The sequence below is a fragment of the Candidatus Streptomyces philanthi genome (genome assembly GCF_059553635.1).
Window position 1 is genome coordinate 1 of sequence record NZ_JCANQV010000008.1, and the last position, 50,175, is coordinate 50,175.

Genomic DNA, 50,175 nt, shown 5'->3' on the forward strand with positions numbered 1-50,175 from the left:
TCCGATCTCGCCGCCTGGCGCCGGGACGCCGCCGAACCCGGCCGGGTGCCCGAGTACGACGACATCCAGGAGGCGGCGGCGTCCCGGCGCCAGGCGGCGTAGCGCGTGGCCTCGGCGAGGGCGCGCACCGCCCGCTCGGCGGCCGGGTAGGCGGGGATGCGTATCCGGGCGGGTGCCCGGGGAACGTCGGGGGCGGGGGTGTACAGGGACGGGCCGGCGGCCGGCTCCTCGGTCGCGGCCCCCGTGGTGGCGGGGGCGGCGAGGGCCGCGGCGAGGGCGTCCATGGCGAGGTGGACCACGGCGACGGGCTTCTCCGGGTCCGTGGCGGCGGCCTCCCGCAGGGCGGCGGCGAGGGCGGCGGCCTCCTCGGGCGCCGCGCTCGTGCCCTCCGTGAGCCGGGGGATCGCCGTGACGAGGACCGCGTCGCAGCCCTCGCCGGCCAGGGCCTCGGCGAGGGCCGTCCGGAAGTCGCCGGGGGTCGCGGTGGAGGCCAGGACGCGTGGGCGCTGGGGGCGCAGTGACTCGGTCAGGCAGGCGTCGTAGGCGAGCAGGGCGAGGGCCTCGGAGTTGCCGAGGATCGCGACGCGGGAGCCGGTGGGCAGCGGCTGGGAGGCGAGGAGCAGCCCGGCGTCGATGAGTTCGGTGACGGTGTCGACGCGGATCACGCCCGCCTGCCGCATCAGGGCGGCGACGGTGCTGTCGGGGATGCGGACGGTGGGGACGGTGTGGCCGAGGGGGGCGCTGCCGTGGTGGCGGGCGCCCTTGGCCACGACGACCGGTTTGACGGCGGCGGTGCGGCGGGCGAGCCGGGTGAACTTGCGGGGGTTGCCGATGGATTCGAGGTAGAGGATCGCGACATCGGTGTCGGGGTCGTCGTACCAGTACTGGAGGAGGTCGTTGCCGGAGGTGTCGGCGCGGTTGCCGGCCGAGACGAAGGTGGAGATGCCGGCGATGCCGCCGTCGCCGGGGCCGCGTTCGTGCAGTCCGCTCAGCAGGGCGATGCCGATGGCGCCGGACTGGGTGAACAGGCCGATGCGGCCGGCGCCGGGCATGGCGGGGGCGAGCGAGGCGTTCAGCCGGACCGCGGGGGCGGTGTTGATCAGGCCGAAGGCGTTGGGACCGATCAGCCGCATGCCGTAGGAGCGGGCGAGGCGGAGCAGGGCGCGCTGGCGTTCGCGGCCGTCGGGGCCCGCCTCGGCGTAGCCGGAGGTGAGGATGAGGACGCCCTGGACGCCGTGTTCGCCGCAGTCGCGGACCACGTCGGGCACGTTGTCCGCGGGGACGGCGATGACGGCGAGGTCGACGGGGCCGGTGATCTCGCGCAGGGAGCGGACGGCGGGGACGCCCTCGGGGTCGAGCCGGTCGGTGCCCTCGGGGAAGGCGTGGTTGACGGCGTAGGTGCGGCCGGTGAACCCGGAGTCGAGGATGTTGCGCAGGGTGGTGCGTCCGATGCCGCCCGGGGCGCGGCCGACGCCGATGACGGCGACCGAGCCGGGGGCGAGCAGCCGCTGCACGGAGCGGGCCTCGGCGCGCTGTTCGCGGCCGCGCATGACGGCCATGGACTGCTCGGTGGGTTCCAGGTCGAGTTCGAGGCGGACCACTCCGTCCTCGAAGGTGCGCTTCTGGGTGTAGCCGGCGTCCGTGAACACCTTGATCATCTTGGTGTTGGCGGGGAGGACCTCGGCGGCGAACCGGCGGATGCCGCGCTCGCGGGCGACGGCGGCGATGTGCTCCAGGAGGGCGGAGGCGACCCCGCGTCCCTGGTGGGCGTCCTGCACCAGGAAGGCGACCTCGGCCTGGTCGTCGGACGGGTCGTCGGCGCGCCGTCCCCGGTCGTTGATGCGGTCGTAGCGGACGGTGGCGATGAACTCGCCGCCGACGGTGGCGGCGAGCCCGACCCGGTCGACGTAGTCGTGGTGGGTGAAGCGGTGCACGTCCCGGTCGGACAGCCGCGGGTAGGGCGCGAAGAAGCGGTAGTACTTGGACTCGTCCGAGACCTGCTCGTAGAAGGAGACCAGGCGCTGGGCGTCGTCGGGGGTGATGGGGCGGATGCGCGCGGTGCCGCCGTCGCGCAGCACCACGTCGGCCTCCCAGTGGGTCGGGTACGCGTGGTCCGGCGGCTTCTGCATGCCGACAGCGTACGGCCGGGGGGCGTCACCGGACCCGGGGTGTGCGGGCGTGGCGCGCGCCCGGAGCGCCGTTCCGGGGCCCGGGGCGCGCCGGGGCCGCGGCTCAAGGGGCCGAAGGTCCGCGGTCGCCGGGCCGAACGGCTGCCGGAGCACGCCGGACGCCGTGAGAGACTGGTCTAGACAACCGTAACGACTTGAAGGGCAACACCATGGCTGAGCGCCGCGTCCATGTCGGTTGGGCCGAGGGGCTGCACGCCCGCCCCGCCTCGATCTTCGTCCGTGCGGCGACCGCCTCCGGCGTTCCGGTGACGGTCGCCAAGGCCGACGGCAACCCGGTCAACGCGGCCTCGATGCTCGCGGTCCTGGGCCTGGGCGCCCGGAGCGGCGAGGAGATCGTGCTGACCTCCGACGCCGAGGGCGCCGAGGCGGCCCTCGACCGTCTGGCCAAGCTCGTCGCCGAGGGGCTCGACGAGCTTCCCGAGACCGTCTGAGCCAGGGCCCCGAGCCCGCCGGACGACCGGCGAAGGCCCCGTCGCGGCAACCTGTTCCCGGCCGCCGCGACGGGGCCTTTTCGCGCGCCGTGCACCGGACGGTGCCGGGCACGCCTCTCCCCCGCCGTACGGATGTCGGCGCGAATTCAACAATCAAAAGCCCCGGCCGGAAATCACCCGGAAAAACTCGGGAAAAATACGCCGTCATTACGCGGCTCCCGCATTTCCCGCCCCCGGTACCGGCGTCCGTCAGGAACGGGCGCGCACCGCGGCGGGACGTTTCGCCTCCCGCGCCGCCGGGCGCCGCAGCCGGTGCGCGGGGCGGGCCCGTTCGACGTGCGCCGCCATCAGGGCGCGGGCGCGTTCCGCGGCGCGCCGGGCGACGGCGTCCAGCACCGCGCCGTGCTCGTCCCACGCCTCGGCCGGACGCCTCGGCGGCTCCACCGCGTACAGCCACTCGATCTTGCGGCGGACCTGGACGAGCAGCGCCGTCAGGCTCGGCCCGCCGGCCGCCTGGGCGAGCGTCTCGTGGAACCAGCCGTCCAGTTGGCGCAGGTCGGACGGGTTCCCGTGGCGGGCCCGCTCGCGGCCCAGGCGCACCAGGCCCCGCAGGACCTTCAGATGGGCGTCGGTGCGGCGTCCGGCGGCGCGGGCCGCGCCCATCGGCTCCAGCTGGGCGCGCAGGTCCAGCAGATCGGCCGCCTCCAGGTCGTCCGGTTCCATGACACAGGCACCGACGTGGTGCCGGATGGTGACGAAACCCTCGGACTGGAGGGTGCGCAGCGCCTCGCGGACCGGGACCCGGGAGACGCCGTACCGGGCGGCCAGAATGTCCTCGACCAGTCGGCCGCCCGGCGCCAGCGCACCGGTGACGATGTCGTCGCGAATCGCCGTGCAGACGGCCTGCGCGGAAATATGCCCTCGCATCGTGGGTGCCTCCGCCGTAATAGCCGGGAAACGCCGCCGTGCGGCGGCTTTTCGGTGACTCTATTCGACGGCGGTGAAATCCCCGACGGGGCACCGGTATTCATGGATATGTTCTGGCCATGCCCGGTCCGCGGCCGGCGCCGGACATGCCGGAGCCCCGGCCGGCGGCCGGGGCCCGGTGCGGACGCGACGGGGTCTCAGAGGTTGACGCCGTGCGAACGGAGGTAGGAGACGGGGTCGATGTCCGACCCGTAGTCGGGGCCGGTGCGGGCCTCGAAGTGCAGGTGCGGGCCGGTGACGTTGCCGGTGGAGCCGGAGAGGCCGATCTGCTCCCCCGGCTTGACCTGCTGGCCCACCGAGACGCCGATGGACGACAGGTGCCCGTACTGGGTGTACGTACCGTCGTGCATCTTGATGACGACGTTGTTGCCGTACGCGCCGCCCCAGCCTGCCTCGACGACCGTGCCCGTGCCCACCGCGTGGACCGGCGTACCGCTGGACGCGTGGAAGTCGACACCGCTGTGCGTGCCCGAGGACCACAGGCCGCTGGTCGCCTTGTAGGCGGTGGAGACATAGGAGCCGGTGATCGGGGAGACGAACGTGTTGAGGAGCTTGCGCTCCGCCTCGCGGGCCGCGCGCTCCCGGGCCTCGCGCTCCTTCTCGGCGCGCTCCTCGGCCTTCTTCCTGGCCTCCTCGGCGCGCTGCTGCGCCTCGGCCTCGGCCTTCGCCTTCACCTGGGCGGCCTCGGCGACGGCCTGCTGTTCGTCGGCCTGTGCCTCGACGCGGTCGGCGAGCTGGTCACCCACGACGACGGCCTGCTGAAGGCCGGTGTCGCCGCCGGACGACTCGCCGGTGGCGGCCATCGCCGGGGACGCCACGGAGGCGACGACGCCGGTGGCCGCGAGACCGGCTATGCCTGCGATGTTGCGGGTCGTCCGAGCGGTACGGCTGGGACGACGGTGTTTCCCGGTGGCACGGGTGAACGCCATGTGCTGGCTGGTCCTTTCCTTCCTTCTCGCCTACCGGGTTAGCTGACGGGTTCGGAGCAGGAAGGTCTCCTACGGGCCCCTCCGAGGAGGCGCCCGATTCACCCCGGGGACATGTGGTTCCCCGGCTCCCCTGACTCGCGCCGTACGGGGACTCGGCGATGCCTGTTCGGTGCCGCGGTCGCGGCACGCGTGGGACGAACAGCGGGAACGACGCTAGACGTCACGGCTTTCGATCGGCAAACAGATCCCGCACTTTGTGCGATTCGCCACACCCGAACCGGGCAACCGTACGCAACTTTCCGCCCGCGCAAGGGCATACCGGGGCACTCCCGCGCCCCCGGGAACCCCTCCCCCGGCCACCGGAGCGGCCGGGGACGCCGTGCCCGGCGGGCCGCCGGACCGTCAGGAACGGCCGAACACCCCGCCGGGCACGCCCGGGTGCCGCACGGTCAGCCGCCGACCACCGTCACCTCACCGATGCCCAGCTCCCTGACCGGCCCGGCGATCTGCTCCGCGTCACCCACCAGCACCGTCACCAGCCGGTCGACCGGGAAGGCGCTGACCACCGCGGCCGTCGCCTCCACCGTGCCGGTCTCCGCCAGCCGCGCGTACAACTGCGCCTGGAAGTCGTCCGGGAGGTTCTGCTCCACCTGGTCGGCGAGGGTGCCCGCGACGGCGGCCGCGGTCTCGTACTTCAGCGGCGCGACCCCGACGAGGTTCTGCACCGCCACGTCCCGCTCCGCGTCCGTCAGGCCCTCGGCGGCGAGGGTGCGCAGCACCGTCCACAGGTCGGCGAGCGCGGGGCCCGTGGAGGCGGTGTCCACCGAGCCGCTGATCGCCAGCAGCGCGGCGCCCGTGTGCCCCTCGGGGGAGTCGGGCGCGGACGACCGCAGCACCTGCCCGAAGGCGCGTACGCCGTAGGTGTAGCCCTTCTCCTCCCGCAGGACGCGGTCGAGCCGCGAGGTGAGGGTGCCGCCCAGGCAGTACGTGCCGAGCACCTGCGCCGGCCACACCCGGTCGTGCCGGTCGGCCCCGGCGCGGCCGATGAGCAGCTGCGTCTGGACCGCGCCGGGACGGTCGACGATGACCACCCGGCCCCGGTCGTCGGCGACGATCGGCGAGGCGGCCGACGGCTCGGCGGCCGAACCCGTCCACACACCGAGGGTGTCGGCGAGCACCGCGTCCAGGTCGGTGCCGGTGAGGTCGCCGACGACGACAACGGTGGCCGTGGCCGGCCTCACGTGCGCCTCGTAGAACGCGCGGACCGCGGTGGAGTCGACGCGCTCCACGGTCTCCGCCGTGCCCTGGCGGGGCCGCGACATCCGGGAGGAGGCCGGGAACAGCTCCTTCGACAGGGCCATCGCGGCACGCCGGGCGGGGTTGGCGAGCTCGTGCGGGATCTCGTCGAGGCGGTTGCGGACCAGCCGCTCGACCTCGCTGTCGGGGAACGCCGGGGCGCGCAGCGCGTCGGCGAGCAGCCCCAGCGCCCGGGGCAGCCGGGAGGCCGGGACCTCGACGGAGACCCGCACACCGGGGTGGTCGGCGTGCGCGTCCCAGGTGGCGCCGCAGCGCTCCAGTTCGGCGGCGAACTCCTCGGCGGTGTACTTGTCCGTGCCCTCGGACAGCGCCCGCGCCATGATCGTGGCGACGCCGTCCAGGCCCTCGGGCTCGGCCTCCAGGGGCGCGAGGAGGTTGACCTCGACGGCGACGACCTGCTGGCCGGGCCGGTGGCTGCGCAGGACGGTCAGCCCGTTGGCGAGCACACCGCGGTCGGGGGCCGGGAAGGCCCACGGCGTGGGCACCCCGCCCCGGGGCCGCGGGTGGAACGTCATGGTGGTCATGGCGGAGTCCGTTCGGTTCTCGGCGTCGCTCACTGGGCCGCCTCCTCGTTCTCGTCGCCGGCGGCGTGCTCCGCCGGTGCGGTCGGCTCGTACACGAGCACCGCGCGGTTGTCGGGACGCAACCGGGCCTGCGCGACCGCCTGCACCTCCTGGGGCGTGATGTCCAGGACACGCTGCACCGCGGTGAGCGCGAGCTGGGGGTCGTCGAACAGGACCGTGAAGCGGCACAGTTCGTCGGCCCGCCCGGCAGCCGTCGCGAGACGGTCCAGCCACTCGCGCTCCAGCTGGGCCTGCGCGCGCTCCATCTCCTCCGCGGTGGGGCCCTCGGCGGCGAAGCGGGCCAGCTCCTCGTCGACGGCGCGCTCCACGTCCGGCACCTCCACACCGGCGGACGTCTTCACGTCCAGCCAGCCCAGCGACGGCGCCCCGGCCAGCCGCAGCAGGCCGAAACCGGCGGCGACGGCGCTGCGGTCGCGGCGCACCAGCCGGTTGTAGAGCCGGGAGGACTCGCCGCCGCCGAGGACGGTCAGCGCCAGGTCGGCGGCGTCCGCCTCCCGGGTGCCGTCGTGCGGCAGGCGGTAGGCCGCCATCAGGGCGCGGGAGGGGACGTCCTCCTCGACGGTCTCGCGCAGCTCGCCGCCGATGACGTCGGGCAGTGCCCCGTCGCGCGGCGGCTGCTTCCCGTCGTGCTGCGGGATCGTCCCGAAGTACTTCTCGATCCAGCCCAGCGTGGTGTCGGGGTCGATGTCGCCGACGACCGACAGGACGGCGTTGTTGGGCGCGTAGTACGTGCGGAAGAACTCCCGCGCGTCCTCCAGGGAGGCGGCGTCCAGGTCGGCCATCGACCCGATGGGGGTGTGGTGGTACGGGTGTCCGTCCGGGAAGACCATGGCCGTCAGCTTCTCGAAGGCCGTGCCGTAGGGGACGTTGTCGTAGCGCTGGCGCCGCTCGTTCTTGACGACGTCCCGCTGGTTCTCCAGGGACTCCTCGTCCAGGGCGGTCAGCAGCGAGCCCATGCGGTCCGCCTCCAGCCAGAGCGCCAGCTCCAGCTCGTGGGCGGGCATGGTCTCGAAGTAGTTGGTGCGCTCGAAGCTCGTGGTGCCGTTGAGGGAGCCGCCCGCGCCCTGCACCAGCTCGAAGTGGCCGTTCCCCTCGACCTGCGCGGAGCCCTGGAACATCAGGTGCTCGAAGAGGTGGGCGAGGCCCGTGCGGCCCTTGATCTCGTGGCGCGAACCGACGTCGTACCACAGGCAGACCGCGGCCACCGGCGTCAGGTGGTCTTCGGAGAGCACCACGCGCAGGCCGTTGGCCAGCCGGTGCTCGGTCGCTGTCAGGCCGCCGGAGCCGGCCTGACCTGTGGCCGTGTGACCCATGGGCATGTACGTCCCTTCGATCCGCTTGCGAGGAAGTCCTGTCACTGTATGCAACCGCGTCGGCATCTGGCGAAGTTCCCGCCGCACCCGCCCCGTATGGGGGGTGGCAGCGGCGGGCCGGTGACCTCCGGTCCCGCGGCGGCCGGGACAGGCCGCCGGGGGTGCCGCGGTCGGCGCTGTCAGCGGGGCGGGACACAATGGTCGGCGTCAGACTCAGGCACACTCAGGCACAGTCACCGGCCGGTCCGCGGCCGACCGATCCCGCATCGTTGATCCACAACGGCAGCAGACGCAGCAGAAGGAGCCGCAGCCGCGATGGCCCGCCGCAGCACGAAGACCCCACCGCCGGACGACTTCGAGGAGAGGATCCTCGACATCGACGTCGTCGACGAGATGCAGGGTTCCTTCCTCGAGTACGCGTATTCGGTCATCTACTCCCGCGCCCTGCCGGACGCCCGCGACGGCCTCAAGCCCGTCCACCGCCGCATCCTCTACCAGATGAACGAGATGGGGCTGCGCCCCGACCGCGGCTACGTCAAGTGCGCCAGGGTCGTCGGCGAGGTGATGGGCAAGCTCCACCCGCACGGCGACGCGTCCATCTACGACGCGCTGGTGCGCATGGCGCAGCCGTTCTCCATGCGGCTGCCGCTGGTCGACGGCCACGGCAACTTCGGTTCGCTCGGCAACGACGACCCGCCGGCCGCGATGCGGTACACCGAGTGCCGCATGGCGTCGGCGACGTCCCTGATGACGGAGTCCATCGACGAGGACACCGTCGACTTCACCCCGAACTACGACGGCCAGGAGCAGGAGCCGGTCGCGCTGCCCGCCGCCTACCCCAACCTCCTCGTCAACGGGGCGTCCGGCATCGCCGTCGGCATGGCGACGAACATGCCGCCGCACAACCTCGGCGAGGTGATCGCCGCGGCCCGCCACCTCATCAAGCACCCCAACGCCGATCTTGAAACACTGATGCGGTTCGTCCCGGGACCCGACCTGCCGACCGGCGGGCGGATCGTGGGCCTCGGCGGCATCCGGGACGCGTACGAGAAGGGCCGCGGCACGTTCAAGATCCGCGCCACGGCCACGGTGGAGAACGTCACGGCCCGCCGCAAGGGACTGGTCGTCACCGAACTCCCCTTCACGGTCGGCCCCGAGAAGGTCATCTCCAAGATCAAGGACCTGGTCGGCTCGAAGAAGCTCCAGGGCATCGCGGACGTCAAGGACCTCACCGACCGCGAGCACGGCCTGCGGCTGGTCATCGAGGTCAAGAACGGCTTCAACCCCGAGGCCGTGCTGGAGCAGCTCTACAAGCTGACGCCGATGGAGGAGTCCTTCGGCATCAACAACGTCGCCCTGGTGGACGGCCAGCCGCTGACCCTCGGCCTCAAGGAACTGCTGGAGGTCTACGTCGACCACCGCTTCAACGTGGTGCGCCGGCGCAGCGAGTTCCGCCGCGGCAAGCGGCGTGACCGGCTGCACCTGGTGGAGGGCCTGCTCACCGCCCTCGTCGACATCGACGAGGTGATCCGCCTCATCCGGTCCAGCGAGAACAGCGCCCAGGCCAAGGAGCGGCTGATCGACCGGTTCGGCCTCAGCGACATCCAGACCCAGTACATCCTCGACACGCCGCTGCGCCGTCTGACCAAGTTCGACCGCATCGAGCTGGAATCGGAACGCGACCGGCTGCGGGAGGAGATCGAGAAGCTGACCCGCATCCTGGAGTCGGACGCGGAACTGCGCAAACTGGTCTCCGGCGAACTCGCCGCGGTCGCGAAGAAGTACGGCACGGAGCGGCGGACGGTGCTCCTGGAGTCGGCGGGCGCCCCCGTCGCGTCGGTGCCGCTGGAGATCTCCGACGACCCGTGCCGGGTGCTGATGTCGTCGACCGGGCTGCTGGCGCGTACGGCGAGCGTCGAGGTGCCGTTCGACGCGGACGCCAAGCGCGTCAAGCACGACGTGATCGTCTCGGCGGTACCCGCGACGACCCGCGGCACGGTGGGCGCCGTGACGTCCCTGGGACGGCTGCTGCGCCTGTCGGTGGTCGACCTGCCGCAGCTCCCGGAGACGGCCGCGGCACCGCACCTCGCGGGCGGCGCGCAGTTCTCGGAGTTCCTGGAGCTCCAGGAAGACGAACGGCTCGTCTGCCTCACCACGCTCGACGAGTCCTCGCCGGGGCTGGCCCTCGGCACGGAGCAGGGCGTCGTCAAGCGGGTGGTGCCCGACTACCCCTCCAACAAGGAGGAGCTGGAGGTCATCACCCTGAAGGAGGGTGACCGCATCGTCGGCGCGGTGGAGCTGCGCACCGGTGAGGAGGACCTGGTCTTCATCACCAGCGAGGCCCAGCTGCTGCGCTACCCGGCGTCGCAGGTACGGCCGCAGGGACGGCCCGCGGGCGGAATGGCGGGCGTCAAGCTGGGCGACGGCGCGAAGGTGATCTCGTTCAGCGCGGTCGACCCGGCCTCCGACGCCGTGGTCTTCACCGTCGCCGGTGCCGACGACACCCTGGACGGTGCGTTGGCGACGGCCAAGTTGACGCCGTTCGACCAGTATCCGCGCAAGGGTCGCGCCACCGGTGGTGTGCGCTGCCAGCGGTTCCTGAAGGGCGAGAGCCACCTGGTCCTGGCCTGGGCCGTCGCGGCCCCGGCCCGCGCGGCGGACGCCAAGGGCGCACCGGTGCAACTCCCGGAGGCGGACCCGCGGCGGGACGGTTCGGGCGTACCGCTGAAGAAGACGGTCGCGGCGGTGGCCGGGCCGGTGTAGGAGGGGTCGGGGTGAGGGGCCGGGCTGCTTTGGGGCCCGGCTCTTTGCTGTGCGTGGGGGAGGCTGAGGTGTGGTCAGTGAACGACCTTTCACTTCATCGATATGTCGACTCTATGAGTGCGCAATGCGTGCCCGCTGCGCGTCGCCCGCTCCCCCGGTACGTCGGTGACACGCTGTCCCCAGCGTGCCCGCAGGCCCGGTTCCGCGTGTGCCGTCACTCCTCGCGCTGGGCGACGTAGCGCAGCACACCCCACATGCTGTGTTCCGACAGCCCGGGGTCGGACACATGGTGCTCCGGCCCATCGTCACCCTCAGGGGTGGTGACTGGAGCGGTGCGAACGGCGTCGGCTTCCGGCAGGTAACGGCATTCCGTCAACTCCTTGTGTACGGCCTCCGCATCGATGCCACTGCCGATCAGTACGAGCTGCGTGCTACGTACCTCACCGCGCTCCCACGGCGACGGGTAGAAACGCAGGAAGTCACCGACGGCATGCACAACAAATTTCTGCCGGTTACCAGGAACGTCGAAGTGCACAAAGCCCTTGATGCGGTAGAGACCGACGGGACGACTGTCCAGGAAGTCCATCAGCCGACGAGGATGCATCGGTTCCTGCGAGACGAACTCCACACTCTGGTAGGTGGCGTGAAGGTGACCTCCGTGACAGTGCGCGCTGCAAGGCTCCCCCGGCACATGATCGTGGTCGTCATCCGAGCCTCCGTGGTCGGCAAGCGCACTTGTGCCGTCACGGACATCGTGCGACGGAGTGCTGGTGTCGGCACCAGCACCGGTCGCCGTCTCCGCGCGTGCGGCAGCAGCCTCCCGAAGCAGGTCCTCGAACGACAGCTGCCGCACGGCCTCATCGGATTCCTCACCCGGCCCGCGGTCGAAGAACAACTCGGGGTCGATCCGCCCGTACGCCGTGCAGATCACGGGCCTGCCGGGGGCGAGCTCCGCCAGGGTGTCCGCGAGTACCCGTCGTTCCGCACTACCGAGGCGGTCGGCCTTGTTGAGCACGACGATGTCGGCGATGCCCACGTGCCGCGCAAGTTCCGGGTGCCGTGCCCGCGTCGCCTCGAACTCCGCGGCATCGACGACTTCAATCAGTCCGCCGTAGACGATCCGATCGTTCTCACTGGCGAGGATCATGCGGATGAGTTCCTGCGGTTCCGCCAGACCGCTGGCCTCGATCACGATCACGTCGATGCGGACTGCGGGCCGTGCGAGGCGCTCCAGATAGGTGTCCAGTTCGCTGGTGTCGACCGCACAGCACAAACAGCCGTTGCCGAGCGACACCATCGAGTCCACCTGACCCGCGACCGTCATCGCATCGATCTCGATGCTGCCGAAGTCATTGACGATCGCGCCGATGCGCGTGCCGTCCCCGGCAGCGAGCAAATGATTGAGCAGCGTGGTCTTGCCCGATCCCAGGAAGCCGGCGAGCACGACGACCGGAATCTGTTGCCTGGCCAAGAGGGCGCCTCCATGGTGCGGGCGGCGGGCCACGATGCGCTCGGCCAACCGTGCGGACCCGCGGCGGACGAGCTGTCGATCGTAACGGACCAGCAGCACTAACGACCGGTCCCGGACCCACGAACAACCGGGGGCGGAGCATCAGAGACGGCTAGTGATTACCCTGGCTGTCCGGCGCCGCACTCCGCGCCGCCGTGTCGTCCCCCACGCACACCTGCGCAGCTCGCTCCCGCCGCCCCTCCATCAGCGAGCAACAGCCCCCGGGACCGGCTGGGGCGGAGTCGGCCCGACATACCGAGCCGCAGGGCGGATGATCTTCGAGTCCCGCGCCTGTTCCAGGACATTCGCGCTCCAGCCGACCATGCGAGCCACGCAGAACGTCGGCGTGAACATCTCCCGCGGCAGCCCACACAGCTCCATGACGACACCTGCGTAGAACTCCACGTTGATGTGCAGCTCACGCCCTGGCTTCAGCTCGGCCAGCAGCGCCTCGGCCCGAGCCTCCACCTGAACAGCGAACTCGACGAGAGGCCCACCGAACTCTTCCGCAATCCCCCGCAGCATCCTCGAGCGGGGGTCCTCGGTGCGGTACACGGGGTGCCCGAAACCCATCAGCCGTTCACCCCGCAGTACGCGCTCGCGGATCCAGGGCTCGATGCGCTCCGGCGTGCCGATAGCGTCCAGCGTGTCCAGAGCACGACTCGGCGCACCTCCGTGCAGCGGCCCGGAAAGCGCACCGATCGCCCCCACGAGGCAGGCGGCGACGTCGGCTCCCGTGGACGCGATAACCCGCGCGGTGAAGGTGGACGCGTTGAAGCCGTGGTCGATGGTGGAGATCAGATAAGACTCGATCGCCCGCACATGCTCGGGCTCCGGCAGCTGGCCCGTGAGCATGTAGAGGTAGTTGGCAACATGCGAGAGATCAGCACATGGTTCCACCGGTTCCAGCCCCTGCCCGAGCCGGTGGAGCGCGGTGACAATCGTGGGCACGGCGGCACACGCGACAAGCACGTCCGCGCGGCGGCGCTCGTCGCTGATGTCGTACAGCGGCCGAAAACCGGTGGCCGCACCCAGGTGGGACAGTGCCGTACGAAGCCCGGTCAACGGTCCGGACGCTGCGTCGGCCCAGGCAAGGCCGGGCAGCGCGTCACGCACCGCGGTGGGCAGTGTCCGGAGCGCCGCGGTCTCGGCCGCGAATCCGGCGAGCTCATCGGCGTCGGGCAGCTCACCGTGAAGCATCAGATACCAGACGTCCTCGAATGTGCGCGCAGTGGCCAGCTCCACGGCCGAGTACTGACGGTAATGGTAAAAGCCCTCCCGGCCACGAACATCGCCCAGCTCTGTCTCGGTGACGACGACCCCAGCCAGCCCGCGCGGTGCATCGATCAACGCCTTCGCCTCAGATCGTGACATGGCTTGCATCTCCCTCCCTTGGAAACATTGATCCGACTGTCCATGCTTGAGCAATTCTCGTCAACATTGATTGAATCAATACAAGGTGGTGGATACAGTGAGTACATGCCGGATCGAGAAGCCCCCGGGCGCACGGATGGGAGACGTCTGACCACGCGCCAAGCAGCTGAGCGGCTCGGGGTGAAGGCCGAGACCGTGTACGCCTATGTCAGCCGCGGCCTACTGACAAGCCACCGCGCCCCGGGAGGTCGCGGCAGTACCTTCGACGTAGGAGAGGTCGACGCACTCGCGCGGCGCACCGGCCGCCGCGAAACGGCCGGTGCTGACGGCCCGCTGACGATCCGCACAGGCATCACCCTCATCGACGGCAACCACTGCTACTTCCGCGGCGTCGACACATCTCAACTCGCCGCGCGTTACAGCTATGAGGAGGCCGCCGAATGGCTGTGGACCGGCAGGCTCCGTCGCGGCGTCCGCTTCACGACTCCTGAGGACGCGCTCACTGCAGCCCGTCGCGCCGCACAAGCCCTCCCGTCACACAGCGGCCCGATGGATTGCCTACGCGTCGCCGTCATCGCCGCGGCAACCGCCGACCCGTTGCGTTTCGACCTGTCCGAGAAATCGGTCCTGGACACAGCCCGCAGTCTCATCCCCACCCTGGTCGATGCCCTGCCCTCACGCACCGCTGACACGAACGGGGCGCCGTCGCTGTCCGCGCGTCTGTGGTCGCGTCTCACCGACACGCCAGCAGACACAGCATCGCTACGCGTCCTGGACGCGGCGCTGGTGCTGCTCATTGATCACGATCTCGCTGCCTCAACTCTCGCAGTCCGGGTCGCGGCTTCGGCCCATGCCCACCCTTACGCGGTCGTCTCCGCGGGTCTTGGAGCCCTGGACGGAGCGCTTCACGGCGCGGTGAGCGGCGCCGCCCACCGTATGTTGATGGAAGTGCTGGAGCGAGGCAGCGCAACCGCCGTGGTCGCCGACCACCTGCGAGCAGGACGGCGGGTCCCCGGGCTGGGCCACCGCTTGTACCACGGCGAGGACCCTCGAGCTCACGCCCTCTTCGAGCTGCTGGAGAACGTACCGCAAGCGCTCCCCACCCTACGCGCCGCACGCGCAGTCATCGGCACAGCAGCCCGGCACACCGAGTTGCACGCCAATGTAGACCTTGCGTTGGCCGTACTCACGGTCTCCACCGGCATGCCAATCGAAGCCGGTGAAACGATCTTCGCCGTGGCCCGCATCGCGGGCTGGATCGCCCACGCGCTGGAGGAGTACAACGAACCTCCACTGCGCATGCGCCCCACCGGGCATTACCACGGCCCCCGCCCGCCTCAACAACTGCCGTAAGGCGGGAAGCGGACGATAAGCACCACGAAAGCACTGAGCGTCCCGCCCCCGTACGCCACGAAACATGCCAGGTCATCGTCTCCGCCGGCCCGGATCCTCTACCGCCACACCACTCACCCGGTAGCCGCGGAGACTCACCGCTCCCGTACTCCACCATCACTTGCGCCGGTCGTCGCGCCTCCGCGGTGGCGCCCAGCGTTGCGTCCGCGTGGCCCCCGCGCCGTGGCGCGGACGCCCGGCGGACGCCTGACTGCTCGCTTTCGTGAAGTCCGCCGCGCACCAGTCAGGTTAGGCTCACCTTTGTGAGTACCTGCACCACCCTTTCCCGTGAGGCGGACGAGCCCATGGCCGGCACCGCGGCCACTGCTCGTACGTGGCTGCTCATCGAGCAGCCCGGCCCCTGGGGAGCCAAGGCGCTGGCGGACAGCCACCTCGACCCGTACGTCAGCCGCGCCCTGGAGACCGCTGCAGCCGGTACATCGGTCCGTGTCGCTCTGATCCGCCGCCCCGGACGCCATGCCGACCGCCGTGGAGTCGTCCGGCGACGCGTTTTCCTCGCGCACACCGCGCCGGGCCGCTCCTGGATCCGCACCACCGCCATCCGCGACCCGCGAACCATCGTGGGATTGGACTTCGCCGCCCTGGGTGAGGGGGAGCACGGAGGACTGTGGGAGCCGTACACGGGTGAGCCTCTGGTCCTCGTGTGTACCAACGGCAGGCGGGACCGCTGCTGTGCTCTCCTCGGGCGTCCGCTCGCCGCCGACCTCACCGCTGCCGGCATCGCGACGTGGGAGGTCACCCACATCGGCGGTCATCGCTTCGCGCCTACGCTTCTCGTGCTGCCCTACGGCTACGCCTACGGACGCGCCTCGGCCGACCTGGTGCAGAGCGTCGTGGAAGCGGCGTACGACAGTCGGATCACGCTCGATCGCTGTCGTGGTCGTTCCACCTGGGACCGCCCCGGCCAGGCCGCTGACCTCGCCGTTCGCGGCCTTCTGGGAGAGCAACGGGCGGACGCACTCGACGTCGTAGGGACCCACCCGGTGCGGCCCGAAGCGCGGTTGTCGGACGGGCTGTCCTCCGGCACTGGCAGCGTCGAGGGTTGCACGCCCACGTGGATCGTGACCGTCGCTCACGCCGACGGCCGCTCTTGGCACGTCACGGTCGAGCAGCGGACCGATGGTGCTGCGGTGTCCGCGAGCTGTGGTGCGCCGCTCGGCCCACCTGCGCGAATGACCGTGACCGCTGTTGACCCCGTCCCGGGCACATTGCCGGTCGTTTCCGATGCTCCGCTCGCCGTCGGCACCCGTACGCCGCTCACCTTGCCAGCCTGACTTCTCTGGCTCACCTCCCCCGTCGGCCTCGGCGAAACGGCTGCGTGGGGTGACTGCCTCGTGCGCTTTCTGACGCGATTCCGTGTCCGTGTCTTCCGCACGCGCTGCGGCGTCCCTGATCACCCATCCCAGGGCCATCGCCGCTCCCAGGGCAAGGACCGAACTCACGATCCTTGCGCTGGTACTGATCACCGTCTTTCCAGGGGCCTTTCCTTCTCGGGTCAAGTGCCCCAGTTCCCCCGTTGCCTTCACGCTCGTCCCCGCCTCTCGGTCTCCCCTACGCGTTGGCCTTCGGCCACACCCCTCGTCGGCTCCACACACAGCGAGGCTAGAGCTACGCAAGTCGTAACCGAAAGCCCTGTGGATAACTGCCGGATACTCGCTTCCCACCACCGAAAACGCTGCCAAATCGCTGTAGGGGAACACGTGCCCACGAGCCGAGAACCCCCTGCGGGCACCCGCCCACCACGGCACAACGCACCACGGCGTGCCGTCCGCCCCGGAGGACAGTCAGCACGCCGTGGTGCGATTGATCGGGAACCGCCGGTGTTACACGGCTCCCGCCCCGGTAAGCGACCGTACTTCTGTCTCCGCGTGCCGGGCCACGTCGGCGGCCTCCGGGGAGGCCACCGTGCCGAGCCAACCCATCAGAAACCCCAGTGGAATCGAGACGATGCCGGGATTCTCCAGAGGGAAGATCTGGAAGTCGAGCCCCGGGAAGATCGACTGGGGACTGCCGGAGAGTACGGGTGAGACGAGGACGAGCACGATGGCGGGCACAAGACCGCCGTAGACCGACCAGACGGCGCCGCGGGTAGTGAAACGGTGCCAGAAGAGGGTGTACAGCAACACCGGTAGGTTCGCCGAGGCGGCCACGGCGAATGCCAGACCGACAAGGAAGGCGACATTGAGGTCCCGGGCGAGCAGGGCGAGTGCGATGGCGGCCGCGCCGACACCGACCGCCGCGAGACGTGCCACGGAGACCTCACTGCGTTGCCGCTTGCTCGGCTCCCCCTCTCGGGTCCTGAAAGACCCGTAGAGGTCGTGAGCCACCGCGGCGGACGATGCGAGGGTGATTCCCGCGACCACGGCCAGGATCGTGGCGAAGGCGACGGCCGCCACGACGGCGAACAGCACCGTTCCGCCGGTCGACCCCGCGCCGCCCCCGAGGTCCAGGGCGAGCAGTGGTACGGCGTTGTTCCCGGCGCTGGCACGGACCGCGTCGCTGCCGAGGACCGCGGCGGCGCCGAAGCCCAGCACGATCGTCATCAGGTAGAAGCCGCCGATGAGCACGATGGACCAGATGACGGAGCGCCGCGCGGAGCGTGCCGTGGGGACGGTGTAGAAGCGCGACAGGATGTGCGGCAGACCGGCGGTGCCCAGAACGAGGGCGAGACCGAGGCTGATGAAGTCCAGGCGTGCCGTCCAGTCGCCCCCGTACTGGAGTCCCGGCACGAGGAAGCTCTGGCCGTGGCCGCTGCGCCGTGCGGCGGTGTCGAAGAGCACGCTGAGGTCACCGTGGAACCGCACCAGTACCAGGACGGTGAGCGCGACGGCGCCTCCCATGAGGAGGACCGCCTTGACGATCTGGATCCAGGTGGTGGCGCGCATGCCGCCGAACGCGACGTAGACGACCATCAGGGTGCCGACGCCGATGACCGCCCAGGTTCGGGCCTGTGTCCCGGCGTTGCCGATGAGCAGCGCGACGAGGCTGCCGGCGCCGACCATCTGGGCCACCAGGTAGAGCACGGACACGGTGACGGAGGCGGTGCCCGCGGCGATGCGTACGGGACGCTCGCGCATCCGGGCGGCGACCACGTCGGCGAGGGTGAAACGTCCGCAGTTACGGACGAGTTCGGCGACGAGGAAGAGCACGACGAGCCAGGCGACGAAGAAGCCCACCGAGTACAGGACCCCGTCGTAGCCGACGAGGGCGATGAGGCCGGAGATGCCGAGGAAGGACGCGGCGGACATGTAGTCCCCCGCGATCGCGAATCCGTTCTCCAGCGGGGAGAAAAGCCTGCCGCCGGCGTAGAACTCCTCGGCGGAGCCTTGTCTGCGGCGGCTCACCCAGGTGGTGATCCCTAGGGTCACCGCGATGAACGCGCTGAACAGGATGAGCGCCAGGGTCTCGTGAGCGCCGGTCACCGCAGGTGCCCCCCGGTGAGTTCCTGCGTCTCCCACCGGATGTCGAGTGCGGCGGCGTCCCGACGGAGCCGCGCGTGCCTGGCGTAGGCCCAGGTGAGGAAGAAGGTGGTGGCGAACTGGCCCAGTCCGGCGAGCATGGCGACGTTGACGGCGCCCACGACGGGGCGTGCCATGAGGTCGGGGGCCGTGGTCGCGGCGATCACGTAGGCGAGGTACCAGGTGAGGAAGAGGGCCGTGGCAGGGACGACGAAGCCCCGGTAGCGACGGCGTACTTCCTGGAAGGCGACGCTGCGCTGCACCGTGAGGTACACCTCGTCGTGCGCCGCGGTGCGTGGTTGTGGCACTTGTGGTTCGGACTGTGTGTGTTTCGTCGTGCCCGCGTCGTTGGTGATGTCACCCCACGAGCCCCATCCGTGGGCGAAGGTGTCGGACCAGGGATCGTCGAGGCGTACGGGCTCTGGCTCTGCGGCCGTACGGCCGTGCTGCTTGTCCACCGAACTCTCCTTGTTGCACGAGCCTGCTGACCGTGTGCAACAAGGATGGACAGAAAGGAAGATCCGGGACGCTTCGTTGCGAATCCTTCACCCCATCAGGTGACTGAATTCCCTGGTGGTTGAGCGATTCCGTGACGATAGGCGTAGTGGATCGCTTGTGCGCGGTCGCGCAATCCGGCCTTGGCGAAGAGGTTGTTGATGTGTGTCTTCACCGTCGCGGTGGATACATGCAGCGTGCGTGCGATTTCCGGGTTGGCCTGCCCGGCGGCTACGAGTCGGAGTACCTCGACCTCTCTTGCGGTCAGTCCGTCCGGTGGCCCGTTCAGTCCCTCCGACGGGCGCGGCGCCGGCTCGGTGAGACGTTCCAGCAGCCTGCGCTGGATCTCCGGCGCGAGTCCGGCCTCCCCGGAGAGCACGTCGTCGATGGCGCGCACGATCTCGTCGCCGTCCGCGTCCTTGGTCAGATAGCCGCGGGCACCGGCCCGCAGCGCCGGGAAGAGCGAGTCGTCGTCGGCGTACGTGGTGAGCACCACCACCTGTGTGCCCGGGTGGTCGGCGCGGATCCGCCGGGTCGCCTCGACGCCGTCGCAGCGGGGCATGCGCAGGTCCATCAGGACGATGTCCGGGGCAAGTTCGGCCACCAGGCGGACCGCTTCCTGGCCATCGGGGGCCGCGCCGACGACCTCGATGCCGGGCAGCAGTCCCAGCAGCATCACGATGCCCTCACGCACGACGGTCTGGTCGTCGGCGACCACCACGCGCGTCACCGGTCGTGCCGTCATGCCGGCACCTTCAGGCGCACCACGAAACCCTCCTCGTCAGGGCCGGAGTCCAGCGTTCCGCCGAGGAGTTCGGCGCGCTCCCGCATGCCCCGCAGACCGTATCCACCGCCGCTCGCGGCCAGTTCGCCGGGGGTGCGATGTCCGCCGCGGTCGCGCACTTCGAGGCGCACGTGCCCCTCCGCGTACTCCAGCGTCACACGCACCGTGGCACCAGGGGCATGCTTGCGTACGTTCGTCAGCGCCTCCTGGGCCACGCGGCGGATCGCGAGCCCGGCCTCCGGCGTCAGGGTGCGGTGCTGCCCCGTGATCTCCAGCCCGGCATCCTCCGCGTCCGCCAGATCACGGAGGAAGTCCTCGACGGGAACCATCTCACCGCGCAGCGCGGACAACGCCGCGCGGGTGCCGTCCAGTCCCTCCCGCGCCATGCGACGGGAGGCCACCACGCGTTCCAGTATCTGGGCGCGGTCGGCCTCCAGGTCGGTGCTGCCCCGGATGAGGAGCCGTGCGGCCTCCAGGTGTACGAGCTGTGCGCTCAGGCTGTGCGCGAGGACGTCGTGGATCTCGCGGGCGATGCGGCCGCGTTCGGCGAGCGCGGCGGACTCCGCCTCGGCCTTCCGTGCGGCGCGTTCCTGCGCCAGGAGGCGCTGGGCGTTGCCGCGCGCCTCGGCGTCCAGGCGTACGACGTAACCCGCGAGGGCGAGTCCCGCGGTGGTGGCGACGGTGGTCAGCCAGGTGTCGGTGTTGACAGAGGCGTACGCGCCGAGGGCCAGGGCGGAGCACGGTATCGCGGCGCGGAGCGGCATGCGCTCCATCGCCGTGACCGCACAGGCGCACCACAACACGATGGCCGCCAGCAAGGCTCCGGCGATGCTGATGCCCAGGGCCACTGCTTCCATGGCGAGCAGCAGTCCCACCGACGGCCACAGGAGGTGCCGCAGGGTCGTGCGGAAGAAGGCGCGGAAGGCCAGGGCGACGAACGCGATGCCGCCCAGGGCGGCGGTCATGCGCCAGCCGCGTAGGGAGGGCTGGGTGAGGGTGGCCCACAGCAGTCCGGCGAAGACGAGGACGCGTACGACCCGCCCGAGCCACAACCGAGCCTCGCTCACGCCCTCGCGGGTGAGCGATTCGCGGAGCGGCCAGTTGGTCCAGGGGTTCTGCGGCACACGTGGTCCTTCCGGTGTGCGGTGCTGCTTATCGGTCACCGGCGGCGCTTTTCAGTCACCGACAGGGACGCGGTACGCGGGTCGCGGTGACCGGACTCTCCAAAGAGTGACACCGGTACGGCCCAGCAGCATGACGGCGACGGAGAGCATCATGGCCTGGCTCCCCAGATGGACGCCCAACCCGGCGGCCCCGAAGGCGAGGACGAGGCGCAGCGCCATGCCGCCGAGCCAGGCGCCGGCCGCCGCCCAACCGCCCTTGGCCCACACGGTGCCGTCGGCCTCGGTCCATATCCGGGTGGTCCAGGCCCAGGCGGCGCCACTGCCCAGGCCAATGAGGAGTTCGGCGGCGAGCAGCACGACAGAAGCAGCCATGTGCGTAGCGTCCAGCAGACCGGGTTGGCGCAGCACGAGGACGGCGAGCACGGCGGGAGCCAACCACCATCTCCGGTTGCCGCCGGTGAGACGCCGCGCCTGGAACTGACGGACGAACACGATCGCCACGACGGCGACGACCGCCGCGATGTTGAGCAGGCCACTCATGACCCGGGCCTCCGTGGAGCGGGGAACAACGACGTTCCCGACGCTACGGACGTCCGCCCCGGAGGGGATCGGAGCCAGGGTGGGCCCCGGGTGGACATCGCGACGGGCGGCCCCTCCACCCGGAGGTGGAGAGACCGCCCGTGACGCACGTCGGCAGCTCAGGTATCGATGCGCGAGCGGTCCAGCGTGGAGGCGGAGTTGGTGATGAACTCCTTGCGGGGGGCGACCTCGTTGCCCATGAGGAGGTCGAACGCCTTCTCCGCGGCCTCGAGGTCACTGATGTTGATGCGGCGCAGGGTGCGGTGCCGCGGGTCCATCGTGGTCTCGGCGAGCTGGTCGGCGTCCATCTCGCCCAGGCCCTTGTAGCGCTGGATGCTGTCCTTGTAGCGGACGTTCTTGCGCTGGAGTTCGAGGAGGGTCTGGCGGAGTTCGTTGTCGGAGTAGGTGTAGAGGTACTTGTCCTGGCCCCTCTTGGGGTTGATCAGCTCGACGCGGTGCAGCGGCGGTACGGCGGAGAAGACGCGGCCCTGCTCGACCATCGGCCGCATGTAGCGCTGGAAGAGGGTCAGCAGCAGACAGCGGATGTGGGCGCCGTCGACGTCGGCGTCCGCGAGGAAGATGACCTTGCCGTAGCGGGCGGCATCGATGTCGAAGGTCCGTCCGGACCCGGCTCCTATCACCTGGATGATGGCGCCGCACTCGGCGTTCTTGAGCATGTCCGAGACGGAGGACTTCTGGACGTTGAGGATCTTGCCGCGGATGGGCAGCAGGGCCTGGAACTCGGAGTTGCGCGCGAGTTTGGCGGTGCCCAGCGCGGAGTCGCCCTCGACGATGAACAGTTCGCTGCGCTCGACGTCGTCGCTGCGGCAGTCGGCGAGCTTGGCCGGCAGCGTCGAGGACTCCAGTGCCGTCTTGCGGCGCTGCGCCTCCTTGTGCTGGCGGGCGGCGATGCGCGTACGGGCGGCGGCGACGACCTTGTCCAGGACGGCGCGTGCCTGCTGCTTGGCGTCCCGCTTGGCGGAGGTCAGGAACGCCTTGAGTTCCCGGCCGACGACCTGGGCGACGATCCGGGAGGCGGCGGAGGTGCCGAGCACCTCCTTGGTCTGGCCCTCGAACTGCGGCTCGGCGAGCCGGACGGTGACAACGGCGGTCAGACCCTCCATGGCGTCGTCCTTGACGACGTCGTCCTCGGCGACGCGCAGCAGCTTGCTCGACCGCAGTACCTCGTTGACGGTTTTGGTGACCGAGCGCTCGAAGCCCGCGACGTGGGTGCCACCCTTGGGGGTGGCGATGATGTTGACGAACGACTTGACCGTCGTGTCGTAGCCGGTGCCCCAGCGCAGCGCGATGTCGACGCCCAGTTCCCGGGTGACCTCGGTGGGCGTCATGTGGCCGCGGTCGTCGAGGACCGGGACGGTCTCCTTGAACGTGCCGTGCCCGGTGAGACGGAGGACGTCGCAGACCGCCTTGTCCTGGGCGAGGAACTCGCAGAACTCGCTGATGCCGCCGTCGTAGTGGAACGTCTCCTCGGTGGCGGTGGCGCCGTCGATGCCGCGCTGGTCGCGGACGACGAGGGTGAGGCCGGGGACGAGGAAGGCGGTCTGGCGGGCGCGGGCGTGCAGGGTCTCCAGGGAGAGCTTGGCGTCCTTGAGGAAGATCTGGCGGTCCGCCCAGAAGCGCACGCGGGTGCCGGTCCGGGTCTTGGGGATCCGCTTGCCCTTGAGGAGGCCGTTGGCAGGGTCGAACGGGGCGTCGGGGCCCTGCTCGGTGAAGATCCCGGGGACGCCGCGGCGGAAACTGATGGTGTGGGTCCTGCTGCTGCGGTCCACCTCGACGTCGAGCCGGGCGGAGAGGGCGTTGACGACGGAGGCGCCGACGCCGTGCAGACCGCCGGAGGCGGCGTAGGAGCCGCCGCCGAACTTTCCGCCGGCGTGGAGTTTGGTCATCACGACCTCGACGCCGCTGAGCCCGGTCTTGGGTTCCACGTCGACGGGGATACCGCGGCCGTTGTCGCGGACCTCCACGGAGCCGTCGTCGTGGAGGATCACCTCGATGTGGTCGCAGTAGCCGCCGAGCGCCTCGTCGACGGCGTTGTCGATGATTTCCCAGAGGCAGTGCATCAGGCCGCGACTGTCCGTGGAACCGATGTACATGCCGGGGCGCTTGCGGACGGCCTCCAGCCCCTCAAGGACGAGCAGATGCCGCGCGGTGTAGTTGGATCCGTCCCGGTCTGCCCCGGTCAGCACGGCGGTGGACGGCACGGACATCTCGGCGGTCACGCGGTTCGCTCCTCGCTGAATTTCTGACAGCCCGCGTTCCGCGGACTCGGTTGTGGCGGTGTCGCCCGTCAGAGGGTACCGAGGCTTGCTTGAGCCGATGTGACGCCACCCGTACGCCTGCCCATGGTAGTAGAATTTCGATCGTGCGTTCGATAGCTCGATCGGGTGAGTACGCGTGACGCGAACATCACGTTCCTTTCGAGGCATGAACCATTTAGGCTCCGGGCACGTCCTCAACAACAACCGGCAAGCCAGCCGGCAGGACGACCCCGGTAGTAACCGACAAGAATCAGACCACCACCGCACTACGGCTCATTCGCCGCCACCGGCAGCACCCGGCCCGCCTCGGAGAACTTTTTCGGGGAAAAAGGCACGAGCGGGAACGTTTTCGGCCTGGTTGGATGTTGACCCTGGTACGACAGCTCGTCGAGCTAGAGAAGAGGCGACGTGACTACTGTTCTGACCCCCGCGAGCCCGCTGACGGCCGCCGACCGCTGCGACCGCTGCGGCGCCCAGGCATACCTGCGCGTCGTCCTGATGTCCGGCGGTGAACTGCTCTTCTGTGCCCACCACGGTCGCAAGTTCGAGCCGGAACTCAAGAAGATCGCCGCGGAAATACAGGACGAGACGGAGCGGCTCACCACCACCCCGGCGTCCGCGTCGGACGACGAGCGCTGACGCACATCGCGTCCACGACGAGCGAGTAGCGGCCCAGGGCCGCGCGACGGGCGGTTACCCCGGCACCCCGGGGAGGACCGCCCGCACTCGTACGTGCACCCAGGTCGTGGCCTGCGGTGGTGCTCCCACGGGCGACTCAGCCGACGCCGTGTTCGGCGACGGCCGGAACGAGCGTGGAGGCCCGCGTGTAGACCCCGGGGTGCCCGGGCTGCCCGCAGCCCGATCCCCACGACACCAGTCCCACCAGGCGCCCCCTCACCACCAGCGGACCGCCGCTGTCCCCCTGGCAGGCGTCGCGCCCCCCGTCCGGCTCCCCCGCACACAGCATGGACGCGGACTTGTACGTACCGTCGCGGCCCCCCGGGTAGGCGCGGGCGCACGCGGAGTCCGGCAGCACGTTCACGGAGGCCGAGCGCAGACGCGCGGCGTAGCGTCCGTCGCCCACGGTGTCCCCCCATCCGTAGACGGTGGCCCGCGCGCCGGGCCGGTAGGCGGTGGAGTGGCGGCCCGCTATCGGTATGGCCTGGTTCTCGACCGGTTCCCGGAGGGTGAGGACGGCCATGTCCCCCTCGTTGGTCCAGCTGTTGTAGCGAGGGTTCACCCAGACGCTCGCTGGTTTGACCTCCCGGCCGCCGCTTCGGGAGAGATCCTCGCGGCCGACGACGATCCTCAGGTCGCCCACCTGCCGCAGCGGCACCCCGAGAACCTCCTCGCTCAGGCAGTGCGCCGCGGTGACGACCGTGGCACGGCCGACCAGGACCCCGCCGCAGAACTGCCCGGAGCGAGCGCTCCCGAAATGACCGCGGGACGCCAGGGCCACCACCCATGGGTGCTGTGCGATGTGCTCGGGCCGGCCGCCGATCACCGAGCCGTCGGCGACGGCCTGTGACGGCAGGGCAAGGACCAGGGCGAGGGCTCCCGGTATGGCACAGAGGGAGGGGCGCATGGAGACTCCTGACGCTGGGACAGTGATCGCGTACCCAGCGTGACCCAAACGGGCGCGCCTCGCACCCGGACGGCGGCGGGCCCGGCCCTCCACAGGGAGGAACGGGCCCGCGAGGTGTCCGTGACGGAGCGGCTAGTCGAGGTAGTCGCGCAGCACCTGGGAGCGCGACGGGTGACGCAGCTTCGACATGGTCTTGGACTCGATCTGGCGGATCCGCTCACGCGTGACGCCGTAGACCTTGCCGATCTCGTCCAGCGTCTTGGGCTGGCCGTCGGTGAGGCCGAAGCGCATGGAGACGACGCCGGCCTCGCGCTCGGAGAGGGTGTCCAGCACCGAGTGCAGCTGCTCCTGCAGCAGGGTGAAGCTGACGGCGTCGGCGGGGACGACCGCCTCGGAGTCCTCGATGAGGTCACCGAACTCGCTGTCGCCGTCCTCGCCCAGCGGAGTGTGGAGCGAAATCGGCTCGCGGCCGTACTTCTGGACCTCGATGACCTTCTCGGGGGTCATGTCGAGTTCCTTGGCCAGCTCCTCCGGGGTGGGCTCGCGGCCCAGGTCCTGGAGCATCTGGCGCTGGACGCGCGCGAGCTTGTTGATGACCTCGACCATGTGGACGGGGATACGGATCGTACGGGCCTGGTCGGCCATGGCGCGGGTGATGGCCTGGCGGATCCACCACGTCGCGTAGGTCGAGAACTTGTAGCCCTTGGTGTAGTCGAACTTCTCGACCGCGCGGATCAGACCGAGGTTGCCCTCCTGGATCAGGTCCAGGAAGAGCATGCCGCGGCCGGTGTACCGCTTGGCCAGGGAGACGACGAGTCGGAGGTTGGCCTCCAGGAGGTGGTTCTTGGCGCGGCGGCCGTCCTCGGCGATGATCTCCAGTTCGCGCTTGAGCTTCGGCGCGATCTTGTCGGAGTTCGCGAGCTTGTCCTCGGCGAACAGGCCGGCCTCGATGCGCTTGGCGAGCTCGACCTCCTGCTCAGCGTTCAGGAGGGGGACCTTGCCGATCTGCTTGAGGTAGTCCTTGACCGGGTCGGCGGTGGCGCCGGCCGCGGCGACCTGCTGCGCCGGGGCGTCGTCCTCGTCCTCGTCGGACAGGACGAAGCCGGCGGCCTCGGTTCCTTCGGCGGCCTCGGGGGCGTCGCCCTTGACGGGCGCTGTGGTCTCCTCGATGGTGTCGTCGTCGAGGAGCTCGTCGACATCCTTCTTGGCCGCCGCCTTCTTGGCGGTCGCCTTCCTGGCCGTGGCCTTCTTGGCGGCCGTCTTCTTGGCCGTGGTCTTCTTCGCCACGGCCTTCTTGGCAGGCGCGGTTCCCGCCTCACCGGAGGCGCCGTCCGCCGCGGAGGCGGAAGCGGTGGCGGTGGTCTTCTTCACCGTGGTGGCCTTGGCCGCGACGGTCTTGGTGGCGGTGCGCTTTGCCGGACTCTTCGCTGCGACGCTCTTGCGGGTGCGCTTGGGCGCCTCTGCGGCACTGACCATCAGCGTCACACCCTCCTCGTCGAGGATCTGGTTGAGGCTGCGCAGAACGTTCTTCCACTGGGTTGGCGGAATCTGGTCAGCCTCGAAGGCCCGACGCACGTCATCGCCGGCGATCTGCCCATCAGCCTTTCCCCGCTCGATGAGCGCCATCACAGACTCGGACTCGGCGATCTCCGGCGGGAGCGTACGGGATGTGCTGGCCGACACGAACAACCTCTCGGAACGATGGAAACGGCTTCCGACCCCGTCCAGTGTGGATCGGAGCCGACGACCGCCGGTGGGGATGGACCGACGGCGCAGGGCAACCGGGGAGTTGAACAGCGTCACGCACGCCGTCCGTATTCCCTCCTCGGCTATCACCTCTTAAGTCATCGCGCTTTCCCGAAGAGCGTTACGCCCGATCGACGTGGCCCGAGTCACACTCCATATCGACACATTCCCTGTCGTACGGTATGCAACCCCTTCCCGCCCCTTCTCGCCGGATCCGGACGGCGCCCCCGGATCCGGCGAACACGCGGCCCACAGGGCGCGCACCCCCGGCCACCGGGGCGCGCGGGCCGTCCGGTGCCTACGGTCCGTACCTGCGTGGGTACGCCCGTCAGTGCTCGCGGGGGGCGGGCACGACGTGGTCCACGGGCGCGCCGGGCACCTGGCCGCCGGCCTCGCCGTGGGCGGCGAGGAGCTGGCGCATCGCGCCCTCGGCCGCGGTGGCGTCACCGGCGGCGACGGCGTCGACGATCCGCATGTGCTGGCTGACGGAGGTCTCGACGGGACGCTCACAGCCGCCCGAGGGGCCGCCGGAGACGTGCAGGGCGGAGGAGACGATTCCGGCGAGATGCTCCAGCATCCGGTTGCCGGCGAGGCCCAGCAGGAGGGCGTGGAACTCGGCGTCGGCGCGGGCGAAGGTCAGGGTGTCGCCCTGGGCGGCGGAGTGGCCCATGACCTCGACCATGTCGGTGAGGCGCTGCTGGATGTTGTCCTCGCGGGGGGTGCCGGCGGCGAGGCGCGCGGCGAGCGGTTCGATGGTCCAGCGCAGCTCGCACAGCTCGCGGCGCTGGTCGTCGCGCTGCGGGCCGTAGGCGCGCCATTCGATGATGTCGGGGTCGAGGAGGTTCCAGTCGCTGACCGGGCGTACCCGGGTGCCCACGTTGGGGCGCGCGCTGACGAGGCCCTTGGCCTCCAGTACGCGCAGTGATTCGCGGACGACGGTGCGGGACACCTCGAAGCGCTGGCCGATCTCCTCGGGGACGAGGGGGCGGTCGGCCCCGAGGTCGCCGGAGACGATCATCTGACCCAGCTGCTGGACGAGTTGGCCGTGCAGGCCACGGCCGCGGCTGCCGGCCGCACGGCGGCCCGCCCGGGCCAGGTCTGCTTCGGAGCCGTCCCAGACCGGCGCGGGACGCTCGGCGCGCTCCGCGCCGGTGGCAGGGGCGGCGTTGGCGGCGTGGCCGTAGGGGTAGCGGTCGAGCTCGCCCGAGCCGGGGTGGCCGGTGTCGGCGGGGCGAGCCGCGGTCATCATGGTGTGCGCAAGGGTACTCACGCATCCTTTGTCGGCGGCACTTGGAACGCCCTTGAGGTCTTTGGTGAAAAGCACACGAAAGGGTGATCGCCCATCACTCCACAATTGACGCTTTATCGGAAAGAAATGTGCGTTCAAGGGCGAGTTGCCGACCGCGGACGCACGAAGTGGGCAGTAAAGGCCGTACGGAACGCCGTCAGCGCACCCTGCTGCGGACCAACATGAGGACGTACGCGCAGACCAGAACGGTCAGGGACAGCGTCAGAGCAATACCGACAGGTTGGGTCACCAGCCGCACCATGATGGTCATCATCTGATCGATTCCGGAAGGCCACTGGACCAGTTCTGACGTCCGCAGCGGGGTCGGCAGCCGCGCCGGTGAGTGGGCCGCCGGCTCCGTCGCCACACGTTCCACGACCGGTACGGCCATCACCGGTACGGCGAGGACGGTCACCAGTCCCATCACAGTGGACCGGAAGACGCCGGCGGCCAGGACGCCGACCCAGGCGCAGCCGACGAGCAGGGCGCCCCAGCCGACGACGGGAGCAAGATCGTCAGGGATGCCGGTGACGGCCTCGGGGCCGTAGAGCAGGCGGACCGCCGCACCATCAACGGCGAGCACCGTGATGCCGACGGCCAGCGCGATGAAGCCACTGACCAGGAGTTTGGCGAAAAGCAGCCCAAGGCGGCGCGGAACGCTGCCGCGCTCCGGCGCGAGCGCCGGGTGACGGAACTCCTGACCGAACGCGAGCGCCCCGACGAGCCCCGCGCCGAGGGCCGCCGGGGGGAGCGGGAGGTAGCGCACCCAGCCCGTGAGGGCCTGGGAGGCGGGGGTGCCACCCTGGTGGACGAGAAGAACGGCGAGGACGAGCGAGGCGAGGACGGAGATGATCGCGACGGCCGGTGCGGCGCGGTCACTGGCGGTGCGGCGGAGTTCGTACCGCAGCGGCCAGGCCGGTCCGGGGGCCGGCAGCCGGGGGATCGTAAAGTGCTCGAAGGGCTCGGGGGGTAGTGCGGTCGGTGATGGGGGCCCCTGGTGGGGTACCGGGGCGGGGGGCGCGGCAGGCGGCATCGTCAGGGTGACGTTCGGGGCACCGGTGTCCGCCACCGCGGTGTCATAGGCGCGCGTGAGGGCGCCATGGGTGGGGGGTGTGGAGGCGGCGGTCGCGCTCAGTGGCGTATCGGAGGCGGGCTCGTGATGTCCGGGGCGGCCGTCAGCGCGGTGGAGTGGCGGGGACGGAACGGAGTCACTGGTTTCGTCGGTGAGCTGGTGCACCAGGACGCGGTGCCGGTAGGCGGTCTCCCCCACGGCGGCGCAGCTGCTGCCGTAGACGACGATGCGGTTGCCGCCCTCGCGAATGACTTCGATGGCCCGGCCGGAGGTGGGGTCCGCGACGTGGTGGGCGCCCTGTGACTCGTCGACGAGGAGGGTGGCGAGGCGGTCGGCGTCCGGGGAGCGGACCACGACCCGAGGACGCAGCCGGGTGCGGGCGAAGTCCGGGGCCTCCTGATCATCGATAAGTCGACCTGCGTCGATGCTGACCACGCGGTCGGCGATCTGTGCGGCTTCTCCGGGGTCGCGTGAGGCGACGAGGACGGAACCACCTTGTGCGGCGTATCCGCGCAGCAGGCCGTGCAGCCATGCGGTCTCGCGCGGGGCGAGCCCCTCCGCGGGTTCGTCAAGGACAAGGGCGTGCGGGTCACCCAACAGGGCTACGGCGAGTCCAAGCCTACGGTCCATACCGCGGGAGAAGCCACCCAGAGGCTGGTCGGCGAGTCCGCTCAGGCCGACCAGGTCGAGTACGTCGTCGGCACGGTCCGCCGACACTCCGGCCGCGGCGCTGAGCATGCGCAGATGCCGGCGGGCGGTGCGGGAGGGGTGGCCGGGAACGTCGCCGAGGAGCACGCCGAGTTCGCGTGCGGGGGTCGGGACGCGGTGGAGGGGGCGACCGCGGAAGAGGGCGACGCCGCGGCCTCGTTCGAGTTCCAGCATCAGCCGGAGGGCCGTGGTCTTTCCGGAGGCGGGGGCACCGAGCAGGACGGTGATCCGGCCCGGCCGTGCTTCGAAGGTGAGGTCGTCGACGGCGGGGGGCTGTTCGCCGCGGGGTTCGCTGGTCAGTCCGACGGCCTGGATCATCGCGCCCCTCGCGGCACGTGAGACCGGTCGACGGTGGTGGGCGGTACGCGAGGACTCACCCGACCAAGGTAGCCCCGTATGTCTTATTTACCCGCAATTATTATGTCGTGGCGCCCTTGTGTGCCCCGGACGCCACGGTGTGGGGCCGCACGTCGGTGCGACGCGGGGCGGCCGCGGTGCCAGTCGGGTTCGCTTCTCAGACTTCCGGGCGCAGCATCGGCGGGTTGAGGAGCGTCGCGCCTCCCGCGCGGAACAGTTGTGCGGGGCGCCCTCCCTGACGGGTCGTCGTTCCGCCGGTGGGCACCAGGAAGCCGGGTGTCCCGGTCACCTTGCGGTGGAAATTGCGGGGGTCGAGGGCGACGCCCCATACGGCTTCGTAGACCCGGCGCAGTTCGCCGACCGTGAACTCCTGCGGGCAGAAGGCCGTGGCGAGGGAGGAGTATTCGATCTTCGAGCGGGCGCGTTCCACACCGTCGCCGAGGATCCGCGCATGGTCGAAGGCGAGTGGCGTAGACGGTCCGTCCTCCCGGCCGTGCCCGGCGTCCTGGCCGAGGAGTGTTTCCACCGGGGCCCACTGCGCGCTGTGCGCGTCGCCGCCCGCTTTCGGAGCGGGCAGGTCGGGGGCGAGCACCAGGTGGGCGACGCTGACGACCCGCATCCGGGGGTCGCGCTCGGGGTCACCGTACGTGGCGAGCTGTTCGAGGTGCGCGCCGTACGCCGGTGCCGTGTCGACCGGGGCGTGGGCGTGCAGGCCGGTCTCCTCCCCCAGCTCCCGGGCGGCAGCGGCCTCGAGGTCCTCGTCGGCCCGTACGAAACCGCCGGGAAGGGCCCACCGTCCCTGGAAGGGCGGCTCGCCACGGCGCACCGTCAGCGCGCAGAGGGCATGCCGACGCACGGTGAGCACGACCAGGTCGACGGATACGGCAAAGGGCGGGAAGGCCGACGGGTCGTAGGGAGGCATGGCGCGATCATAGTCGTCCGCCTGACGATAAACAGGTCTCAAGCGGACTCGGGTCCTACTGCCCCGTTGCCCTCCGGCTCCCTTCCCTTCCCGTACCTCAGGTGCGGCGCTGTGCGGAGATGAGCGCGTCACGCCAGGAGTTGATGCACGACGCGGGGCGGAGCGTCTCTCGGTGTTCCGTGACGGGGGGCGCGCGGTCGGGGCCAGGCGAGTGTGCGGGGGCTCTGCGAGTCGCGGAATCATCCGTTTGAGCGAAATCTGGTGTCGGGTGAACCAGTTGGCAGCCCGGACGACCGTCCGAGGCGTCGGCGGCCCTGTCTCCGCCGGTGAAGGTACGAAAGATGTCTGTGTCAGGTGTGAAGCGGGAGCTCCAGAAAGTTGCAGGGTGGTGCGGCCGCAGGCTTCCCTCTGGGGTACGTCTGCGGTGGCGCCGCCGGTGATGGCGGATCTGGTCCTGTCCGGCTGGTGGGTTGCAGGGCCAAGGTCGGGGCCGCTCGGGTGAGTGGTGCAGCGTCAGGGTCTCGATCCGGGTTTCCCGGGGGTCTGCCTGGCGTCGGGGCAACGCGGTCCGCAGAAACTTCTGAGGGCTCGCCGGCTCCCATTGCTTTGTGGCTTATCGGGAACGGGACGGCTCACTCGGCGCCGTGGGTCGCCTCCTAGCATCCGGCTGCCGATGGTGAGAAGCCGAGCCAAGGGCACGTCCCCTGATGCGGTCTCGGGCTTCGGAGCCTGTGCCATGGCCAGGACAGCGCCCGGCAGACCACCGCGGGACCGAACGTGCCGACTGGCCGCAGACCGGCGTACACCCACTCTCGGGTCCGCCCCCATGGGCTTCTGCCCCTTGGCCGTTCGTCCGTAGACGCTGAAAGACCGAGGCATGGACACGCCCCTCGACGGGGCCCCAGGATTCCTCGCCCGCGCCACGGCCACCGCACCGCCCGGTAAGAGAGTGCAGCACCGAATGAGTGCCGCAGGCTCCGGCGGGTCCGTGCCCAGGTGCGGTACGGGCTGGGCGGGTGGTGGGGGTGGCCGGCGCAGGGGGTGCGCCGGCCACGGTGGAGCGGTGGGGTCACCGCCTGGTCCGGTCGTCGTCCCGTCCGGAGCGGCCGGTGGTCCGGGGGCTGGGCGGGCGGTTGGCGGGGCGGGTCGTGCTGCGTGGGCCTCGCGAGCGGCCGGGGCGCCGGCGCTTGTTCCCGGACGTACTCGCGGTGGGGGCGGGGTGGTCCGCGGTGGGTCGCGTCCGTTCCTCGCGCTCGCCGCGCAGGCAGCGGCGCAGCGGCTCGGGGTCGAGTCCGTCGTTGATGCCCTTGTGGAGCAGTTGGGCGAAGAGGTATTCGGGGTCGAGGGCCAGGGCGCGGCAGAGGGCGACGCGGGCCGAGGGGGTGTCCTCGGTGGACCAGGACACCCATCCGGCGAGGGCCAGGGGTGCCGTCGCGTGTTCGACGTAGCTGCCGGCGCAGCGGCGGGCGAGAGCGCGCCAGAGCCGGAGGGCGGCCATGGCGTCCGGGCCTTCCATCCATTCCGCCGCCTGGTCGCGGGTGACGCGGTCCTGGAGTCCGATGATCAGTTCGGCGGCCTCGACATCGGTGATCAGTGCGTCGTCACAAGCGTCGCGAGCGCGGTTGCTGCCCGTGGGGGTGTCCAGTCGGAAGCGGCGGATCATGGCCGTGGCCTGTTGGAGAGTCTTTTCGCGGACCGTGGCTGCGTGGTCGCGGTGGAGCATCCGGGGAAGGAGGACGGCGGCTGTGTCGTCCAGTTCCTTCTCCTGCTCCGCGGCGCGGGGCCCGGTGCGCGGGGCGAGCCTGGCCTCCATTTCCTTGAGCGAGCCGCGTACCTGCAATCCGCTGTAGGCGGCGGCCGCGGCCATGACGGAGGTGCCGGGCAGGGCCAGGGGTGTGCCGTCGGTGGGGCAGCAGCGGAAGTCGGGGCAGCAGTAGGACCAGTACCGGCCGTTGGCGAGGCACAGGGCTTCGAGGGCGGGCACGTCCAGAGCGCCGCAAGCGGTGCGCAGTCGTTGGGCGAGGGGCCGGAGGCGTTCCATCACGTCCCGGCCGTTCTCTCCGGGTGCGGGATCCTGGCAGAGGAAGATGATCACGCCGGCGGGCCGCTCGCCGCGCGATGCGGCGGCCGCGACTAGGCATGCGGCCAGTTCGTCGGCGACGTGGGGCCATTGGGTGGCGTCCGCGGGGATGCCGAGCCGGGCACGTGCGCCGAAGCGTCCGCGGGGGCCGTGCAGCGCGACCAGGACGATGCTGTCGTCCGGGTAGAAACCCATCAGATACGGGAGCGCGTCGGCGAGTTCGGCCGCTCCGCGCAGGGTGACCTGCGTTTGTGCGGGCAGACCGGGGACAGCGGGGTCCGCCGCTGGGGAGTCGGCGGGCTTCGGGGGGCCGCCCGGAGCAGCGGTGTTCGCGGGCGGCGGTGGGGTGGGGCGAGTCACCGAGAGGTCTGTGGGGTCGCAGGGAATGAACGTGTCGGGGGCGGTGCGCGGACGGACGACCCGGTGGTGAAGGGGAACGGACGGGCGCGGGATCTTTGCGGTGGCGGGAGGCAGAGGAGAGGAGGTGGAAGGCGGGGCCTGAGGGGTGTGGGCCGAGTTTTTCGACGGGGCGTCAGAAGCAGTTGTGTCAGGGCGGTTTCGCGGTTCGCTGTGATTCATGGGTCGAAGATCCCGCGTGGGAGCGCTGTTCCGCGACCCCTGTGGATAACTTCGGTGACTCGGTTATCCACAGGCTGAGGCGGTCCTCCGCGCGATGTCAGTGGCGTCGGGTTGCATGGAGGCATGAGCAACGAAGTTCTGCATGCGAAGCCGGTATCGCCCTGGATCGGCTCGGCGGGAAGCCCAGAGGCACGACTGCCGGAAAACAACGGTGGGCGATGGGGAGCGTGGTCGCGGAGCAGCGCCGCGCAGCGGTCGTACAGCGCGCGGTTAAGGAGCCGTCCGCAGCCGCGACGGCGCTGCCACACGTACAGAGCGGCGCCCCGTGAGGGTCCACTGCCGCCGCTGCTCGCACTCACATACGGCCAGGGGCTCCCCCGTCGATCAGGCGACCGTTCCTCACCCTGGACGTGGGACCGGACAGCCGTCGTGGTCTTGCGGATGCCGACCGGGCCAGGGCTCCCTGCTCTCAGCCCGCCGGAAGAGTCACCGTTCCAGCCCGAAGGGAACCCTGCCGACCAGTGCGACGCCGCCGGTGAAAACCCGCAGGCCACGCCATGCGTCGATCAGCACACCGCACAACCGTCCATCGGCGGCGAAGGAGAGCCGCAGGCCCGCCCCGGAGTACGTATGGCGCGCGGTGTCACGTTGCGGGTCATGTCGGCGAACGCCCGCGTGGAGGCCGCCGAGTGCATCAGATGTCTCGCCCGGCCCCCTTCCGAACCGCGGCGGCCCCACGCTCACGAACGGATACCGACCCGGTCAAGCCCGCCCTGGTCAAGGCAGTTGCCCCGTGATCACCACCGCGGTGCAGAGCAGCGTGGCCAGTGGCAGCACGGGCAGCGTGAAGGTGGCGGCGCGGAGCCAAGGGTGTCGGCCGCGGGCTGTCGGGAGGGTGGGCCAGCGGCGGGCGGATTCGGCGATGGTGGCGGCGAGGAGGCCGGCGCCGAGGGCGGAGAGGGTGGCGGGAAGGTGTCCCCATTCGCCGACCCGTAGGGCGAGCAGCCAGCAGGTGGCGGCGGTCAGGGGCAGGGAGAGGGCCTTGAGGCGGTCCAGGGGGCGGGAGAACCGGGCCCGGCGCGGGCGGACCACGCCGAGCAGTGCGAGTGCGGGCGCGCCGGCGGAGAGCAGGACGGTGGTGGCGAGGAGGACCGGGTGCGGGGCCTGCGGCTCGTCGAACTCGGGGGCGTTGATCCCGAGGAGCCCGAAGCCGATCTTCTCGGCCGGGGTGCGGGTGGAGTTGGTGAGGACGACCACCGCGCGCTGATCGGCGGTATGGGCGACGAAGGCGCGTGAGCCGTTGGTGAGCCCGTTGTGCCAGCCGATTTTCGTGCCGCCCGCGTTCCACAGTTGCCAGCCGAGGCCGATGTGCCCGTCGCGGTCGGCGTAGTCGGTGACGCTGGCGCGCGGGGTGTGGGTCCGGGCGAGTGCGGCGGGCGGGTGCGGGGCGGCGTTGGCGGCGGCGAAGGCGGCGAGGTCGGCGCTGGTGGTCCAGGTGCCGGTGCCGACCGCCGCCCACCGCGGGTTGGTCCACGGGACGACGGGGGTGCCGGCGGTATGGAACGGCGGGGCGGCGTGGTCCGGGGTGCCGGGGGTGGTGCGGACGGTGGTGTGGTCCATGCCGAGCGGGGCGAGGACCCGGGCGCGCAGGGCGGTGGGGTAGTCGCGTCCGTCCGCCTTGGCGAGGGTCTCGCCGAGGACGGCGTAGCCGAGGTTGGAGTACGAGAACCCGGTGCCGGGCCCGGGTCCGGCACCGGTCAGGCGACTGAGGGTGCGTACCGGGTCGCCGAGGACGGAGTAGCCGTTGCCGCCGAGGATGTAGCCAGCCATGGCCAGGGGGAATTCGGTGCCGTCGGGAGGGAAGGAGGGTAGTCCCGCGGTGTGTGTGGCGAGTTGTTCGACGGTGATGCCGGCGACGGCGGTGTCGGCGAAGGTGTACTCGGGCCAGAGTTTGCCGAGGGTGTCGGTGAGTGCGATGCGTCCGTCGTCCAGGAGGCTGCCGAGCAGGCTCGCGGTGAGCACCTTCTGTGCCGAGCCGGTCTCGAAGACGGTGTCCGGGGTGACGGGGCTGGACCCGTCGGTGGTTCCCAGTGCGGCGCGGGTGATCCTGCCGTGGTCGGCCACCGCGACGGAGATGCCCACCGAGCCGCCCGCGCCCTGTCCGTCGGGCAGCAGGCGTGCGACCCGCTCGGCCAGCGCGGCGTCGCCGCTGCGGTGGGAGGTGACGGGCGCGCTACGCGGTCCGGTGGCGAAGGCGGCGAGCGTGGCGAGGACGGCTGCGGCGACCGTCCAGCGGACGGCGCGGCGCCGGCGGCCGGGGTGGGCCTCGGGTGGCGGGGCGGTCTCGGGCACGGGGCTCCTCCGGTGGGTGCGGGCGGCCTCGGATTCGGCCGCTGGCGGGTTCGCTTCACGTTCGCCCAGGCCAGCCCGGTGGCGCGGCGGCTTTCCGGCCCGTTCCGAAGTAGCCGATCGGCCACCGTGGAGCGCCGCCGGGTCCGCGTACGGTGGCGGCATGCACAACCGATCAGCCGCCGTCGCGCCCCCGCGGGCCCGTGCGGGTACCACCGTCAGTTCCGCGTTTCCGGCGCCGCTCGTCCTCGCCGCCGGGGCGCTGCTGCCGGCCCTGCTCGCCGATGTCGACCGCTGGTGGGGCATGCGTCCGGGGGCGGGCGGCGACGCCCTGTTCCTTGTCTCCGGTGCGGGGATGGCCGCGCTGACGCTGTGGGCGCTGCGTCCGGCGCCGCCGCGTCCGTCGGGGGTTGCCGTGACGGCGGTCGGGGCGCTGCTGGTGTCGTGCGCCGTCTCCGCCGGGTATCGGTTGCTGCCGGTGGAGCACCGGCCGACCGGCTTCGCCGAGGCGGTCGCCCTCGCCCTGCTGTTGTCGCTGGTGGCCTTCCGCTGCCGGCCCTTGGTGATCGCGGGTACGGCGGTGGTGGCGTTCGCCGCGCTGCTGGCCGCCGCCGCGCGCACCGGGCAGCCGTTCGACGGGGACAACGTGCTGCTGATGCTGGTGCTGCTCGGTCCGGGGCTGCTGCTGCGCTGGCGGGCCGAGCGCCGAGCCTGGCTCATCGAGCGGACGGTGCGTGAGGAGCGCAACGCCCTGGCGCGGGATCTGCACGATGTCGTCGCCCATGAGGTGACCGGCATCGTGGTGCAGGCGCAGGCGCTCCAGCACATCGCGGCCCGCGACCCCGAGTTGGTGCGCGGCGCGCTGGCGGACATCGAGCGTGCCGGGGCGGACGCGCTGGCGGCCATGCGCCGGCTCGTCGGCGCGCTGCGTGAGGGCGCCCCGGGGCAGGAAGGGGGCTCGCCCGCCCTCCGGCTCGCCGCCCTCGCCCGGCCGGGTGACGGTCACCGTCCCGAGGTCGCGGTACGTGTCGAGGCCGGCCTGGACCACGTGCCGGCCGAGACCGCCGCCGCGATCGTCCGGATCGCCCAGGAGGCCGTGACCAACGCCGACCGTCATGCCCGTGGTGCCACCCGGGTCACCGTCCGGGTCCGGGACGGCGGTGGCCGGCTCCGTCTGGAGGTCCGGGACGACGGCCGCGCCCCGGCCCGCGCCGGGGACGGCTACGGGCTGATCGGCATGGCGGAGCGGGCCAAGCTCCTCGGCGGCGCCTTCCGTGCCGGACCGGACAGTTCCGGTACCGGCTGGCGTGTCACCGCCGACCTGCCGTGCCCGGGGAACGGGGAGGAGGGGGCGGGCCGGTGACCCTTCGCGTGCTGCTCGCCGACGACCAGCGGATGGTCCGTACCGGTTTCCGCTACATCCTCGACGCCGAACCGGACATCGAGGTCGTCGCCGAGGCCGGGGACGGTATCGAGGCGCTCCGGCTCGCCGAGCACCACCGTCCCGACGTCTGTCTGCTGGACGTCCGGATGCCCGGCATCACCGGCCTCGACGTGACCCGCCGCCTGGCCGGCCCGGACGTCGCCGATCCGCTGCGCGTCATCGTCGTGACGACGTTCGACCTCGACGAGTACGTGCACGAGGCCCTGCACGGTGGCGCGGTCGGGTTCCTGCTCAAGGACGCCGGCCCGGCCATGTTGATAGAGGCGGTGCGGGCTGCCGCCCGGGGCGAGGCGATGGTGTCCCCACAGGTCACCGTCCGTCTCCTGCGTCACTTCACCGCGCGGGGCGGCCGTCCGGCGCGGTCGGGCACGGGCGCGCATCCGCTGTCCGACCGGGAGTGGGAGACGGTACGGGCCGCCGCCGACGGCCTCACCAACGCGGAGATCGCCGAGCGGCTGTACATCTCCCTCGGGACGGTCAAGAAGCATCTCGCCGGTGCCCAGCTGAAACTCCGGGTCCGCAACCGGGTCGAACTCGCCGCCTGGGCCTACCGCAACGGCCACATGGACGGGAGGGCGTAGGCCGGGGGCAGTCGGGCCGGGCGGGGGAAGAGGCCCGTGGCATCGCGGCGCCGGCCGAGGAACGCTCCTACCGGGCGGTCGCGCACCCCGTCCGGTGCGCCCTCATGTCAAGCCTTCTTGACCACGCTGGACTTGAGCTGCATGGGGCCGAAGCCGTCGATCTTGCAGTCGATGTCGTGGCCGTCCGTGCCGTCGACGAGGCGGATGTTGCGGACCTTGGTGCCGGCCTTGATCCCGGTCGGGTGGCCCTTGACCTTGAGGGTCTTGACCACGGTCACCGAGTCGCCGTCCGCGAGGACGTTGCCGACCGAGTCCTTGACCACCTTTTCGCCGGTGGCGGCCGCGGGCTCGGCGGCCGCACGCGACCACTCGTGGCCGCACTCGGGGCAGACCAGGAGCGCACCCATCTCGTAGGTGTACGCGCTGGAGCACTGGGGGCACGGCGGCAGGTTCTCGGTCACCCCACCAGTGTATTTCAGCCGACGGGCCGTCCCGGCACACGGAGCGCGTCCGGGACGGCATCGGAAGTGCTCGTTCCCGATCAGCCGTGGTCCGTTCCTGAACGGGCGTGGCGGGGCGAGCGTCGTGCCCGCCCTGTCATGTCTCATGCACCGGAGAGCAGCGCCGCGCTCAGGGCGGTGGCCGCCGGGAGCATCAGGAGGACCGCGCCGTGCACGCAGTGGTTCTTGGCGCGGGCGATGCGGCTGGTCGCCGTCAGGGCGCGGAACAGGCGGGGCCGCGGGTGTCGCGGTCGGCCAGGAGGTCGCGGTGGGCCACCGTCCCGTCGAGTACGTCCCTCGCCTGTTCCGGCTGGTGCAGCAGCCACAGGGCCGCGAGGCCGACGGGGCCGCCCGCGACGGGCTCACGGGAGAAGCGGTACGCCTCCCGGTAGGCATCGCCGAAGCCTGCCGGAAGGACCGGTTCCCCGAGAGGGGCGGGCCGGAGCGCGGCCTGCGGGTCCAGGAACCAGTACGCGAGGCCCGCCCCGGCGATCACCCGTGTCCCGCCGGGCGGTGCGGCCTCGGTCGTCGTGAAGTGCGGCGGGGGTTTCCGCGGCGGGTCGGCGGCGCCCGGCAGTACGGCGTGCTCGCGGATGTGGCCGACGACGAGGTCCCGGGCCCGTTCCTCGGTGCCCCGGCCCCTCGCCGCGTCCACCGGGTTGGTGACCCGCCAGGTGGCCTCGTGGCGGACGGGTGATTGCGGCGGACGGCGCGGGATGCCGAAACCACCCGGCCCCCGGAACGCCAGCCAGGTCACAGCCCCTCCGGCCCCGCGGCACCCGACTTGTGCGAGGCCGTCGGCGAGGGCGAGCAGACGGGTGCCGCTGGAGCCCTGCCGCAGCATCACACCGCGTTCGCGGAAGGTGCGGGGCGTCCCCAGCTCCCGCGGTTCGCGCCATGTGCCGTCCGACAGCACTCGTCTTCTCCGTCCGTCGGCCCTGCCCGGTGCGCGATCAGCTCGCCCGCCTTTCGCGGGGTGGGCGGCGGGGGCTCAGCCCGCCGCGGCGAGGACCAGCGGGAGGACGCGTTCGCCGCCGGCGCGGCGGAGCAGGCGGGCGGCGACGGCGAGGGTCCAGCCGGAGTCGGTGTAGTCGTCGACGAGGAGGACGGGGCCGGGAGCGCGGGTCAGGGCGGCGGCCAGGTCCTCGGGGACGGTGAAGGCGCCCGCGAGGGCGCGCAGGCGTTGGGCGGAGTTGCTGCGGTGTGCGGTGTGCGCGCCGTCCGGCGCGGTGTGCGCCAGGGTGCCGAGGAACGGGAGGCGGCCGATGTCCGCGATGCCCCGGGCGAGGGAGGTGACCAGGTGCGGGCGGGTGAGGGAGGGGACGGCGACGACTCCCACGGGCCGGGGCGAGGCGTCGGGGACGCCCGGCGCCCAGCCGCCCGGGGAGCGGGCCCAGTCGGCGAGGACGTCCACCGCGGCCCGCAGGACGTCGTCGGGGACCGGTGTGTCGGGGGCGTTCTCGGCGAGCAGCGGGCGCAGGCGGTTGCCCCAGCCGATGTCGGAGAGCCGGCCCAGGGCGCGTCCGGTGGAGCACTGTTCCTGGGCGGGGATGCGGCCCTTGAGGTCGATGCCGAGGGCGGGCATGCCCGTCGGCCACATGCGGCGCGGTTCGATCTCCACCCCGGGGCGGTCGAGTTCCTTCGTGGCCGCTGTCAGGGTCTCCGCGGAGACGGCGGGGTCGGCCCAGGCGCCGGCGCAGTTGTCGCAGCGGCCGCACGGCGCCGCCCCCTCGTCGTCCAGCTGCCGGCGCAGGAACTCCATCCGGCAGCGGGACGTGCTCACGTAGTCGCGCATGGCCTGCTGTTCGGCGGCCCGCTGCCGCGCCACCCGGGCGTAGCGTTCGGTGTCGTAGGCCCACTCGGCTCCCGTGGCCGTCCAGCCGCCCTTGACACGCCGGACGGCGCCGTCGACGTCGAGGACCTTGAGCAGGGTCTCCAGCCGGCTGCGCCGCAGGTCGACCACAGCCTCCAGGGCGGGGACGGAGAGCGGCCGCCCCGCGTCGGCGAGGGCCGCGAGGGTCTGGCGGACCTGGGTCTCGGGCGGGAAGGCGGTGTCGGCGAAGTAGCGCCAGATGGCTTCGTCCTCCTTGCCGGGCAGCAGCAGCACATCGGCGTGGGCGACGCCGCGGCCCGCGCGGCCGACCTGCTGGTAGTAGGCGATCGGTGAGGACGGCGAGCCGAGGTGGAGCACGAAGCCGAGGTCGGGTTTGTCGAAGCCCATGCCGAGTGCGGAGGTCGCGACGAGGGCCTTGACCTTGTTGCCGAGGAGGTCCTCCTCGGCCTTCAACCGGTCGGCGTTCTCCGTGCGTCCCGTGTAGGAGGCCACGGGGAATCCGTGTTGCCGCAGGTGGGCGGTGGTTTCCTCGGCGGCGGCCACCGTGAGGGTGTAAATGATCCCGGAGCCCGGCAGGGTGTCCAGGTGCTCGGCGAGCCAGGCCAGCCGGTGGGCGGCGTCGGGCAGCCGGACGACGCCCAGTCGCAGGCTCTCCCGCTCCAGCGGGCCGCGCAGCACCAGGGCCTCGCCGGTGCCGGTGCCCAGTTGCTCGGCGACGTCGGCGGTGACCCGCGCGTTGGCGGTGGCGGTGGTCGCCAGTACGGGGACGCCGGGGGCGAGGCCGGCGAGCATCGCCCGCAGCCGGCGGTAGTCGGGGCGGAAGTCGTGGCCCCAGTCGGAGATGCAGTGTGCCTCGTCGACGACGAGCAGGCCGGTGGTGGCCGCGAGGCGGGGCAGCATCCGTTCGCGGAAGTCCACGGAGTTGAGGCGTTCGGGGCTGACGAGGAGGACGTCGGTCTCGCCGCGTTCGACCTCGGCGTGGATGGTGTCCCACTCCTCCGGGTTGGCGGAGTTGATGGTGCGTGCCCGGATGCCGGCGCGGGCCGCGGACTCGACCTGGTTGCGCATCAGTGCCAGCAGCGGGGAGACGATCACGGTGGGGCCGGAGCCGCGGCGGCGCAGCAGGGCGGTGGCGACGAAGTACACCGCCGACTTGCCCCAGCCGGTGCGCTGGACGACCAGGGCGCGGCGGCGTTCCCGTACCAGGGCGTCCACGGCCTGCCACTGGTCCTCCCGCAGCCGGGCCGTTCCCCCGGGGTCGCCGACGAGTTCGGCGAGGACGGTGTCGGCTTCGGTGCGGAGCTCCAGGTTGTCCATGCCCCCATGCAACCGGACGGCACTGACAATCGGCCACCTCACCGCGTGTGACCCGCGGCGTGCGGAGGGTCGCCGGCGGGGGTGCCCGGGTACGCGAGCGAGCCCGTCCGGCGCGGTGGCCGGCGGGCTGTCGCGGGGCGCTGTGCGTCAGGCGTGGGCGCCGAGGACGGCGTTGATCCGCTGCGGGTCGCCGCAGACGACCAGCAGTGATCCGGCGCGGGCCATCGCGGAGGGCAGGGCCCGCGCGGTGGCGTCGTCGGTGCCGCCGTTCATGGCGACGACCACGACGGGCCGCCCGGTGGCGCGTTCGGCGGTGGCGTCCGCGTAGAACACGTCGTCCGCGGCGTCGTGCTGCGCCCAGTAGGACGCCTCGCCGAAGGACAGTTCATGGGTCGCCCACGGGTGGGTTTCGCCGGTGGTCAGCACCAGGATCTCGCCGGGTGCGCGACCGGAGTCCAGCAGCAGGTCGACGGCCTCGTCGGCGGCGTCGACGGCGCCGTCGGCCGGTGCCGGGATGAGCTGGAGCTGCGCCCCGGAGGGCGCTTCGGTGGCGGCGGTCCGCCGGGGACCGGTGCGCTGGGCCGGCGGACCGGGGACGGGGCCGCGTGAGGCGGCGGGTCCGGGTTTGCCCGGACGGGGGCCGCGCGACGGTGCGGGGCGGGGACCAGGGACAGGACGGGGGGTCGGCGCGGTGCGGCCGGCGGCCGGGGTTGCGCGGGGACCCGGGACACTCTCGTGAATCTGAGGCTCCTCGGGGATGAGAGGCATAAACGGATGTCTATCAAACGTAGGTGCGGGACATGCCGGTGGGTACCGGATTATGTCCGTACCGCTCAGAAGTCGAAGCCGAGTTGGCCACCGGCCTCCAGAGCGGCTGCTTCGGGGGTGACACGCACCTTCTTCAGGTGCCGCCACCGGGGAAGTGCGTCCATGTAGGACCACGACACCCGGTGGTGCGGGGTGGGACCGAACTCCTCCAGGGCGCTGCGGTGCGCCGGTGAGGGATAGCCCGCGTTGCCCGCGAAGTCGAAACCGGCGTGTGCCGTGCCCAGTTCGGCCATCATCGCATCACGCCGCACCTTGGCGATCACCGAGGCGGCGGCCACCGCGATGCAGGACTGGTCGCCCTTGACGACGGTACGGACCCGCCACGGTTCGCCCAGGTAGTCGTGCTTGCCGTCGAGGATGACGGCGTCCGGGCGGACCGGCAGTGCCTCCAGCGCGCGGACGGCGGCGAGGCGCAGCGCCGCCGTCATGCCCAGGGCGTCGATCTCCTCGGGAGAGGCGTGACCGAGGGCGTAGGCGGTGACCCAGGTGCTGAGGATCTCGGCGAGTTCGTTGCGGCGCTTGGGGGTGAGCAGCTTGGAGTCGGTGAGTCCGGCGGGCGGGCGGCGCAGGCCGGTGACGGCCGCGCAGACGCTCACGGGGCCCGCCCAGGCTCCGCGCCCGACCTCGTCGACACCTGCGACGGTCCTGGCGCCGGTGGTCGCGCGCAGTGATCGCTCGACGGTGTGAGTGGGAGGCTCGTACGGCATGGCGCCAGCCAGCGTACGCCTCTTCGGGCCGTGCGTCCGCATCGGATCCGGACGCTTCGCGGATCGGTCCGGGACGCGGGGTCGCCTGCGGCCCGCGGGGCGCGTGGGAGGGCGCGGCGGCGGGTGTGCGGGTGGTTCCCGGTCTGCCGGACGGGGCCGGGCCCGGGGTGAAGTCGCCGGTCGGTGCTTCCTGTTTGGGTGGGTGCGGGTCAGTCCGTGGGGGTGCGGGCCCAGGCCGGGAGGGGTTCGGCCGCGTCGAGCCAGGCGGGCGGCAGGGCGGTGCCGCGGGCGGCGACGATGCCGCCGACGATGGCGCAGGTGGTGTCCACGTCGCCACCGGCCCGTGCGGTGGTCCAGAACGCCTGCTCGTAGTCGCCGAGGTGGCGGGCGGCGGCCCACAGGGCGAAGGGCACGGTGTCGTGGGCGCTGGTGCGCCGTCCGCAGCCGAGGACGGCGGCGACGGTGCCGGTGTCGCCGTAGTCGAGCATGTCCCGGGCGCGGCGCAGTCCGGCCTGGACGGCGCTGCGGGGGATCAGTTCCAGTACGCCGTCGAGCAACTGCTCGGGGCCGGGGGTGCGGTCGGCGGCGGCGAGGGCGGCCGCGGCGGCGACGGCCATGGCGCCGACGACGGCCTCACGGTGCTGGTGGGTGACGTAGGCGGAGATCTCCGCCTGGTGGGTGGCCTGCTCGGGGTCGTCGGCGTACCAGGCGCCGAGGGGGGCGATGCGCATGGCGGCGCCGTTGCCCCAGGAGCCCTGTCCGTTGAAGAGGCGGGCGGCGGTTTCGCGCCAGTCGCCGCCCTCGCGGATGCCGCGGAGCACGCCTGCGACGGCCGGGCCGTAGTCGCGGCGGGTGTCGTGGTGGTCGGCGAAGGAACGGGCGAGGGCGTCCTGGTCGACGCGGCCGTGGCGGACGAGGACGGCCAGGACGGAGCAGGCCATCTCGGTGTCGTCGGTCCAGCGCCAGGGCCCGGGGGGCGGGGTACGGCGCTGGAGGGCCGGGTAGTGCGCGGGGGCGAAGAACTGGGCGCCGAGGGCGTCTCCCACGGACAGTCCCCGCAGGCTCGCCAGTGCCCGCTCCCGGCGGTCGGCGTCACGGTGGTCTGCGTTCATCGGACTGCCACTCTAACCGGTGCCGCCGTACGGTTCCGGCTCGCACCAGCGGTCGAAGGGGCGGTCGAGGGTGTAGCGGCCGTCGGGGCCGAGGACGAGGGTGCGCCACTCGGCGTTGCCGGGGTTGGAGAGGCATTCGAATTCGGCCACCGTCCAGTGGAACCAGCGCATGCAGAACAGCCGCATGGTGAGGCCGTGGGTGACGAGGAGGACGTTCGGCGGGTGGTCGGGGGCCTCGAAGCTGCGCCACAGGCTCTCCAGGAAGGCGCCGACGCGGTCGTAGACGTCGGCGCCGGACTCGCCCTGGGCGAAGCGGTAGAAGAAGTGGCCGTAGGCGTCGCGGTACGCCTTCTGGCGGCGGACGTCGTCGCGGTCCTGCCAGTTGCCCCAGTCCTGTTCGCGCAGTCGCGGTTCCTCCCGGACGCGGAGCAGGCGGGGGTCCAGGCCGAGGGCGCGGAAGGTCTGGTGGGTGCGGCGGTACGGGGAGACGTAGGCCGAGACGCGTTCGTCGGCGAACATGGCGCGCAGGGAGGCTCCGGCCTGCCGCGCCTGCCGCCAGCCGTTCTCGGTGAGGCTGAGCGCGTGGTCGGGCTCGCGTTCGTAGACGGTGTCGTCGACATTGCCCACCGACTCTCCGTGGCGGACGAGGACGATGCGCCGTGGGCGTGCCATGAGGCCACCCTAGGTCCTGTGTCCGGGGAGGCCACCCGGGCCCCTGGGGCCCGGCCGGTGGGCGCGGGACCGGTGTGCCTCTGCGGCCGTCAGGTGCCGTCGGGGACGGGCCGGCCGTCGCGGAGTATGTAGCGGGTGCCGTCGAAGCGGCGGTCCAGGAGGCGGTCGTGGGTGACCACGACCAGGGCGCCGGGCCAGCCGGCCAGGGCGGACTCCAGGTCGTCGACGAGGTCGGGGGCGAGGTGGTTGGTGGGTTCGTCGAGCAGCAGGAGGTCGGCGGGCCGGGCCAGCAGGCGGGCCAGGGCGAGGCGGCGGCGCTGGCCGGCCGAGAGGGCTCCCACGGGTACGCCGAGGTCGCGGTCCCGGAAGAGGCCGAAGGACAGCAGCAGGGCGGCCGGCTCGTCGGGGTCGCCGGGCAGTCCCCTGGCGAAGGCGGTGAGCAGGGGTTCGGCGGGGCGGGTGGCGGGGGTGTCCTGGGCGAGGTGGCCGATGCGTCCGCGGCGCCGTACCGTGCCGCGGTCGGGGACGGTCAGGCCCGCCATGATCCGCAGGAGGGTGCTCTTGCCCGCGCCGTTGGCGCCGCGGACGAGCAGGCGGTCGCCCGCCGCGACGGAGAACGCGTCGACGGTGAGGCGGTCGCCGACCCGGACCCCTTCCAGGGCGACGAGGGTGCCGTCGGTGTCGCCGGGCCCCGGGGCGGCACGGAAGCGGAGGGGTTCGGGTGGTTTCGGGACCGGTTCCTCGCGGAGTCTGCGCAGGCGTTCCCGGGCGTTGCGGACCCGGCTGGAGACGGACGCCTGGACGCGGCCCCGGTCGCGGTCGTAGGCCATTTTGTTGTGGTCCTTCATGGCGCCGCCCCGGGCGACGGCGCGGGCGGTTGTCCCGGTGGCGGCGGTGAGCCGTTCGGTCTCCTCGCACCACCGGTCGTACTCCTGCTCCCAGCGGCGGCGGGCGGCGGCCTTGGCCGCGGTGAAGGTGCCGTAGCCGCCCCCGTAGCGGACGAGGCGGTGGCGTTCGGCGTCGACCTCGACGAGTGAGGTGGCGGTCCGCTGAAGGAAGAGGCGGTCGTGGGAGACGGCGACGACGGTGCCGCGGTGGGCGAGCAGGGCGTCCTCCAGCCAGTCGAGGGCGGGCGCGTCGAGGTGGTTGGTCGGCTCGTCGAGCAGCAGGATCTCCGGGGAGGCGGCGATCAGGCAGGCGAGGCCGAGGCGGGCCCGCTCCCCTCCGGAGAGGGTGCCGAGCCGCCGGTCGCGGCCGGTGCCGGCCAGTCCAAGGCCGTGCAGCGCCTTGTCGACGCGGGCGTCGGCCTCGTAGCCGCCGCGCAGTTCGAAGCGGGTGAGCAGGTCGCCGTACGCGGTCAGGTCCTCGGGCGGGGCGCTGTCCAGGCGGCGTTCCATGGCGCGCAGCCGGTGTTCCATCGTTCTGATGTCGGCGAGCGCGGCGTCGACGGCGTCCTGGACGGTGTGGTGGGCGGGGAGCTTTGGGGTCTGGGCGAGGCGGCCGATGCCGCCGTCGGCGGTGACGAGCACCGTGCCCTCGTCCGGCTGTTCCTCGCCCGCGATGAGGCGCAGCAGTGTGGATTTTCCCGCGCCGTTCTCGCCGACGACGCCGACGGTGTCGCCGGGGCGTATCGAGAGGGAGACGCCGTCGAGGAGCGGCCGGTCACCGTAGGTCTTGGTGACGTCGCGCAGGGAGATCTGGGTGGGCATGCGCTCCTCCTCGGGCTCGTGCCGTACGCGTGCGCACACGGCACGCCAAACGCAACCGCAGTCGCATTACTGGCGTACGATGATGATGGCACAGCCACCCGATCTAACACAACAGGAGTTGCAATTGGCTGAGGGACAGGATTCCGGCGCCGACGGCGCGAGGAACAGCGCGGGCTCCGCCGCCCGCCAGGCCCCGCCGGGCACCCGGCGCCCCGGCGGGCGGACCGCGCGGACCCGCGCCGCCGTCCGCGACGCCGTCCTGGCCGGCCTGACCGAGCAGGGCTATCCGGGCCTGACCGTCGAGTACGTCGCCGAGCACTCCGGCGTGCACAAGACGACGCTCTACCGCCGCTGGGGCGATGTGGAGGGCCTGCTGGCCGACGCCCTGGACCTGGCCGGGGAGGACACCTGGCAGCCGCCGGACACCGGCTCCCTGGAGGGCGACCTCCGGGCGCTCGCGCGGGAGGTCACCGACTCCTTCACGGATCCGCGGGCGGCCGCTTCCGGCTCCGCGATCGTCGCCGCCGCCTTCCACTCGGAGCGGGCCGCCGACGCCCTGCGCGCCTACTACGCGGAACGCTTCGCGCGCTGCGAGGTCCTGGTCCGGCGCGCCGTGGACCGCGGTGAACTCCCCGTCCCCCCGGGGGCCTCGGTCGACGCCGGCGCGCTGGTCCGCGCGGTGTCCGCGCCGCTGTTCCTCCGGCTGTTCGTCACCCGGGAGCCGATCGGCACCGCGCTGGCCGAGCAGGCCGCGGCGGCGGCCCTGGCGGCCGCGCGTGCCGGGGTGTTCACCGCGCCCCGCCCCGAGGCCGGGGAGGCACGGACCGCCCGCCGATGACGCGTGGCGGACGGGAGGCCGCGGGGCGCCGGGGCAGCACACCCGGCGCCCCGCGCTCAGCCGGTCGTCACACCGTCCACGACTCTTCCATCCGCACCACGTCCCCCTCGACGGTCTGGACGTCCGCGGCCATCTGGGCGCGCAGGGCGAGGCGTTCGACGCCTTCCGGGCGGTACTTTCCCCGCTCGGCCGCGGACTGCCACATCGACACCACGAGGAACTCCTCCCCCGGTGCCCGGCCCAGCATCCCCCGCACCATGCCCGGCGAGCCCGCCATCGCCGGGTTCCAGATCTTCTCCTGCATCAGCGTGAAGTGGTCCACCCGGTCCTCGCGTACCCGGCAGTGCGCGAGGCGCAGCACGTCCGCCTCGCCGAACGTCGGCCGGAAGCCCACCTTCACATCGAGTGCGTGCTCGAAGAGGCGCACCTGGAGGTCCTTGAACGTCCCCGCCTGGGAGGCGGCCAGCCGGTCGTGGGAGCGCGCCATGAAGGAGTCGTAGAACGCGCGGCTCTCCCAGAAGGCGACGAGGTGCACGACGTCCGGCCGCGCCCGGCTCCATCCGCCGCCCTGCCCCTGGAACCCCGGTTCACCCAGCAGCCCCGCCCATTTCCGCTGCCCCCGCTCGAACCCTCGACGGTCCACGACGGTAAGGCGAATCCACTTGACCAGCACCGCGCCATCGTACGGCGCCGCTTGGCCGGAATCACCGCCCGCGAGGCACCGGATCGGCGCCCCGGACGCACCGCCGAGCCCCTCCAACGGAGGGCAGCCGAAGTACGGTTCACCCCGGCACGGCGGGCCCCTGACGTGGCACCATGGCAAGCGACGTGCTTTCCCGGGGAGTTGAGCACCTCCGAGGCCCAACGGTCCGGCCCGGCTCCCCGGTTGTCCCGCCGCCCGGCACGGCGCACACGAGGGAAGGGGAGCCCCGGTGAGCAGTCTCAGCAAGGGGATCGACAAGGCCCAGGTCACGCTCAAATGGGACCCGAGCCCGGCCGGCGAGCCGGACAACGACCTCGACCTCGTCGCCGCGACCTACGAGGCGGGCACACCGTCCTCCGATCCCAGTTATCTGGTGCACTTCGACAGCCGCTCCCCCGACGGCACCATCGTCCTCAACCGGGACAGCCGCACGGGCCAGGGCTTCGGTTCGGACGAGGTGATGACGCTGGAACTGGACCGCCTCTCGGAGCGCTACACACGGGTCGTGATCGGCGTCGCCATCCAGCAGAGCGGCGGCCGCAAGGTCTTCGGTGACGTCCCGAACACGGAGATCCGCATCCGGGAGGGCTACACCGACCTGGTGACGGAGGACTTCTCCGGCGTCCCCGGGGCGACCGCCGCCACCGTCGCCGCCTTCGTCCGGGACGGTTCCGGCGAGTGGCGCCTCCAGCAGGCGGTACGCGGCTTCGACGCCGACCCGGACGCGTTCGCCGCCCTGATGGGCGGCTGACGCGCCACAGGAGCCCGCACCCGGCACGGTCCGGTGGTGCGGGCTCCCTCTTTTCCCACGTCCGGCCGCCTCACGCCTCCCGCTTGCGCCGGCGGTGCGCGGCGACGCGGGCGCGTGTGGCGCAGGCGGACGAGCAGTAGCGGCGGGCACTGCCCGGTCCCGTGCCCAGGTAGAAGCGCGAGCAGCCGGGCGCGGCGCAGGCGCCCCAGGTGACACGCCCGTACGCGGTGAGGATCTGCGCGAGGGCCAGCGCCCCTGCCGCGAGGAACCAGTCGCCCCATTCCGCGTCGTCGCGGTCGATGTGCAGATGCCAGGGGTGGCCGTCGTGGCGGGAGAGGCGCGGGGGTGCCGCGTGGGCGGCGAGCAGCGCGTTGAGCGCGTGGGCGGCGCGGTCGGTGTCGGTCTCGGCGAGTACGGCGCCGATCCGTACTGCGGCGTCCCGCAGTGCGGCAGCGTCCTTCTCGGTGAACGCGTCCCCGGTGAGGTCGCGGGGGTGTTCGCCGTGCCGCTCCAGCAGCTCCGCCAGCGCGTCCCGGGGCAGGTCCGGTCGCGCGCGGACCGCGTTCGCGACATCGATCAGCCGCTCGGCGGGCCGGAACCCGCCCGTCGCCGCCGCGTCCACCGTGCCTCCTGTGTGCCTGGTCCGGGCCCCATCCTGCCGCAGACCGCCCAGGGCTCCGCCCGCGACCCCATGTAACGTTTTCCCAGAACAAGACGTTACCTCTCGGGGGAAGGAGCGCCATGGCGGCACGCATCACGGGACTCGGGCGCTATCTGGCCACGGCGTTCTGCGCCCGCGCGGCGGAGGAGGGCATGGGGGTGGCCATGGCGCTGCTGGCCCTGGAGCGCACCGGCAGCGTGGCGCAGGGCGCGTTCCTGCTCACCGTGTGGACGGCGCCGCATGTCCTCGCCGCCCCCCTGGCGGGCGCCGCCGCCACCCGGACGCGCCACCCCCGCCGGCTCT

At 71.8% G+C, this 50,175-nt stretch carries 39 protein-coding genes, 1 pseudogene and 1 riboswitch; of the genes and pseudogenes, 10 read left to right on the plus strand and 30 right to left on the minus strand.

All coding sequences use genetic code 11. The features are described 5' to 3' along the window. Positions 1–2,129: GNAT family N-acetyltransferase (locus AC51EU_RS02365; protein WP_496264907.1), on the minus strand; the 2,129-nt coding region annotated here is incomplete at its 3' end. Positions 2,130–2,338: 209 nt separating this feature from the next. Between AC51EU_RS02365 and AC51EU_RS02370 the strand changes: the two genes are divergently transcribed. Next, a complete protein-coding gene (locus tag AC51EU_RS02370; RefSeq protein ID WP_496264908.1) occupies positions 2,339–2,620 on the plus strand; it encodes an HPr family phosphocarrier protein in 282 nt (93 codons plus the stop codon). Positions 2,621–2,869: 249 nt separating this feature from the next. On the opposite strand, the gene AC51EU_RS02375 is transcribed toward AC51EU_RS02370, so the two are convergent. The 4 genes from AC51EU_RS02375 to AC51EU_RS02390 all read right to left on the minus strand — a co-directional run bounded on the left by AC51EU_RS02375 (position 2,870) and on the right by AC51EU_RS02390 (position 7,750). After that, on the minus strand, positions 2,870–3,547 hold the full coding sequence (locus AC51EU_RS02375) for a GntR family transcriptional regulator (protein WP_496264909.1): 678 nt from the start codon (positions 3,545–3,547) through the stop codon (positions 2,870–2,872). 197 nt (positions 3,548–3,744) lie between these two features. Then, positions 3,745–4,536 (minus strand): M23 family metallopeptidase, encoded by a 792-nt coding sequence (locus AC51EU_RS02380; protein ID WP_496264910.1) that lies wholly within the window; start codon positions 4,534–4,536, stop codon positions 3,745–3,747. 13 nt (positions 4,537–4,549) lie between these two features. Next, positions 4,550–4,704, minus strand: a riboswitch (cyclic di-AMP (ydaO/yuaA leader). A gap of 281 nt (positions 4,705–4,985) precedes the next feature. Next, positions 4,986–6,377, minus strand: a complete 1,392-nt coding sequence (locus AC51EU_RS02385) for a M16 family metallopeptidase (protein WP_496264946.1) — start codon at positions 6,375–6,377, stop codon at positions 4,986–4,988. Positions 6,378–6,406: 29 nt separating this feature from the next. Next, positions 6,407–7,750 (minus strand): M16 family metallopeptidase, encoded by a 1,344-nt coding sequence (locus AC51EU_RS02390; protein WP_496264911.1) that lies wholly within the window; start codon positions 7,748–7,750, stop codon positions 6,407–6,409. Between the two features lie 315 nt (positions 7,751–8,065). Between AC51EU_RS02390 and AC51EU_RS02395 the strand changes: the two genes are divergently transcribed. Further along, positions 8,066–10,513: a DNA gyrase/topoisomerase IV subunit A gene (locus tag AC51EU_RS02395; protein WP_496264912.1), complete on the plus strand. Its 2,448-nt coding sequence runs from the start codon at positions 8,066–8,068 to the stop codon at positions 10,511–10,513. 214 nt (positions 10,514–10,727) lie between these two features. Here the strand turns inward: AC51EU_RS02395 and AC51EU_RS02400 are convergent, their stop codons facing one another. Continuing rightward, complete coding sequence (locus tag AC51EU_RS02400) at positions 10,728–11,984, minus strand: CobW family GTP-binding protein (RefSeq protein WP_496264913.1); 1,257 nt, start codon at positions 11,982–11,984, stop codon at positions 10,728–10,730. Between the two features lie 243 nt (positions 11,985–12,227). Beyond that, a complete protein-coding gene (locus tag AC51EU_RS02405; protein ID WP_496264914.1) occupies positions 12,228–13,397 on the minus strand; it encodes a citrate synthase in 1,170 nt (389 codons plus the stop codon). Between the two features lie 105 nt (positions 13,398–13,502). On the opposite strand from AC51EU_RS02405, the gene AC51EU_RS02410 reads away from it, so the two are divergent. Both AC51EU_RS02410 and AC51EU_RS02415 read left to right on the plus strand, forming a co-directional pair. Next, on the plus strand, positions 13,503–14,750 hold the full coding sequence (locus AC51EU_RS02410) for a citrate/2-methylcitrate synthase (RefSeq protein WP_496264915.1): 1,248 nt from the start codon (positions 13,503–13,505) through the stop codon (positions 14,748–14,750). Between the two features lie 302 nt (positions 14,751–15,052). Next, a complete protein-coding gene (locus tag AC51EU_RS02415; protein ID WP_496264916.1) occupies positions 15,053–16,084 on the plus strand; it encodes a ferredoxin family protein in 1,032 nt (343 codons plus the stop codon). Between the two features lie 549 nt (positions 16,085–16,633). On the opposite strand, the gene AC51EU_RS02420 is transcribed toward AC51EU_RS02415, so the two are convergent. The 6 genes from AC51EU_RS02420 to AC51EU_RS02445 form a co-directional block, all read right to left on the minus strand. Next, positions 16,634–18,232, minus strand: a complete 1,599-nt coding sequence (locus tag AC51EU_RS02420) for a monocarboxylic acid transporter (RefSeq protein ID WP_496264917.1) — start codon at positions 18,230–18,232, stop codon at positions 16,634–16,636. After that, positions 18,229–18,726 (minus strand): DUF485 domain-containing protein, encoded by a 498-nt coding sequence (locus AC51EU_RS02425; protein ID WP_496264919.1) that lies wholly within the window; start codon positions 18,724–18,726, stop codon positions 18,229–18,231. Before AC51EU_RS02425 ends, AC51EU_RS02420 begins: the two co-directional genes overlap by 4 nt. Positions 18,727–18,821: 95 nt before the next feature. Continuing rightward, on the minus strand, positions 18,822–19,508 hold the full coding sequence (locus AC51EU_RS02430) for a response regulator transcription factor (RefSeq protein WP_496264920.1): 687 nt from the start codon (positions 19,506–19,508) through the stop codon (positions 18,822–18,824). Next, the gene (locus AC51EU_RS02435; protein WP_496264921.1) at positions 19,505–20,671 is read right to left on the minus strand and encodes a sensor histidine kinase; all 1,167 of its coding nucleotides are present in this window, start codon (positions 20,669–20,671) and stop codon (positions 19,505–19,507) included. The genes AC51EU_RS02430 and AC51EU_RS02435 overlap by 4 nt, the downstream gene beginning before the upstream one ends. A 51-nt stretch (positions 20,672–20,722) precedes the next feature. Beyond that, positions 20,723–21,211 carry a DUF1453 domain-containing protein gene (locus tag AC51EU_RS02440; RefSeq protein ID WP_496264922.1) on the minus strand — a complete coding sequence of 163 codons (489 nt, stop codon included), beginning with the start codon at positions 21,209–21,211 and terminating at the stop codon, positions 20,723–20,725. 158 nt (positions 21,212–21,369) lie between these two features. Further along, a complete protein-coding gene (locus tag AC51EU_RS02445; RefSeq protein WP_496264923.1) occupies positions 21,370–23,490 on the minus strand; it encodes a DNA gyrase/topoisomerase IV subunit B in 2,121 nt (706 codons plus the stop codon). Between the two features lie 447 nt (positions 23,491–23,937). On the opposite strand from AC51EU_RS02445, the gene AC51EU_RS02450 reads away from it, so the two are divergent. Continuing rightward, complete coding sequence (locus AC51EU_RS02450) at positions 23,938–24,168, plus strand: DUF7455 domain-containing protein (RefSeq protein WP_496264924.1); 231 nt, start codon at positions 23,938–23,940, stop codon at positions 24,166–24,168. A gap of 136 nt (positions 24,169–24,304) precedes the next feature. On the opposite strand, the gene AC51EU_RS02455 is transcribed toward AC51EU_RS02450, so the two are convergent. From AC51EU_RS02455 to AC51EU_RS02485, 7 genes are all read right to left on the minus strand, one after another. Further along, positions 24,305–25,114 carry a S1 family peptidase gene (locus tag AC51EU_RS02455; protein WP_496264925.1) on the minus strand — a complete coding sequence of 270 codons (810 nt, stop codon included), beginning with the start codon at positions 25,112–25,114 and terminating at the stop codon, positions 24,305–24,307. A 132-nt stretch (positions 25,115–25,246) separates the two neighbouring features. Then, positions 25,247–26,797, minus strand: a complete 1,551-nt coding sequence (locus AC51EU_RS02460; RefSeq protein WP_496264927.1) for an RNA polymerase sigma factor — start codon at positions 26,795–26,797, stop codon at positions 25,247–25,249. Between the two features lie 391 nt (positions 26,798–27,188). Then, entirely contained in the window at positions 27,189–28,184 is a 996-nt protein-coding gene (locus AC51EU_RS02465) for a FadR/GntR family transcriptional regulator (protein ID WP_496264928.1), read from the minus strand. A gap of 121 nt (positions 28,185–28,305) precedes the next feature. Beyond that, entirely contained in the window at positions 28,306–30,246 is a 1,941-nt protein-coding gene (locus AC51EU_RS02470; protein ID WP_496264929.1) for an ATP-binding cassette domain-containing protein, read from the minus strand. A gap of 196 nt (positions 30,247–30,442) precedes the next feature. After that, positions 30,443–31,207 carry an NUDIX hydrolase gene (locus AC51EU_RS02475; RefSeq protein ID WP_496264930.1) on the minus strand — a complete coding sequence of 255 codons (765 nt, stop codon included), beginning with the start codon at positions 31,205–31,207 and terminating at the stop codon, positions 30,443–30,445. A gap of 1,069 nt (positions 31,208–32,276) precedes the next feature. Then, on the minus strand, positions 32,277–33,647 hold the full coding sequence (locus tag AC51EU_RS02480; protein ID WP_496264931.1) for a DUF4192 domain-containing protein: 1,371 nt from the start codon (positions 33,645–33,647) through the stop codon (positions 32,277–32,279). A gap of 996 nt (positions 33,648–34,643) precedes the next feature. Continuing rightward, positions 34,644–36,218 (minus strand): serine hydrolase domain-containing protein, encoded by a 1,575-nt coding sequence (locus tag AC51EU_RS02485; protein WP_496264932.1) that lies wholly within the window; start codon positions 36,216–36,218, stop codon positions 34,644–34,646. A 160-nt stretch (positions 36,219–36,378) separates the two neighbouring features. Here AC51EU_RS02485 and AC51EU_RS02490 point away from each other — a divergent pair, with 160 nt between their 5' ends. Both AC51EU_RS02490 and AC51EU_RS02495 read left to right on the plus strand, forming a co-directional pair. Next, positions 36,379–37,578 carry a sensor histidine kinase gene (locus tag AC51EU_RS02490; RefSeq protein ID WP_496264933.1) on the plus strand — a complete coding sequence of 400 codons (1,200 nt, stop codon included), beginning with the start codon at positions 36,379–36,381 and terminating at the stop codon, positions 37,576–37,578. Next, positions 37,575–38,240: a response regulator gene (locus AC51EU_RS02495; protein WP_496264934.1), complete on the plus strand. Its 666-nt coding sequence runs from the start codon at positions 37,575–37,577 to the stop codon at positions 38,238–38,240. The genes AC51EU_RS02490 and AC51EU_RS02495 overlap by 4 nt, the downstream gene beginning before the upstream one ends. A 107-nt stretch (positions 38,241–38,347) precedes the next feature. On the opposite strand, the gene AC51EU_RS02500 is transcribed toward AC51EU_RS02495, so the two are convergent. From AC51EU_RS02500 to AC51EU_RS02535, 8 genes are all read right to left on the minus strand, one after another. Continuing rightward, positions 38,348–38,701 (minus strand): zinc ribbon domain-containing protein YjdM, encoded by a 354-nt coding sequence (locus AC51EU_RS02500; protein WP_496264935.1) that lies wholly within the window; start codon positions 38,699–38,701, stop codon positions 38,348–38,350. Between the two features lie 253 nt (positions 38,702–38,954). Beyond that, positions 38,955–39,656: a hypothetical protein gene (locus AC51EU_RS02505; RefSeq protein ID WP_496264936.1), complete on the minus strand. Its 702-nt coding sequence runs from the start codon at positions 39,654–39,656 to the stop codon at positions 38,955–38,957. A 75-nt stretch (positions 39,657–39,731) separates the two neighbouring features. Beyond that, the gene (locus AC51EU_RS02510; protein ID WP_496264937.1) at positions 39,732–41,891 is read right to left on the minus strand and encodes a RecQ family ATP-dependent DNA helicase; all 2,160 of its coding nucleotides are present in this window, start codon (positions 41,889–41,891) and stop codon (positions 39,732–39,734) included. A 147-nt stretch (positions 41,892–42,038) separates the two neighbouring features. Continuing rightward, positions 42,039–42,659, minus strand: a complete 621-nt coding sequence (locus AC51EU_RS02515) for a hypothetical protein (RefSeq protein WP_496264938.1) — start codon at positions 42,657–42,659, stop codon at positions 42,039–42,041. Between the two features lie 65 nt (positions 42,660–42,724). Continuing rightward, positions 42,725–43,426: a ribonuclease HII gene (rnhB, locus tag AC51EU_RS02520; protein WP_496264939.1), complete on the minus strand. Its 702-nt coding sequence runs from the start codon at positions 43,424–43,426 to the stop codon at positions 42,725–42,727. Positions 43,427–43,635: 209 nt separating this feature from the next. Beyond that, positions 43,636–44,538 carry an ADP-ribosylglycohydrolase family protein gene (locus AC51EU_RS02525; protein ID WP_496264940.1) on the minus strand — a complete coding sequence of 301 codons (903 nt, stop codon included), beginning with the start codon at positions 44,536–44,538 and terminating at the stop codon, positions 43,636–43,638. 12 nt (positions 44,539–44,550) lie between these two features. Then, positions 44,551–45,210 carry a histidine phosphatase family protein gene (locus AC51EU_RS02530; RefSeq protein WP_496264941.1) on the minus strand — a complete coding sequence of 220 codons (660 nt, stop codon included), beginning with the start codon at positions 45,208–45,210 and terminating at the stop codon, positions 44,551–44,553. A gap of 89 nt (positions 45,211–45,299) precedes the next feature. Beyond that, positions 45,300–46,919, minus strand: a complete 1,620-nt coding sequence (locus AC51EU_RS02535) for an ABC-F family ATP-binding cassette domain-containing protein (protein ID WP_496264942.1) — start codon at positions 46,917–46,919, stop codon at positions 45,300–45,302. A gap of 85 nt (positions 46,920–47,004) precedes the next feature. Between AC51EU_RS02535 and AC51EU_RS02540 the strand changes: the two genes are divergently transcribed. Further along, on the plus strand, positions 47,005–47,757 hold the full coding sequence (locus AC51EU_RS02540) for a TetR/AcrR family transcriptional regulator (RefSeq protein ID WP_496264947.1): 753 nt from the start codon (positions 47,005–47,007) through the stop codon (positions 47,755–47,757). 67 nt (positions 47,758–47,824) lie between these two features. On the opposite strand, the gene AC51EU_RS02545 is transcribed toward AC51EU_RS02540, so the two are convergent. Continuing rightward, a complete protein-coding gene (locus tag AC51EU_RS02545; RefSeq protein WP_496264943.1) occupies positions 47,825–48,430 on the minus strand; it encodes a YdbC family protein in 606 nt (201 codons plus the stop codon). A gap of 259 nt (positions 48,431–48,689) precedes the next feature. On the opposite strand from AC51EU_RS02545, the gene AC51EU_RS02550 reads away from it, so the two are divergent. Then, a complete protein-coding gene (locus AC51EU_RS02550; protein ID WP_496264944.1) occupies positions 48,690–49,211 on the plus strand; it encodes a TerD family protein in 522 nt (173 codons plus the stop codon). Positions 49,212–49,281: 70 nt separating this feature from the next. Here AC51EU_RS02550 and AC51EU_RS02555 read toward each other — a convergent pair whose 3' ends face one another. Beyond that, positions 49,282–49,833 carry a CGNR zinc finger domain-containing protein gene (locus AC51EU_RS02555; protein WP_496264945.1) on the minus strand — a complete coding sequence of 184 codons (552 nt, stop codon included), beginning with the start codon at positions 49,831–49,833 and terminating at the stop codon, positions 49,282–49,284. A 119-nt stretch (positions 49,834–49,952) separates the two neighbouring features. Between AC51EU_RS02555 and AC51EU_RS02560 the strand changes: the two are divergent. Further along, positions 49,953–50,175 (plus strand): annotated as a pseudogene (locus AC51EU_RS02560) (hypothetical protein); the annotation flags it as partial.

Coding starts and splice junctions, on each gene's coding strand:
- AC51EU_RS02370 (WP_496264908.1), top strand. CDS start 2,339: ATGGCTGAGCGCCGCGTCCATGTCGGTTGGGCCGAGGGGCTGCACGCC.
- AC51EU_RS02375 (WP_496264909.1), bottom strand. CDS start 3,547: ATGCGAGGGCATATTTCCGCGCAGGCCGTCTGCACGGCGATTCGCGAC.
- AC51EU_RS02380 (WP_496264910.1), bottom strand. CDS start 4,536: ATGGCGTTCACCCGTGCCACCGGGAAACACCGTCGTCCCAGCCGTACC.
- AC51EU_RS02385 (WP_496264946.1), bottom strand. CDS start 6,377: ATGACCACCATGACGTTCCACCCGCGGCCCCGGGGCGGGGTGCCCACG.
- AC51EU_RS02390 (WP_496264911.1), bottom strand. CDS start 7,750: ATGGGTCACACGGCCACAGGTCAGGCCGGCTCCGGCGGCCTGACAGCG.
- AC51EU_RS02395 (WP_496264912.1), top strand. CDS start 8,066: ATGGCCCGCCGCAGCACGAAGACCCCACCGCCGGACGACTTCGAGGAG.
- AC51EU_RS02405 (WP_496264914.1), bottom strand. CDS start 13,397: ATGTCACGATCTGAGGCGAAGGCGTTGATCGATGCACCGCGCGGGCTG.
- AC51EU_RS02410 (WP_496264915.1), top strand. CDS start 13,503: ATGCCGGATCGAGAAGCCCCCGGGCGCACGGATGGGAGACGTCTGACC.
- AC51EU_RS02430 (WP_496264920.1), bottom strand. CDS start 19,508: ATGACGGCACGACCGGTGACGCGCGTGGTGGTCGCCGACGACCAGACC.
- AC51EU_RS02440 (WP_496264922.1), bottom strand. CDS start 21,211: ATGAGTGGCCTGCTCAACATCGCGGCGGTCGTCGCCGTCGTGGCGATC.
- AC51EU_RS02455 (WP_496264925.1), bottom strand. CDS start 25,114: ATGCGCCCCTCCCTCTGTGCCATACCGGGAGCCCTCGCCCTGGTCCTT.
- AC51EU_RS02470 (WP_496264929.1), bottom strand. CDS start 30,246: ATGATCCAGGCCGTCGGACTGACCAGCGAACCCCGCGGCGAACAGCCC.
- AC51EU_RS02475 (WP_496264930.1), bottom strand. CDS start 31,207: ATGCCTCCCTACGACCCGTCGGCCTTCCCGCCCTTTGCCGTATCCGTC.
- AC51EU_RS02490 (WP_496264933.1), top strand. CDS start 36,379: ATGCACAACCGATCAGCCGCCGTCGCGCCCCCGCGGGCCCGTGCGGGT.
- AC51EU_RS02510 (WP_496264937.1), bottom strand. CDS start 41,891: ATGGACAACCTGGAGCTCCGCACCGAAGCCGACACCGTCCTCGCCGAA.
- AC51EU_RS02515 (WP_496264938.1), bottom strand. CDS start 42,659: ATGCCTCTCATCCCCGAGGAGCCTCAGATTCACGAGAGTGTCCCGGGT.
- rnhB (WP_496264939.1), bottom strand. CDS start 43,426: ATGCCGTACGAGCCTCCCACTCACACCGTCGAGCGATCACTGCGCGCG.
- AC51EU_RS02525 (WP_496264940.1), bottom strand. CDS start 44,538: ATGAACGCAGACCACCGTGACGCCGACCGCCGGGAGCGGGCACTGGCG.
- AC51EU_RS02530 (WP_496264941.1), bottom strand. CDS start 45,210: ATGGCACGCCCACGGCGCATCGTCCTCGTCCGCCACGGAGAGTCGGTG.
- AC51EU_RS02535 (WP_496264942.1), bottom strand. CDS start 46,919: ATGCCCACCCAGATCTCCCTGCGCGACGTCACCAAGACCTACGGTGAC.
- AC51EU_RS02540 (WP_496264947.1), top strand. CDS start 47,005: ATGGCACAGCCACCCGATCTAACACAACAGGAGTTGCAATTGGCTGAG.